A 55942-nucleotide genomic window follows, 5' to 3' on the forward strand; every position below is an offset into this window, starting at 1 on the left:
TTCTTGTGGCGACATCTGCTTGACAGAGGAAATGTTAACCATTGCCAAGACCTCCAACTCTTGCTTTCAGTCGAAGATGGTTGGTGGCAACCCTTATCGACGCATTTGCCCTCGTAATCTCCAGCTCAACCTTTTCCCGAACAGCGTTAAGCACTTCCAGCCAAGACTTTTCACCGACAAGAAATTGCCTTCTGTAAGACTCCAGCACCTGCGAGGTTGAAACGATTCCGATATCCGCGTTTTCCAGGAAATCACGTAACGCTCGATAGGAGTGCAGCTCTGAAAGAACCTGCGCCCGCAGATCTCGCTCTGCAGATGCGACATCGAATGTTGCGGATTCCGCTCGCGCTTGAGCAGCGATCACACCTTCAAGTTCGCCAACGCCACCACTTAGCGGATAATCAAGACCAACAAAAAATTCAGCGTCCCCATTTCCCTTAAGATCAGTTACAGAGTACTGAGCTTGGGCATAAATTGTCGGGTACAGACTGGTTTTCGAAATATCGGCTTGCAACAGGGCAACGCGATACGCGGAATTGCTGGATTTAATGTCGGGACTAAAGCTCAACGCTGCCGAGACGGTTTCTGCATCCAGATCTACGACCCGTGGTGGCAGGTCCTTCTTTGTGGGTAGAACAATATAACCTGCCTCAACGGGCAGGCCCGTGATCAAAGTAAGTCGATCCAATGCAGACTCTTCCGTCGCGGTAAGAGTAGCCACATTGGTTTTCATTGAGCTGAGACGGGTTTTCACAACCTCGATCTCAATCTCGGACGACAAACCCGTTCCGACGCGACGCTCCATCATGCTTAGCAACACGCCAAGCTGGGCGATGCCATCACGATAAATATTGATGCTTTTGTCAGCTATCAACGCAGTCTCTACATCATTAATCACCTGAAGAGACAGCTGCAATTGAATGGATTTTTCTTTCAGGGTCGTTACGTATGACTGCTCTTTTGCCAGCTCGAATTGATTAGAAATACGACCGGCCGACCATATTGGCTGACGGATGTAAAATGTTGCATAGCTGTCATCCCCACCACCTTCTGCCTCTACACCGGGTGCAGGAAAGAACCCTTTAAACTTGCCCCATACATCGGCCTCTGCTGCTTCTTTCAGCATAAGGCTACTGCGAATCTCCGGGCTAACACGCAATGCCTCGGCGATCAGCTTTTCAACTGTAAAACTATGAACTTGCTGAGCTTTGGCGCTCACTTCCTGCGCCATCAGAAACACGCAGGCAAGAACCGAAGCCCACATGCACCGCCTCGTAAACCGAGACGCTTTAAAAAAAATCATTACCCCCTCCAAAGGTCAGGCGATAAATAAAACGCCAACCATTTGGAGAAATAAAATCACTTCATCAAGCAAATGTCATTGTCACAATAGTAAAATAAAAGAAATAATATGAAACAATAAGAAAAGAATGCAAACAACATGAAATAAAAATTCACAATTAGAAACAATAATAAATACTCAACTATAAGTAGCAAATAAAAATACAAAAAAATACTTACACCATGCGGATAACAGAATTTTTATGTTCCCTTTTAGACATTAATTGATAAATTTCGAAATGTTCCACACCCAACAGACCCAAAAAACAAAAATAATGAAGCTTGGAGACAAGATAATGGTCTTAAAAGAAAATATAATACTGATATCTTTATTCATATTTCACTCATATGTAACAATAACGCTATATGCTAATAAAAACGGGATATTAGACATATGGAGCAATCACTACAATAGAACTCAGATAAAATACGTCGTATATTCTTCGTTTATTTTGACTGCAATGACAGGCACAGCAAACAATGAATTATACAAGATTTATGCAATTATAATAACAATATCCATTTCAATTAACTCATGCATATTCATTTACCATCAAGTGATATGCGCAGGACTAATAATTACAAACTCAGCTCTATCTGGACTACTATACATATCCACAATCCGCTATCATGACCCAACTTATTACACTGGTCATATTGCGCTTATTATTTGCTCTATAATTTGTCTTTACCGCATTCTTGGACCTGATGAGCGATTTGAGAGGTCCGACCTTCCTGCCCGACTGTTTATTGGCAGCCCTTGCATCGCAATATTAATCCTAAGCACAGATAGCATGCTGAACAGCGCGGCTCTGCAAGATGAATTCTGGCGACGGCTCAACACAATCGGCACGCCCGCCGCCCCCTATCCATCACTAATCATCAACGAATTAATACCAATCGCCGCCTTTTCGATCCTGGCGTCAATCCCCCTGATCACCGCTTTCTATATTCATAAGGTGATAAAATTGCGTCTCCATGAACTAAGTGAGACCCGGGAAAAGCTCGAGAAGGCCCTAATCGAACAACAAAATACGACTGCGATGCTATCCCATGAATTCTGCGGCCCATTGGCATCAATCAGCGCCGCGTGCCAGCTTATCGAGTATAGCGGCAAGCACTACGATGAAGAGCTATACACTGAAATAAACAGAATCAAACGAACGACGAACCGCCTCGCTCAGCTTTCAGAAAGCTGGTTAACTGATGGGTTTGCAAGACTTTCAAGCTCAAGCAACACCACAGAGACATTCTCGCTACGCGACCTGCTTGGTGAGCTGGCAACAGAATACAGATGTGAATTAAGCCCCCCTCCGATGAGCGCTCGGTTTTCTGGCGATAGGAACACACTTCTCATTGCCCTCTCAAGCGTAATAGAGAACGCAAGAAAATATTCTGGCCCACAAGGTAAAGTAGAAATCAGATGTGAAACTCAATCAAATGTCGAACATAGAATGAAATCAAAAAGGAAGGCAGAGATATACATCACTGACGACGGACCAGGAATAGAACCCGGACATGAAGAAAAAATATTTGAGAAATACTACAGATCAAAATCCACAAAACATAAAAAAGGAAATGGAATTGGACTTCACATAGCAAAATCATGCGTATGGTCCATTGGAGGAACAATAATTGCATACAACAATAAAAAAACAGATGGATGCACTTTCAAGTTTACCATACCTCTATCATAGTAACCTTACTTTCCTTAGGAGATTAAAGAACAAATGTCTAAAATTACATCAATAATTGTTGATGATGATGACGATTTCCGGTACCCAGTGAAACTATATCTTGAGAGGAATGGATTTACAGTTCGGGAAGCATCGACAATTCAGGAACTTCGTACCATTAGGCAAAATTTTGCAGCTGACGTTATCGTACTTGATATCAATCTACCGGGCGAAAGCGGCCTCTCTGCCTTGCGTGAATTATGCGAAAACCCTGACTTGGGGGTCATTCTCGTTTCTGCACGGAAGGGCCCAGCTGACCGCGTGCTGGGGCTCTCTCTTGGGGCTGACTATTATTTGGAAAAACCCATCGACTTCAAGGAACTTGAAGTCATAGCCCGAAAACTAAGCGAAAGAGTGAGAAGTCACCCCCTTGAGACAGAAAACTCCTGGATATTTGATGCTGACGAATGGACACTCACCTCACCGGAAAACGAGAAGGTAAATCTTTCCGCGGCAGAATATACGATTGTTGCAGAATTAAGCTCCAAAGCGGGTGAACCGTTGTCGAGAGACTACCTGTTAAATTGCATGAACAACTACAAGAACGTTGGAAATGATAGGACCTTGGATGTTCTGATTTCTAGATTGCGCAAGAAATTCTACAAAACCAAAGCACCTTTACCTCTGCGATCAGCACGCGGGCTCGGATATATTTTTCCAGATGTCAAGGTTCATGGACGCATCAGAAAACTTAGTGCCTAACATTACTACTGAAAGCTCCTAGGTGCGTGCAGCCGCGTACCATGAGCCAGCAAATGGCAACGGCGCCAAATATCAGAACGGCATAGATCAGATCGAACATGGGATCCTGTAGTGTTCGCATTAACCGCTACAGGCCAGGGCTCAGCCCCCCCCCCCCCCCCTAGAGCAGAGTGGTCGGACAGCCCCCTTCTTCCACCAAGGCCAAACGCACTCGCGGGTACGGCAGCAACCTCTTGCTTTAATGGCTACGTTGTCAATTACAATGTGCTTTCCGGGATAACCAGCAAAGCTAAAGTAAATGACCTCGCATGTAACAATATTGACCGCCATTTTTCGCAATCATTACGGCGTCCGTCACACACAAATTAGGAGATAGACCTCCCCCCAAAAAAACAATTGAACCCGAGCAGAATCTCGACACGACTGCTACTGGAAGGCTGAAGGAGTATAGGAAAGTGGTAGGCCCGGAGGGAATGGCAGAACTCCGATTTTGCGAAACAAATCAACAATCATCTGCCCCACGGCAAGACCAAACAAACCTGAATTATATCAATATGTTAGTCATATGATGCCCCACGATAACAAGGGGGTTAATCGGCTTTTGAACGGAAAACAGCCATTGTTTTCTTAATTGCATCGATTAGACCAAGAGCAAAGCCTTGATGATAGTTAAGCGCACCTTTTTCGTGGAAGTATCTAAACTCAACAAAACCGTCATTGATCAGCTTTAACTGGTTACGATAATCCGTCCAGTTAGCACCGTACTGACCCTGCATATGCGTAGTAAAAACTTGATCTCGAACTTCCCAAGGCAGCTTATCGAATAGCTTTTCAATCTCGTGACCACCGACCGTCTGGCCAAAAACTTCATGCAACGCCTTTAAATACAGCTCGACCGAAAACGCCAGACAAACGAAATCAACCACACCTGTCGGCATCTCATTCGCTCCGGATATCTGTGATAATGGAGGCAAATGAGGATTTTCCTTATTCCAGGAAACGGCGCGATTTTGTCTCTTACGAAGCTGTTCCTTCTCATGCTTTTTAATCACATGATATGCGTTGAGGAAGGCCTCCGCTTGTAACTCAATCAACATCATCACACTCCGCTGTTTAACTTTGACGGAACAGCGACAGTACAAGTCTTTCGCTTGTTATGGTCTGTCAAAATCTGAGGCCATCGGAAAAAGGTAACAAGAGTAACAACTATATAAGTTATCTATCTAACTATCTATAAAGTATAAGAAAATCAGCACACAAGAAAAGGTTGCAATAGAGTTGCAAAAGGTAACGATGTTACCTTTCCATAGAGTTGCAAAATGAATAAAGAAAACCGTTTTATATCAATAATGTAACCTTTTTCCACTTGGATTGTTACCACGTGTTACTTTTCAGGGTAACGCCATTTCACACATAAAATCAGATACTTAAGTCATGATCTTATAGGCTGTAACGCCTGTTACCTTTTTCCGACGCGAAAACCAGAAATGGACCTGAGCAGTGCAACACACCAGATCCCCCTGTCAGACAGTTGATGCAAAACTGTGCCGAGAAATGCAGAACTTTTTCTGTTTTAAAATCCCTGCAAACTCCTGTCCGCCATTGGCTTCAACGCACATTCTGCATTGCAGAATTTTCGACACATAAAGAGCGAAGGCGTGGCGGGGGGAGACTGCGATTTTTTGGCTGTTTTACCCCCTGCCCCCCCCATTCTGATCAGGCGGGAAGTTGGATAGCATGACCTGCAACCAACACTACCTTAAATAGTATATGCCTCATGTGTAACTTGAACTGGCCGGGTTATCCCGGCCTTTTCTTTTTCGCATGAGGTTATCCGTATGACTGCCCGATCCGATTTGATTGCATCCCCGCGTCCCGTCCAACCCATCGCCCCGGTTGCCCCGTATGTCGGCGGCAAACGCCTTCTGGCCAAAACAGTGATCGAACGCATCGAAGCCACCCCGCATAAAATCTATGCCGAACCGTTCGTTGGCATGGGCGGAATATTCCTGCGCCGCAGATCCGCTCCACGCCATGAAGTGATCAACGATATATCGCGGGATGTGTATGGCCTGTTTCGAGTGCTTCAGGAGCATTACAGCTATTTCGTGGATTACCTGAAATTCCAGCTGGCAAGCCGTGCTGAGTTTGAGCGCCTTCAGGAAGTCGCCCCCGACACCCTGACCGACATTCAACGCGCCGCCCGGTTTCTTTATTTGCAACGCACCGCCTTTGGCGGGAAAGTCCGGGGCCGCAGTTTTGGTGTGAATACAGACAAACCATCGCGGTTTGATCTGACACGGCTGGTACCGATGCTTGATGATCTTCATGAGCGGTTGGCCGGGGTGGTGATTGAATGCCTGCCCTATGCCGATTTCATCGCCCGCTATGACAAGCCCGATACCCTGTTTTACCTTGATCCGCCCTATTGGGGATCGGAAGACTATTATGGCAAGGAAGTCTTCACGCGGGCGGATTTCGAAAGGCTGGCCGGGATCCTGTCAACCATCAAGGGCCGCTTTATCCTGTCATTGAATGACACAGCCGGAGTCCGGGAAACCTTTGGCGCGTTCTCGATCGAGGCGGTGAAAACCCGATACAGCCTGAACGGATCAAAGCCGAAGGAGACTGGCGAAGTCATCATCACCAATGGCTATCCAACCACAACCTGATTGACCAATTTCATGCCAGGCGCAAAGCTGGGGGCCTTCGACTGGAATGCCTCCCTGATGCACCGAGAAGGCCCGCGTTTTCCATCAAACGCGGGCCTTTTTCTTTAGATTTTGTCTATCAAAGCAATCAGGGTCTCTAAAAGCCCCGTCAGTGCCACGACAAGATCAGTTAAATGCTTGAACATTATAACTTCTCCTTACCGCAGACAGACTTTTTCCTACGACTGAAGGAGGGGCTGAATGTTGACAAGCAACGTTCAAAGGGCGATAGTCACTTTGCAAAGAGGACTATCCAACCTTGACCCCGGTCTGAGGTTTCGCAAGGCACCCCACATGGGGTGCCTTCGTCGTTTATGACTGGAACCCTCGCCCGATCCCTGAAATCTGTCAAGCGCTTTCATACGCCGAAATCCACAATATATTGTGGATATACAACGACTTAATGCAAAAAAATTTATTGAATGGGCGGTACTGAATTGAAAGAACTCACTTTTCAAAATTAATTTTTTATAGGCTTGACGTTCTCTTTACGTTCTCAGATTTCTATGATCGGGACAGGGCCAAAGGTTGGCCCAATGGAAAATCAGCTTTTCGACTTACCCATCTTCAGGATCTGGTCACAGAAGGAGTATGCGGCACTTGGATGCCGCTGCGCTTGCGGACGGCGAAATGCCGTCATGCTTTGGCAGGATATCTGCAAGCGGCATCTGGGCCAGAATTCCCCCCGCGAGATACGAAAAAGGCTGCGCTGCAGCAAATGCGGCGCCCCCCCTGTTGATGTCGTTCTAGTTACTTATGATCAAGTTTCGGAGTGGCTGAAACGAAATACAAAACCCAATATGTCCCCGTAAAAGTTGTGTTACTCTTACCGGTAGAAGATCGCGGATCAATTTTGGGGAGGCAAAGCAGATGCGATTTCGGAAATCATTCAAGATAGCTCCGGGCATTAGAGTAAATGTTGGAAGTAAACAATCATCCCTCAGCATTGGCGGAAAAGGTTTCACAACCAACTTCAGTAAAAGAGGTACTCGAACAACGGTCGGGATTCCCGGATCCGGTTTAAGCCATACATTTTCACACTCAAATTCACCAAAAGGAAAACCACGAACGCCTAAACCGATGGGTATTTTACCTCCGAAAAAACGGTGGGAAATGTGGAGGATGATCGGATACTTCTTTTTGATCATATTTTTGGTCGGTTTTGCCAGTTCGCTATTTGGAAACTAAGCCTCTTTGATCTTCCCCATATAGTCCTTAAACGAAATCACCTTTTCACCAACCATGTCATTCAGTCCCTCAAGGGCTGCCATGATTGGCCGGATTTCGTTGTTGTGGAAGACTTCGGCGGCGTCCTGAATGCTACCGAAGCCACCGGCATTGACCGGCACGATGCCAAGCAATTGCGGCGGGACGCGGTGCGCGGCAAGGATATCGTCGCGGGTGACATTTTTCATGGATGAAAATTCGTCCTTGGCGGCGACTTCGGACAGCGGGATGACCTGAATGCCTTCCTTTTTGCCGTTCGGCGCGTAATAGAACAGGTTGCGGAAATTGCCCGGTCCCTTGGCGTTTTTAAGTGCCTCGCGCATGGCATCGACGTCTTCGGAGTTGGCGGCGGCATCATTCACATACAGGATGAACCCGGCATGACTGCCGTTCTGATAATACTTGCGGCGAAACAGGGTCGCGGCCTCGTTCAGCCAAGCCGATTGCAAAGCCGCCGTATAGGTAGGCAAACCATAGATTTCCTGATTGATGTCCGGTTCCTGAAGATGGGCTATCGCGCCTTCTTCAAATTCATGTTCCCTGCCATCAATCAGCATGCTGAACCGGTTATCCTTTTTCACCCGCGTCCAGCGGGCAAGCGCGGTTGTCAACCCGATCAAATTGCCCAGACGCGACCGGCGCTGCTCGGCAAACAGATTGCCAAAAACAAGAAAATCGGTCGTAAGGCGGGTGAATTCCTGCCGGGTTAAAAACCGGGACGGGATATAGTGCGTTGCCAGCTGATTGACCTTGAAGCGGATCGCGCTTTCATGGTGCGGATTGGACGGCAGAGACTTGGCCAGCCCGTCAAAGCTGATCGGTGGTTCATAGAAGGATCCGTTATAGGCGGAATGGAAGTAGCTGGCGACATTGCGCTTATCAAGCACCGGCTCCGGGTCGCCAAACGTGAATGCCTCTGCCTTGGGTGCCGGTTTCGTGGTGCGCTTTTTTGACTGCGCCATATCAGAAAATCTCCAGAATGGATTTGCGCTGGCTGTCTGCGCCAACGGCAACGCCTGTTTCGTTAAAATCAAGGAAGTCGATGCGATCAATCGCATGCATGATCGACCAGGCCACATCGGCATGGCCGGTTTCTTTGGATCGCGATGCGGCAAAGGTCATCTGGCCGCCCGATGCGGTGCTGGTTTTACGGATCGACATGAAGGCCATGCAGACATCGATCCAGCCATAGTCGAATTGCAGCATGCCCTTGCTGATCAGGTGCTTTGCCTTCAGGACAAGGCGGGTTTTCACTTCTGCCGAATATTTTATGGCAACCGCAGCCGGGAAGAACGCCTGGACAAGCTGGAACACACCGCTGCCGATCTGGGTCGCATCGATGCCGATATGCTGAACATTGTAGCGCAATGTCAGTCGCCGAATGACTTCGGCCTGTGCCGCCCAATCCGATCCGGTGGCATTGATCTTTTCGACAACGCGGTATTTGCCGTTGCTGGTCTGGGGCGGGGCGATGACGGTGATGGATGCGTGATCGCCGGTTTCGGACGGATCATAACCGATCCAGACCGGCAGGCTGCCAAGCGGTCGGTCGGCAAAGGGCGCAAAGTCGCCTTCCCATTCTTCCCATGCATCGCACATGCATTTGCGCAATTCATCGAACAGGAAGTAACTGGCGGTGTCATCGACCCAGCCGCACATGAACAGGTTCGTAAAGTCCTGATCGTTGTATTCGCGTTTCAACTGTTCGATATCAAACAGGTCGCAACCGGATTCCTCAGCATCGATGATCGTGACAATCTGACGCCACTGCCCGTCCGGCCCGACAGACCCGTTTTTCAAGGCATCATGCGAAACATCGAAGTCGGCGCGGTCGGCTTTGGCCCTGCCCTTGTTGTAGGATTCCCCAGACCAGAAGGCGTGCGCATCGTGATTGATGGTCGACGGGGTCGAGAAATATGTTTTGCGCCATTTCTTGTGCGTGGCCATGGCCGACGCGACCTTGCGGAATTCAAGGAATTTGCTGATCCACGCGTATTCATCAAGGTACACATGCCCATGATAGGACTGGGCTGTTTTGCTGTTGGTGCCTAGGAAGTAAAGCGTTGCCCCGTTCCATAGCGTGATCGGATCGCCCTTGAGTTCAACGCCCGTGATCTCGCGGACGAATTCAAGAATATACAGCTTGAAAACGTGCGCCTGCGCCTTTGAGGCAGAAAGGAAAATCTGATTATCACCGGTGGTGATCGCATCAATCAGGGCCTCGCGGGCGAAATACCACGTCGCGCCGATCTGACGGGATTTCAGGATATTGCGTTCGCGGTATTTTTTGGCTGCGCCCCAATTGATCTGATATCCGTAAAGCCCCTGTTCAAAGGCATCGACCAGCATCTGCACCTGATCTTCTGTCAGGTAATTCTTTTGCTTGCCCTTGGCCTTTTGCTTTTTGGCCTCGTTACGGTTTTCAATCTTGGGGTTAAGGTCGGCTTCCTTGCCGGTTTTGTCGTATTTCTGGATCCGCGCAGCGCGTTCCAGAAGGATACCGAGCTGATCCATTTCCCGCAGGTCGGTTTCGGATTTGTCTTCCTTGGCGATCAGACGCAAAAGCCGCACATCAATCGAGCTTTCCATCTTCACGACAAGCGGGGTGTCATCCCATTTGTCGCGCCGCTTCCATGCGTCGACCGTGCCATAGGGCACGTCAAGCCGCTTGGAGATATCGGCAACGGTGTAGGCCTGATGATAGAGGTTTCGCGCCTCAAGGCGCTTGCTTGCGTCGGTGTCTGTCATGCCTGCAGGTTACAGACGCCTTGCATAACAGCATTTGCGGGATGGTTGTTTGATGCCCGAACAACCACCGGGCATTTGATGTTTTCACCCGCTTGTCAGCAGCATTGGCGGAAATAGCGCCGATCCCCTGACCCAACAGAAGCTGAAGCGATGAAAACCAAATTCTTCCGCGTAGCGACTTCCGGCAAAACCATTGATGGCCGTGAAATCACCCCCGAACAAATCAACCAGATGGCCGCCAATTATGACCCGGCCATATACGGTGCCCGGATCAACTGCGAACACCTTATGAGCCTGCGCCCGCAGGGTGAGTTCCCGGCATATGGGGATGTTCTGGCGCTTAAGGCTGAAGACGACGGCAACGGCAACCGTGTACTGCTTGCCCAGATTGACCCGACTGATGATCTGATCAAACTAAACAAAGCCCGCCAGAAAGTTTACTGGTCAATCGAGTTGAACCCGAACTTTGCCGGAACGGGTGAGGCCTATTGCCAAGGCCTTGCGATCACCGACAACCCGGCATCACTTGGCACCGAAATCATCAAGTTCGCCACCCAGAACAAAGGTGCCCTGCCCGACAACCTGAAGTCGGAATGCGTTGAAGCGGATGTTTTCGAAGCCGAAGACGAACCGAAGCCAAAGGGCTCTGACCTGTTCGCCAAAGTCAAACAGATCCTGTCTGGCAAGGAAAAGTCCGACGACGCCAAATTCAGCCAGGTTGAACAGTCAACCCTCGCCATTGCCGAACAGGTCACCACGCTGTCCCGTGATCTTGAAGGCAAAGCCGGTACCAATACGGTCACCGAGCTTCAGGCGGAAATGACCAAGCTTACCCAAACCGTTGCCGATCTGACGGCAAAGCTGTCGAAAGAACCCGCCAACCCGGCCCGCCAGAAAAGCACCGGATCCGCGTCCGAAAACATGACCGACTGCTGATCTGCAGTCGGCCTCTTTCTTCTGCCAATAGATCGGAAATCTGATGAAAAACACCACCCGTACCCAGTTTAATGCCTATGCCGCGCATATCGCGCAGCTGAACGGCATTGATGATGCCACCGTCAAGTTCAATGTTGATCCGACCATTGAACAGACAATGGAAGAACGCATTCAGGAGAGTGCGGATTTCCTTGGTGACATCAACATCCTTCCTGTTGAGGAATTGAGTGCTGAGAAAGTCGGTCTCGGCATCGACAATCCGATTGCCAGCCGTACCGACACCACAACCAAAGACCGTGCGCCGCGTCCTGTCGGTGACATGACCGGCCAGACCTACACGGCCAAAAAGACCGATTTCGACACCTACATCACCTACCGGCAGCTTGATATCTGGGCCAAGTTCAAGGACTTCCAGACCCGCCTTCGCAACAAGGTGATCCAGCAAATTGCCCGTGACCGTCTGATGATCGGTTTCAACGGTACTTCAGCTGCAACTGAAACCGATATCGAAAACAATCCGCTTCTGCAGGACGTGAACATCGGATGGCTGCAACATATTCGCAACGATGCGTCAGAACGCGTTCTGAGCGGGATCAAGGTTGGCGCAGGTGGCGATTACAAAAACATGGATGCCGCTGTGTTTGACGCGGTCAATGAGCTGATTGATCCGTGGCATCGCGATGACAGCGCTTTGGTCGCAATCACTGGTCGCACACTTCTGTCGGACAAGTATCTTGGCCTGATCAATGACAATGACGCTCCGACCGAAAAGAATGCATTGCGCACCCTGATGGCCAACAGGACGCTTGGCAATCTTCCGGGGCTTGGCGTTCCGTTCTTCCCGACCCGTGGCGTTCTTATTACGAAACGGTCGAACCTGTCGATTTACTGGCAGGAAGGAAGCCGACGCCGCCAAATCATGGACAACCCGAAGCGTGACCGCATCGAAGACTTCAACTCGGTCAACGAGGCCTATGTTGTCGAAGATTTCGGCGCTTGCGCGTTCCTTGACGGCATCCTTCTGCCGGATGGTGAAGGGGGCTGGGCATAATGAAATCCCCTGCACGTACGCATTTTGAAAAGACCCTTGCGACCAAGCAGGCAGCCGCATCAAAAGATGCGGCTGCCATTCCCGCAGATGTTGGCATTGCTGCGAAAATGAAAGCCATGATGGCCGGTCACAAGACCATCCTGAAGGCGATCAAAAGCAAACTTGAAAAAGCCAGCGTCAAGGCCACGCTGCTGCCGGAATATGCCGCCTATGTCGAAGGCGTCATGGCATCCGGTTCCAATGCCCAGGATGATATTCTGGTCACTGTGATGTTGTGGCGTCTGGATGCCGGTGATTATGTCGGTGCGCTGGAAGTCGCGGCCTATGCGCTCGATCATGGTATGTCCATGCCGGAAAACTTCAAAAGCGACATTCCAACAACGATCCTTGATGTGATTGCGGACAACGATCCGTCTGTGGATCAGCTGCCCTTTGTTCTGGAAGCGATCGAGTTGACCAAAGATCACGACATGCCCGATGAGGTCCGCGCAAAGGCCCATAAGGCAGCGGGCAAGCTGCTTGCCGATACCGACCCGGCTGCCGCACTTTCGCACCTGAAGATCGCACAGGAGTTCAACCCCAATTCCGGGGTCAAGACCCAGATCGGTAAACTTGAAAAACAGATTGCGGATGCCGGTAACGCACCGGCTGCCGACTAACCTGGTCCCCCCGGCGCGGCGGCGGCGCGGAGAACGGATCTAGGATTTATCCGATGGTCCCGACTTTCGCCGTCGCCCGCCTCCTTTCTTTTTGGGGCAAGACGACATGAGCAGCTTTATCCCGTCAAACAACCCGGATGCGCAAAGTGCCCTGATCAACAATGACGGGTTCTATCCTGACATTGAACTTGATGAAGTTCGCGACCGCACCGGCCTTAGTGATGTTTTCTCAAATGCCCGCGTTGTCGCGGCCACACGGGACGCGATGATTGAGATCAATAGATCCCTTGGCGCGTGGCGGGCGACACAGACGGTTGAGGATCTGGCATCGGTGCCAGCGGCTTCTTACGGCGAAACAAGCGAAAAGACCCACCTGTATCTGACCGCCGTGTGTGCCCGCGTTCGGTCTGTGCTGGTCGATACCACACGGGATTACGACAGCAGCAAGTCGGGGCATGATCGCGCAGATGCGCTTGAACAAACCGCCGACCGCTGGCTGCAGATTTCCAATGAAGCTTTATCGCGCCTGATGGATCGCCCACGCACCAATGTGGAACTGATCTGATGGAAGTTGTCCGCGCCCAGCAAAAAGACACAGTCGATCTGCTGGCATACCGGCATTACGGGGACACAGACATGGTCGAGGCCATCTTGGAAGCCAATCCCGGCTTGGCCAAATACGGAACGCATCTGCCGCACGGTCTGCAGGTGAAATTGCCAGAACGTAAAGTCACCCCGTCGCGGGGCGTAAACCTGTGGGACTGAAGATGGATAGAACAACGCTGACCAACTATGCCGCCACCGGGGCCGGGTTTCTGGCAGGACTTACCGCAAACGAGCTGGTTGCGATTTTCTCGATCGTTATCGCGCTTGGGACGTTTTTCCTGAACTGGATTTACAAACACAAGCATTATCGGCTGGCCCAGAAGGCGGCGAACCTCAATCCACAAGGGAAAATCTGATGGAAAATGTCATCGTCGCATCATTTGGAATGAAGCTGTTTCTGGCGGTTATCGCATTCCTGTGCATGCGCGTTTCGCTTTGGATGGTTAACCGGGCGCTTGGTTTCGACCTTGGCCAATGGCTGGAGAAAGCAAATGATCAGGCTATTTCTGATTTTCATGGCCGGGTGTATCTGGGTGTCTGCATCATGTTTGGCCTCATCCTTTCCTGATCAGTACGACCGCGATTTTCGTAGTGCGTCCGGGCGATACATGCCCGGTCTTGATTGGCGTCTGTTGAAGGCACAATGCTGGCAGGAATCCCGGTTTAACGACAGGGCTGTCTCGCCAGTTGGTGCGATGGGGCTTTGCCAGTTTATGCCGGGAACATGGATGCAGATTTCCGGGCAACTGAATATGCCCGCAAACGCATCGGCATTTGCCCCTGAATTGTCGATCGAGGCCGCGGCTTACTACATGGCAAAGCTTCGGTCGCAATGGTCTGCACCCCGCCCGGAATACGACCGGCATAGCCTTGCCCTTGCCAGCTATAATGCTGGTCTAGGCAACCTGCTGACCGCGCAAACGCTGTGTGGAGGTGCCAATCTGTATCCCCGCATTGTCACCTGCCTGCCCGATGTAACGGGTCGCCATAGTCGCGAAACAATCAGCTATGTCGACCATATCTGGCGGTTCTGGAAACTGATGTTGTTGGGGGATTGATCATGCCGGGTCTTGGTACTCTGAAAGTCGTCGGTGCCTTGGTTGGTATCGCCCTGATTGCTGCCCTTGGCTTTACAGCGATGCGCCTGCAAACCGTTAATGCACGACTTGAAACCGCGCAGTCCAAGGTTGCAAACCTTCAGAAGACCAACGCGGAAAATGCCCTTGAAATTGCTGAATTCAAACGCATTCAGAAAAACACAGAAGCGACAATTCGGGCCGAGCAGGATCGTCGCAAAGATATTCAAAACCAGTTAGCCAACCTTCGATCGAGGATTGACGATGCACCGCATGATGGTTGTGTCGGCCCTGCTGTACATGCCGTTATTGACGGCCTGCGCGTCCAGTCAGCCGATCACAAAGATTGAAACAGTCAGGACAGTCGTGCCCGCCGCTTTGACCCGTTGCAAAGAGCGGCCACCGATGCCCGAACCGCCCGTAACCGATCAGAAGGTTGGCCGCCTGATTGTCGATCTGATCGATGCGCATGATGACTGTTATGGCAAGAACCAGCGCATCCGCGAATTGCAGGATATCGACCATGAAAAAGCTGACTGATGCCCGCAAATTCATACTGGCTTCGGGACTTGGTGTTAAAGCCAAGGATCTGCTGACATTTGCGGAAAAAGGCACGGTCGTCTCCTATCCCGGCGATGATCATCATAATCAGAATTTCCAGATCAACTATGTCGCGCATCTGATCCTGACGGATTTTGCCGGTGAGCCGCAGGACCTGTTGTTCATCATGACGCGATGGGTCACCGAAAATTGCCCGGATCACACCAGCGAACCCCTGCAATTCCATGTTGATATCATCAGCACCAAGGCTGCAGACGTGTCGATCAAGATCGAATTGCGGGAAACCGTTGCCGTCGAACCAGTGGACGGGGGCACGAACCTTGCACATCAGCCGGACGCGGACATGCGTGATATCGACATGAGCACGATTTTCCCCGGGTTGTCATAATGGCCCGAACAGAGATCAAAGGGTTCGCGGAATTCGACGCATGGATCGATCACGCCATCCGGGCATTGTCTCCTGCCGGCCGCAAAAAATTATTGCGAGATGTGGCGCGGGAAGTGCGCCGACGCAATCAGCAGCGCATCACCCGGCAAACGGATCCCGATGGCAATAAATGGCAACCGCGAAAACCTGACCGGGAAGGTAACATTCGCGGCGCAAAAAAAATGATGCTGGGATTCCGCAAGGCACGCAGGATGTTGATCAATGTCACCCCGTCTTCAGCGTCGGTTGGCTTCCGGGGAAAGACGGCCTCGATCGCATCGGTGCATCATTACGGCGCGTCTGACTATGTTGAAAAGGGCGGTCCACGGATCAAATATCCCGAACGTCCATTACTTGGCGTTTCGTCGGAGGATCTTCGGATGATCCGGCGCAAGCTGATCGACGCCATTGCCAACGGCAACTAGACAAATGTGGTTGTTTGCCTTTCATGCAACCAGCAGCCCCATGACCACATAAACCACGTGTGATCATCATCGGCGCATGTCAGAACACATCGCCGAAATCCTTCGCATGATCCAGAACATGATTGCCATCGGCACAATTGTTGCCGTCGATCATGCCAATGCACGTGTCAAGGTATCCATCAACAACCGACCACCCAGCCGGTGGCTTCCGGTGCCAGGCATGGTTGCGCAAAACTTTCGCGGAACCAATCATCTGCGCATTGGCACTCAGGTCATGGTGGGATCACCCTCCGGTGATCCGGCCAATGGTGTGATCCTTCAGGTTTTCTATTCTGACAGCCTGCCCACCGTATCAACCGACGGCGCGGTTGATACGGTGCAATGGAACGATGGCACCACCGTCACCTACAACACCGGCAGCAAACGACTGAAACTTCACAGTAGCGGTGATTTGGTAGTGTCGGCGGCTGGTGCCATCGGCATCCAGTGTGATGGTGATTTGTGGCTTAACGCCAATCACATCCACGCGCAGGAAGGGGGACTTTGATGCCAGCTGTCACCCTTAAAGGACATTCATGCACCGGTCACGGGTGCTGGCCGCCCCGTCCATCGAGTGAAGGTGAACCAAAATTCACTGTTGGCGGCATTCCGGTTCATTGTGAAGGTCATGCATGGGCGGCCCATACCTGCCCGGCCATTCCCGAAACGCATTCATCCGTTCTGTCATCCGGCGCACCGCGCTTTACGGTCGGGGGCAAGCAGCTTGGCCGGGTTGGCGATCCTGTCGCTTGTGGATCATCCGTGGCACAGGGCGATGACAGTTTCACGGTGGGGGATTGATCCATGAACCACGGCATGTCCCGCAGGAATGGCGCAAAACTGACCAAGCGCGAACATATCGGCCAATCGGTCGAAGACATCCTGAATACTCCGGTCGGCACGCGCATCAAGCGCCGCCAATACGGTTCACATGTCTTCGATCTGGTTGACAGTCCAGGCAACGCGACCGGTGCGCTTCAGATGATTGCGGCGACTGCTGATGCGATCGAGCGATGGGAACCGCGACTGAGCCTAAAAAACGCATCGGTTTCTGTATCCGCGAACGGACAGGCACAGGTTTCGATTTCCGGGCACATCAAGGATGACGGCGAAGCTGTGGCTTATGCCGTTAAGGTCGGGGGTAAATCATGACCAGCCGCTTTGACGCCATTGATCTTGGTGCGGTTCCTGTACCCGACATCATTGAAACACTGGATTTCGAGACGATCCTTGCCGAACGAAAGGCAGAGGCTCAAGCCGCATTTGAGGCAGCCGGAATCCTGCCCGATTGGAACCCCGATCTGGAATCCGATCCTATCGTCAAGTTGCTAGAGCAATCCGCCTATCGCGAGGTGGTTCTGCGCCAGCGCGTTAATGATGCCGCGCGCGCAGTTATGCTTGCCCACGCAAAGGGCAAGGATCTGGAAAATATCGGGGCTCGTTATCATGTTGTCCGCCAGACCATCGAACCGGGCGACGCAACCGCCGTGCCCCCGGTCGAACCGGTCATGGAAAGCGACCCTGCGTTTCTCACTCGCATCTTACTGGCATTCGAGGCCCTGAGCGTTGCCGGGCCGATTGGCGCTTACAAATTCCATGCCCGTTCCGCGCACCCACTGGTGCTTGACGTTGACGTGGTAAGCCCAGAACCCGGCCATGTGGTTGTTACGGTTATGGCCGCCACCGAAAGTGGCATCCCGTCCGAAGAGGTGCTTGATGCCGTCCGCAATGCCTTATCGCATGACGATGTATGTCCTTTGACGGATATGATCACGGTACAGGCTGCGTCGGCTATCAATTATGATCTTAAAGTCGTTCTGGAAGTCTATGGCGGCCCTGACAAGGATGTAATCCGCACGGCATCGGAAACCGGTTTGAATGCCTTCCTCGCACAGCAGCGGCGTCTGGGCGAGCCAGTGACGATTGATGGTGTTCACAAGGCTGCGCGTGTTGACGGTGTGCGCAAAGCCACTGCCTATCGGTCGGATGGCGAAACAGTGTTCTCCGATATCGTGCCAACCAATAGCCAGTTTCCCAACAGTACCGGTATTTCAGTCGAGGTGGCGGAATGACATCCATTTTGCCCCCGAACGCGACACCAATCGAACGTGCGATCGAGAAAACCGAGGAACACATCGACAGCCTTGATGTCCAGATCGACACTCTTTGGGATCCGTGGCGGTGTCCGGTCAAGTTTCTGCCATGGCTGGCTTGGGCTTATTCTGTCGATACATGGGATCCGGATTGGGCCGAGGATATCAAGCGGCGCGTTATTGACCAGAGCTTTGCCGTTCACCAGCGCAAAGGCACACGCGGTGCCATTCGTCGCGCCCTGGAGGCAATGGATCTTGATCTGATCAGGATCGTGCAATGGCACGAAGAAAACCCCCGACAGACCCCTTATACATTCCGGGTCGAAGTCGGCACGATTTCACGCGGATTGTCTGAAAAAGAACGCAGCCAGATCCTGTCCACGATTGAAGCCACGAAAAACGTTCGAAGTCACATGAACGATCTGCGCATTTACCTGCAGCAGATATCAAGGACACCCGTTCTCGCCGCTGCGCTGACCACGGGCGAGATCACCACGATTTACCCCTATGCGATCACTGACCGCGCCGTGCAGACCGCCAGACCGTTTCTGGCGGCCGGCATCTATGGTGCCGAGATCGCAACGGTTTATCCCCAAGGAAACCCGGCATGAGCGATTATTATACGATCTTCACCAAAATCGGCGTCGCCAAGATGACCAACGCGCTGGCGCTTGGACAGTCCGTTATTCTGACCCATTTTGCCGTGGGCGATGGCGGCGAGGAAGGCGACTATAACCCGATTGATACCCAAACTTCATTGCGGGGGGAGACTTACCGGGCACAGCTCAATGCCATCAATATTGATCCTGAAAACCCGTCATGGCTGGTGACCGAAGCCGTCATCCCCGCCAATCAGGGCGGATGGTATGTGCGCGAGGCCGGATTGTTTGACCAAGACGGCGACATGATTGCGGTTGCCCGATATCCCGAAACCTTCAAGCCCGTTCTGGAATCCGGCGTTGGCAAGGATCTGTATCTGCGGATGATCCTTGAACACAGCAATACCGAACTGGTGACACTTAAGATCGACCCGGCCATTGTTCTTTCTACCCGCCAGTATGTGGACAACAGCATCGCAGATCATGATGCAGATCCGAATGCACATGGCGACATGCTGGAAGTACACAACGGCGATAGCCAAGCCCACCCGGACTTCCTGCGCCGCAACCGGACCGACACCCTAACGGTAGGCTTCTGGACCACGCCCGTCCCTGCGACATTCGAAGCTGGCAACCTTGTCCTTGATGCAGACGCCGGAAACCGCTGGGCAGCAACCGTGACCGGGCCGGTAACAATCACCCCGCCGACCATGACCAACCCCGCCGACCCCCAAGGCCCGCGCATGAAGCCTGCCGGTGGATCGGCGCGGCTGGAACTGACGATGGATGTTGTTGGTAATCATGGCATCGCATGGGGGTCGGAATTCCGCGTCAATCACGGCCAGATCGATACCGATCCCGAAACCGTCAACCTGATCCATATGGAATTTTCCGGTGCGGTGATCGACGTGCATATCACCCAGCGCGCGGGGGTCTGATCCATGTCCATTCTCTTTGACAATCCGCCTCCGGCCATAGGCTGCGGTGATCCCGGCGATCCGATTGATTTCGCGTGTCTTTATGCAGGTGCACAATATTTCCATCGCACGCCTACTGTGACCGGCAATCGGCGTCTGGTCTGTTTCTCTGAGTGGGTAAAGAAAACCGATATTGGCCAAGGCGGGATGATTTTTGGCTATACCAGCGCCGCCAGTCAGAATTCCAACTTCCTGAACGCCGTAAGTCTTTCTACAGGTGAATTGCAGGTGTCTCTTGGCACCGGGTTGACAGTGCAGGGAACGGTTAAAACAAAGTCAAAATATCGGGATGTCGCCAGTCATTCCCACCGGCATATCGTATTGGACTTGGACAACCCGATTGCATCGGAACGAATTCAGATCACAATTGATGGTATTCGTCAGCCTGTCGATATTCTGACTGCTGTTGCTTCAGTCGATCTTTGGGCCAACGTCGCCGGAATTCCATTCTTTGTCGGCGTGAACAGTGGCTTCGGTTCCGCAAACCTGTACCGCAATGAGATCGCCTCCGAAACCGCTTGGTTTGACGGTTTTGCACCGGCTGCAACCGAGTTTGGTTATTTCAATGCTTATGGCGACTGGATGCATAAAGCGTTCAGTGGCAAGGGTGAAGGCGCTGCTGTTTACGGTGTGAACGGCTTCCATCTTGATTACGCAGACCTGCTGGACATTGGAAAAGACGTGTCGGGGAATGGTAATCATTTGTCCGCTTTTGGTCTGACGGCCGATAATCAGGTTACAGACACACCGACCAATAATTTCGCGACCCTCAACCCGCTTTCCAAAACGACTTACGCAGGCTTGACTGATGGCAATCTTACGCTCACGCCGACGGCAGTCGCACAAGATGCGATTGTCGGCGTCACGCAGTTGCCACGACATGACATCTATTTTGAATGCGAAGTCAGCCAACTGGTTGCAACCAGCTACGGTATTCTGGTGGCCTTGGACAATAGTGACGGCCCTGTCTATGGTTATCGTGGTCTTTATGGGAACATAGACGGCTGGGCGAAGCAGATTGACGGTTCGGCGACCTTGCTTTCGGGCGTTCCGGCGGCTTGCGATGTTATTCGGATAGCCTACAAATACTCTACCGGCGAAGTTTGGTTTGGTGTGAATGGTGGTTGGTTTGAAGGTGACCCGGAGGCCGGAACCGGCGCCAGTGCCACCGGCATTCCCTCAGACGTCATTTTGAAGCTTTATACCTACACCAACGGTGGCGCTGTTCAGCTACGGTTGAATTTTGGACAAAGGGCGTTCGATGCACCAATTCCAAAAGGCTTTGGTACTCATTCAGCCGCCGCGATGTCTTGCCCGGAAATCCTGAACCCGGATGACTACGTTACAGCACGCATTCGCACCGCTGGCGACGGCGTGAATGACTTGCCGTTTAACCCAATCACGAATGGCGCTGTTGTTATCTCTCATCGGCTGGACATCGCAACTGGGTGGCGGGTCAATGACAGTGTTACCGGCACAGTGTGGGAGACGAATACGGCCAATGCGGAGCTGGTCGAACCTGATGGCCTCACCTTCACCGACGACGGCTATGATATCGGTGCAAATGCCGCATATCAGGGCACGCGGATTGATTACATCTTTCGCCGCAGCCCAAAGGCCGGTTTCGATATCGTGCCAATCAGTCATGTCAATGGCACACCGACCACCGTTCCGCACAAGGCTGGTGGGATCATTGACTTTGCCCTTTACTTCCCATGTGCCGGTGGCAATCGCCGCCTTTTCCACAAGGCTCTAGGCAGCAATGCCTATATCCGGCTGAACAATAACGCGGGGTCTGATCCCGCCGCGATCAGCGAAACCGGTTGTTTCCAGTCAACCGCCAACACTTTGACGCTGGGTTCAAACACACCCACCGGCGATGGCGTATTGTTGGTCTGGCGTTCTGTTCCGGGCCTTTCGGCCTTTGAAAAATACGTTGGGAAAAACTCCGTTGACGGCGCTTTTGTGCCCTTTGATTTCAGCCCGCGACTTTGCATGTTCCGTCTGATGGGGGCGGCGGAAAAGGGATTGCTTGTGATCGACGCTGACCGCGACGAAGGAAATCCGGTTCGCGCCGCCCACGTTATGTCTACTTCGGAAGCCGAAACAGTGACTGCGGGTGACGGTTTCGACATGAACAGCAACGGCCTGAAGTTCCGCGCAATCGGTAGCGATTACAGCGGCCTTGGAAACGATCACATCATCTGTGCGTGGGCGCAAACCCCCGGCAAATTCGCGCGTGCGCGATAAAAAGGAGACAGACCATGACAGCGCTTTTTGCGATTTGTGACCAGAATTGGAACCTGACCGAAGCGGTCAAAAGCCCCAAAGGGATAAAGGCGGTAACCGGCAAGCAGTTCGGCGACGCCACGCAATGGACGGTCGAGGAATTGCGGGCGAACTTCGTGCTGGTGATCGATCAGGGCGTCATCCCAGATCGGGAATGGCAGACGGTGATCGGCAATCCGACCGTCGTGATTGATGGTGATCCAGAAGCCCCGGAAACGATGACCGCCACACTGCAATATTCGACCCAGCCGATCAGCCTGAATGCCGCCAAGGCCAAGCTGGAAAGCAAGGTCAAGGATTACAAATTCCGGCGAATGTCTGGCGGTATCACGTTTGACGTTGGTGGCACGGCCTATGTCGTGCAGACCGACGAAAGAAGCCTTGCGCTTCTGGATCGCATCACGGAACGGGCCAAGGCGAACCAGCTTGAAAACGGCCAGATCGTGCGCATGGCGGATAATTCAAGCCCGCTTTTGACGCAACAGCAGATCATTGATCTGGACCTTGCTGTTAGCGCGATGCTGTGTGACTGCACAGACGCGCAGACCGAACGTGAATACGCGATTGATGCACTGCCTGATGATCTTCAGGCGCATATCGATTTTGACTGCACTGCCGGTTTCCCGGCGTTTCCTGAAGCCACAACGGAGTAACCTGAATGGCAACCGATTATCATCATGGTGTGCGTGTCATCGAGGTGTCGGAAGGCACCCGCCCGATCCGCACGATCGAGACTGCCGTTATCGGTCTGGTCTGTACCGGGGAAACGGCGGATGCCGAATTCTTCCCGGCAAACCGGCCTGTACTGGTAACCGATATCAATGACGGGATCAGCGCGGCTGGTACGGATGGGACCCTGCCCTATGCGCTTGATGCCATCAAGGATCATGGGAATCCCCTGACCGTTATTGTCCGTGTGCCTGAAGGCGCGGACGAGGCGGAAACAACGACCAACCTGATCGGTGGTGTCGTAAACGGCAAGAAAACCGGCATGCAGGCCCTGACAGCGGCAAAGCCGTTGCTTGGTGTCCAGCCGCGCATTCTGGGTGTGCCGGGACTTGATAATGCGAACGTGACGGCAGAACTGGTTTCGATCGCGCAGCTAACACGGTCGTTTGCATATGCGTCCTGTTGGGATTGCGAGGATATCACCGACGCCACGGCATACCGTGACGGATTTGGTGCGCGTGAATTGATGCTGCTCTATCCCGACTTCGTCAATTGGGACACCGTCAACAGCACGGAACGAACCGCTTCTGCTGTTGCCCGCGCCCTTGGTCTGCGTGCCCAGATTGACGAGGATATCGGTTGGCACAAGACGCTTTCCAACGTGCCCGTCAATGGCGTGTCGGGCATTAGCAAGGACGTGTATTGGGATCTGCAGAACCCGGCGACCGATGCCGGTGTTTTGAACGCTGCCGATGTCACCACGCTGATCAACAACAAGGGTTATCGTTTCTGGGGGTCGCGGACGTGTAGCGCGGATCCGCTGTTTGCTTTCGAGAACTATACCCGCACAGCACAGGTTCTGGCCGATACGATGGCCGAAGCCCATTTCTGGGCGATTGACAAACCGATGCATCCGACCCTGGCACGCGACATCATTGATGGGGTGAATGCCAAGATGCGCGATCTGGTGGCCAATGGCTATCTGATCGGCGGTGAGGCATGGTTCGACGCGGCCAAGAACAGTAAGGAAAACCTGAAATCCGGCAAGCTGATGATCAGCTATGACTACACACCGGTGCCGCCGCTGGAAAACCTGATGTTCGAACAGAAAATCACCGACGACTATCTGGTCGATTTTGCGGCAATGGTTGCCGCAGCCTGATCGAACCATAACCGCAGCAACAATTAAGGAGCTGGCATAATGCTGCCCATGATTATCAAGAACTGGAATGCCTTCATTGATGGTGTCGGCTATGTCGGCATTGCCGAGGAAGTCGTAACCCCGGTGCTGGAACGCGTGACGGAATCCTATCGTGCGGCTGGTATGCTGGGCGAGATCGAACTCGACCTTGGTGTCGAGGCCATGAAGCTTGAAATGACGTTGGCCCAATTTGACAAAAACGTCCTTCAGCAGTTTGGCATTCGTGATGCGTCCGGTGTCGGTGTCCGTCTGATGGCGGCGGGAAAAGCCGACAGTGCGGACAGCAACGTCGATGCGATCGAGATTTCCGTACGCGGTCGCTGGAAAAAGATCGACCCCGGCACATTGAAGGCGGGCGACCTTGCCAAAATGAAGGTCGAAATGCCGCTGACCTACTTCAAATACACGCTGAACGGAAACGTCCTGGTCGAGATCGACATGATCACCGGACTTGAAAAGGTCAATGGCGTGGATCTGTCTGCTGCCCTGCGCCAAGCGTTGGGAATGGCAACCTGATCTGACAACCCGATCAAGAGGCAGCGCCGGGGGGCACAAACTGCTTTATCTTGAAAGGGACCACCATGACCAAGAAAACCAATGACGTTGCCGCCGTAACCGAAGCCAGCAAAAAAGACAGCTTTGATCGCGTTCTGGCCAAGCCGCTGCCATATGGTTCGGACAACACACTGGATAAACTTAATATCCGCCGCCCGATGAGCGGTGAACTGCGCGGTGTCAAACTGATCCAGCTTTCTGAGATGGACACCAATGTCCTGTTCACCCTGCTGCCCCGTATCACCAGCCCGGCGATTACAGAAGCCCATGTTCAGCAGCTTGATCCAATCGATGCCGTGATGATCATGCAGGATATCAGCATAAATTTTTTCTCGACGTAACCATCCCCGACGATCTGATGATGGCGTGGGGCATCATCATGAAGGCCTTTCCGGGATCCTTTCCGCCGAAGGTCTTCAACGCCATGTCGCTGGAAGAACTGACCGAAACCTATGAATTGGCGGTCCAATTCCTTCAGATCGAGGCCGATGCCCAACGTGCTGCCACGAAATCCTGATACCTGACAGGACTCCCATGACCGATCTGAAGCTTAATATTCTCATGCAGGCCGCCGACAAGGTCAGTGCGCCTTTTCGACGGATGATGCAGTCAAGCGGCCAGCTTAAAGGCCAGCTTGGCGAGACAGCAGGAAAGGTCCGGGATCTTGAACGGGTATCAGGAAACATTCAGTCGTTTCGTGACCTGAAGGTTGCCGCACGTCAGAATTCAACGGCCCTTGCGGCAGCACAGGAAAAGGCACAGCAGCTTGGCCAGCAAATGTCTTCAACAGACAAGGTCACGCGCAAGCTGCGATCCGAATTCAATGCTGCCCGCAAGGAAGTTGACCGGCTGAAGAATGCCGAACAGCAGATTGCCCAAAGCACAACCGGCCTGCGTAACAAGCTGTCAGCCGCGGGCATTGACACCCGCAGGCTTGGCGATGCGCAACGCAAACTGAAATCCGATCTCGATTCCGCACGCATGGCCGCCGACAAGCAGGCAAAGGCCCTTGATCGTGCCCGCCAGAAAACCAACGCGCTGGCCAATGCGCGTTCCAAAATGCAAAACACCATGCAGCTGCAGGCCAATATGGCACTTGGTGGTGCGGCGGGTATGGCGGCGGGTGGCGGTGCCTTGATGCTTGGCGGACGCATGGCGTCAGCCGGGATCAGCTTCGACGAACAAATGTCCGCCGTAGGTGCGATTTCCCGCATCGACAAGGCATCCGAGGCTTTTGCCACACTCCGTCAACAGGCGCAGGATCTGGGGGCAAGTACCAGTTTCTCGGCATCTGAAGCCGCTGGTGGCATGCAATTCCTTGCAATGGCAGGGTTTGAGGCATCCGAGATCTTGCAAACCATGCCTGGCATGTTGGATCTGGCAAAGGCAGGCGCCACCGATCTGGCGACAACAGCGGACATTGCATCCAATGTCCTGTCCGGTTTCGGAATGCAGGCCGGTGACATGAACCGGCTGGGCGATATCCTGACTGCCACCTTCACCCGGTCGAATGTCAATCTGTCGATGCTGGGCGAAACGATGAAATACACCGCACCGATTGCCAAGGAATTCGGGGCATCGGTTGAGGATGTGGCCGCCATGTCCGGTTTGCTTGGGAATGTCGGCATTCAGGGCAGTCAGGCGGGTACGGCGATGCGGGCGCTATTTTCACGCCTTGCAAGCCCACCTAAAGAGGCAAAGGACGCCTTGGCCGAACTTGGCGTTGCAACAATGGACGCCAGTGGCAATGCCCGGAACATGGTGGATATTCTGGGCGATCTTGCCAAATCAACCGAGGGACTTGGATCCGCGCAGCGACTGGCGCACCTGACGGCGATTGCCGGACAGGAAGCCGGGGCGGCCTTTGCCACCCTGATTGATCAGGGCGGATCTGGCGAGATTACAAAGTTCATCGATGTTCTGAACAATTCCATGGGTGAAACCACCCGTGTCGCCCGCCAGATGGGAGATAACGCAGCCGGGGATATCAAAGGGTTCTGGTCTGCGGTCGAGGGCATGAATATTTCCCTGACCCAGACCAATGATGCCCCGCTGCGCAGCCTGATCCAATCGGCGACCGAAGTTGTCCGATCTGTTACGGGCTGGATCCGCGAAAACCCCAAACTTGCCGGTGGGTTGGTCAAGGTTGCTGCGGTAACGGCTGGTCTGGTCTTTACAGGTGGATTGCTGGCCACCACGGTTGCCGGATTGCTTGGCCCGTTTGCCATGGCGAAATTCGCCTTTACCGCCTTGGGGATCAAGGCAGGCATACTTGGCAGTGGCATGGGACTGGTCGGCAAGGGGATCGGGCTGGTCGGAACGGTTGGGAAAATCGCGTTCCCGATTGTCTCTGGCGGCATTCGGGCCATTGGCATGGCACTGGCGGCCAACCCGATTGGCGCTATCATCATGGCCATCGCGGCAGCTGCCTATCTGCTTTATCAATACTGGGATCCGATCAAGGCGTTCTTTGTTGATCTCTGGGACGGGATTGTCAGCGCGTTCAGTGTTGCGTGGGACTGGATCACCAGCAAGCTGCAGGCATTGGCGTCGCCCGTCAAATGGCTGTCGGATGCCATAGGCGGCCTGTTTGGCGATGGCAAAAAATCGGAACTGGTGGTCAAGAATGATGGACCGTCTGCCGGTGATACCGGTGCCGCCATCCGTAATGCCGCATCAAGACCCGTGCGCATGGCTGCCGTAGCCCCCATTGCAGCCGCCGTTGCAGCAGGCCCTGCGATGGCCGCGCAACCGAATAGCGCCCCTGTCGTGGCGTCGCAGGATACCTATCAGATCATCATCAAAGCCGAAGCCGGGGCGGATCCGCAGGCCGTCGCAAAAGAGGTTGCTTGCCAGATTGAAGAAATCGAACGGCGCAAAAAGTCCCGCGCCCGTTCCGCCCTTGCAGACAGGACGAATTAACATGCTGCTATCCCTTGGACTGTTTGTCTTTCAGCTGCGCACGATGCCCTATGAGGAACTTAAACGTTCGACCGAATACCGCTGGGCATCGAACAACCGTTTCGGCAAGGCACCCGCCCATCAGTTTCTTGGTGAAGGCGAAGACGATCTGACCATCAATGGCAAGCTGATGCCGGAACTAACGGGCGGCCCGGTGCATCTGGACAAGCTGCGTGAAATGGCGGCATCGGGCAAGGCGTGGATCCTGACGGCCGGCAATGGTGATGTGCTTGGGAAATGGTTCATCCAACGGATCGAAGACAACCGGTCACACTTCATTTCCAATGGGGATGCGCGAAAGATTGAATTCACCATTTCGCTAAAGCGTTACGGAAATGATGACAACGGCCAGCTTGGCAACCTTATGGATAGCAAGTCATGATCCCGGCCTATCAGATCCTTGCCGATGATACGGATGTCACGGTCAGCATGGCGCGATATCTGACCATGCTGCGCATTGTCGATAAACGCGGTGTTGAGGCCGATGAATGCGAGATCGAACTCGTGGACCCGGATGGTACCCTAAACCTGCCAAGGCGGGGGGTACGCCTGCAGATCATGATGGGTTGGGAAAACAGCCTTCAGGACAAAGGTTCGTTCATCGTGGACCAAGTATCGGAATCCGGTCCGCCTGATCGCATTACCATTACCGGCTGCAGCGCCGATTTTCAGGGGGCCTTCAAGGTCCAGCGCGAGGAATCCTATTCCGGCAAAACCATTGGACAGATCCTGACCACGATTGCCAAGCGCCACAACCTGATCCCTGCGATCGAGGAACAGCTTGCCGGGATCCTGATCGATCATATCGACCAGACCAACGAAAGCGACCCGAACTTTCTAACCCGTCTGGGCACTGACTATGACGCCATTGCCACGGTCAAGGCAGGGCGATTGCTGTTCATGCCGGTCGGCCATACCAAAACGGTCAGTGGCCTTTCGATGCCATCTGTCACCATCAACCGCGACGACACCGTCAGCCATCGTTTTCAGATCGCAGATCGGGAAGGCAGTTATACCGGAGTGCGGGCGAAATGGCGCGACCACAAAGCCAACACGACCAAGTTTTCCATGGCAGGAACCGGGGAACAATGGAAGACCCTGAAACGCGACTATCCAACGGCGGTCGCGGCTTTTCACGCGGCAAGGGCTGAATGGGCGCGGATGCAACGCGGTCAGAAAACCATCAGCCTTGATCTGGCGGTTGGTAATCCCTCCATCCACGCAGGCCAGCCATTGCGGCTTGCAGGATGGCGGGATGAAATCAGCGGCACGTCATGGGTTACCGGCGAGGTAACGCACGCATTGACCGAAAGTGGGATTACCGCCTCGTTTGATGCTGAAGAACAGATTTAGTTGGCAGCAGACGTCTTCCATCCCATGGCCAATGCACAAATTGCAGCAAACCCGCTAACCGTTTGAGATTGCAAGGCCTCATTGTCCGCAGTGCTTTCGTTTATACAAACAACCATGTCTGCAGCTTTAACCTTGATACCATCCAGTCCGAGTTGATGCGCCTGATTGTCACCCAGCAAGGCCGTTGTCCAATCGGCGGCAGTCGCCAGACGGTTCGCATCGTCCGATGCCTGCCAAACTGATACGGTGGATTTATGAAGCGTTCCGCCCTGATACCATTCCTTGGAAGGTCGCTCTGTTTCGCCGGTGCTGGCATCGTCGTTATCGGATGATGCAGAAATTCCGATGCCAACGAATAGCAACAATGTCACCGGCACCAGAATGACAGCAACTCGTTTGCGTGAATTGGCCCATGCTAGCTTCGGCTTAATCAAGCCCAATACCAGAAAAGTGATCGATGTTAGGAATAGGACGAAAATTAAAACAGTCACCTGACGCTCCATTATTCATTTTGAATAATCTTCTATTTGCCGATCAATCAATAGACCCCCAAAAACACAATAAGGATCACCACCCACAACAATGCCGTATGGGCGCGATAACTTTTCTTGACGGGCCGGGACTGACTGATAAGACACATTGCGCGGTCCCAAGACTTTTGACCACGCGGTGTTTCGAAAACTCTCGCACGACGCATTTTACTACCATATCTAAGGGCACCGGTCTCCGGCTGGAGCGGGGCTAGACGGCTACGGGAAAAGCCATATGTCTGGTAGTGCAACGTCCCTTGCACGAAGTCGGTGGGTTGTCCCGCCCACCGGCTGCCCGTTTAATTAAAAAACTGAAATTCTTTTGAAGCGTCAAGCTGTAAATCGTTTATTTACAACACCCTATACGTAAACAGGGCACCCCTACTCAAAGGGCTAGGCGCATTAACCCCATCAATTCAGACAGGTTCAATTTGCCATTGTCGTCCCTGAGTTTGTCGGGCTCGGCCTCAAGGGCATCATAGACCGCAAAGCACAGCTGCGCCTTGACAGCGGGATCGACCTTGCGCTTGTGAATTTCCATGAATTCATCAACCGCAACCATGACATCGCCCATCAGATCGCGCTTGAAATCGTCAAAACCAAACAAACTGTTGGGTGTTTCCTGAAGCGTGTTGCATAGCCGCACCAGCGCATGGAAGTCCGGTTCACGGCGATCCTTTTCATAACCGTACAGGGTTTGTGCGCTGGACAAGCCAGATGCTTTGGCTACTGCATCAGCCGACAAACCAAGGCGTTCTCTTGCCTCGCGCAATTTTTTGCCTATTTGGGGATCGCCCTGCAAATCGCACACTTCCTTTGTTTTTTCTCTCATAACCTTACCTTGCCTCCATCACCTACCAACAAAACGCACTTGCCTTTGTTATTCGTTTTGAATAATTGTGGAAACTCATTGCTACACTATTAGGGGGTGAAATGCTGTGGCCATCAACATGGATATCGGACAGGAAAATTTCGCGGAGACGCATTCTGCCATCCTGCGCAGATACGTCGGCGATGCCCGGCGTCAGGACAACAGCCGCAAAATTCTGCTGCAGGATCTGGCACCGGCAATCAACAAACATCCCCGCACCGTCAAATCCTGGAAGAACGGCGTAACCTGCCCGACAATTTCCGACTGGCGGTTTCTGGCCCGCGTTCTTGGCCCGCATTACGTGAATGATTTTCTGCGCCATGCGGGTTTTGGCAATGCCACCCCGCTGGAATTTTCCGCTTCCACTCAGGTTTCGGGCAATCACGCGCAATATGAACTGGCCCTGCGTATGGCATCGCTGTCCGAAGCGATGCTTGACGGTCACATCGACCGGATAGAGCGCAGCCATCTTATCCCGCAATTCGAACATCTGGTTTCGATGCTGAACCTGTTTGTCTGGGGTCTCAAACAATCGGGTTCATCTGCGCCGGGGGGCGCACCGGCAACAATCAGAAAGGATTGACCCATGTCTGCCTCCGGACACAACGCAATGAAATGCCCGCACTGCGGGTCGCGATGCCACACCACGAAAACCCGTCAGGTCACCGAACTCTATCGGGAGGTAACACTGGCCTGCAAAAACCCCAACTGCCTGCATGTTTTCGTCGCTGAAATGACAGCCATCAAAACACTGCGGCAAAGCCTGATCCCCAAGCCGGAAATCAAACTGGCCTGCTCAACCATGCTTTCAAGCGCCAGCCCGGCCTAATCACACAACATCGGGGGACACGATGCATTCCAGTTTCCACCACGAAAAAGCCCGTGCCTTGTCGGGCACGGGCCTCTCCTTGCAAAAGCAGCCGGGATCAAATTGCGCACATAATATCGCCCGCTCCCCCGTTACAGGCAGAATTTCGCCCGTTAGAAGGGGTAGATCACTCGATTTTTCTGCAACGATGTCCCCATCACCCCGATGGAAAGAAACCACAATGCAGAAAACTTCAACTTCGATCACCACATTATCATGCGGACGTTGTGCGCCTCATGATCTCGCGTTCGGCCAGTTCGGCAAAAAACGCGGATCGATTGGTCGTGATCCGGTCGATGGTTTCAAGAAGATGGGAATCCAGCGTGATATTGGTGCGCACCATCACGCCCGGCATCTTTGCCGGAACCAGAATTTTACCAACGATCAGATCGGCATCGTCGGCATCCGGTTCAATCGTTTCGAACGGTGTCGGCAACGGAATTTCCATCGCGTTGTCCCGCATGGTTTCCAAATAGACAGGCAGAAGATCACGCGCATTGGCATATGCGCCATCCACCGTGTCAGCGAATGTGATACATCCCGGCAAATCCGGGAACATAACGGTATAGCTGTCATCATCCTTGATGACAAAAGCAGTGTAATTGCGATCCATTTCCCTATTTCCCTCCGCTGGGGAAGCTGCTTAACGCAGCTTCACACCAGAAATCTTTTCGAGCGCCCGGACATAACCCGGTGGGTTGTCCTTGCGCGGATGAACAATTGTCAGAAGTGCCGGGTGATCGGGATGTTTGTAAATCCAGTGATCGCCCTTTGTCCTGTCATGAACCCATCCGACGGCCTCTACCTTCTTGATAATCTCTCGACTGCTTGGCACTGCGCCCCCTCTTGCCTCTCGTTGATGTGTGTAATCTACACACTCACGTGCGGCGCGTCAAGCGGAAATGTGCATAACGCACACTCTTTATACTTGACGACATTTCGCAACAGGCGTATGGTCCAACATATCGGCGGGATAAATCTGCCGAGGGAGCGTAGAAACTCCTTGTCACGACGGTTAGCCGTCACGTTAGTTGCGGCTATTTTTGTGTCCGGTTTCCGGGCACAGCATCTCGCTTATGGCGGGAAGGCGTGTTTTCCAGTGCAAGCTGGGGAATATGGGTCCGTGCAAACGGTCTCAGGCGATACAACACCCTTCGGGGGAAAGCCGCGCGCCTGCCTCGTGACAGGTTTCTACCTTCCCGCCGCCAGCGTGGTCGTGGAAAGCCTCTCTGGTGGTGTTTTGAAACGCTATCACGAGGGCTTCAACATGACCGACAAACTCATTTCCTTTGATCAGCTTGAAACAGTTGAACAGGCAGCGATGCTGCTTAATCAGCTTTACGACGGCCTTGAAGGCATCGCGCTTCTGATCGAGGGCGGGCACAAGGAACAGGCCGCCTCGATCGCCCGCATGGCCACCACGGCATGCCTTATGGTCACTCCCCCGCTTGAAAACACCATTGCCGATCTGGATGACCAGATCGACACCACCCCGCGCCAGCCTTTGGCATGGCCGATGGACGGGGGTGCCCAATGACGCCCGATCCTAAAATCACATCCGACGCGGCCTTTACATGGGCGGCATTCGGTGCAGCGGAATCCTTCCTGCATGCGCTGTCACGCAACAGCAAGGGCGCAACATCCTGCGCCGGATACATCCTTGATTTTATCGCGGTTGGCAGGCTTGACCTGCCGCCGCACCACTTCATCGACAAGACAACCGCGCTTTATCCGTGGCTGGAACCTTATCGGCACAAAGCCAACCGAATGATTGAACACCTACAGGCGGAACGGGGCCAGACATGCGCGAAATGACGGATGATGTCAGGCTCGAAGTCGTTTCACGCCTGACGGCGGACTATGGATTTAAACCGGTCAAGGATTGGCTGCGGCAGGGCCGTTGCCCTTCCTGCAACCAGCGGGAACTTTTTGTAAAGGCAACCAGCCCATGGGTGATCAAATGTGGCCGCGAAAACCGGTGCGGCCACACCGCCAACGTCAAAGACCTTTATCCCGATGCGTTCGGCAAGTTCAACGAACGATATCCGGCCACGACCGAGGATCCGAACCGAACAGCGGATCGCTATATGGACTTCGTGCGCGGGCTTGATCCGAAAAAAACAAAGGGTTGGTACCGGCAGGGCAAGTTCAGCCACAGATGGGGTGATCGTGACACCGCGACGGTGGTATTCGACATTAGCCGCGGCGAAGGCATATTCATGGAACGGTTGATTGAAACCGTTCGCATCACGGACCCCAACACGAAAAAGGTTGATGACCGTCGCGCCAATTTCGGCACCGTTCCCTATAAGGGCCGCTGGTGGACACCGCCCGGTCAGAAGCTGAAGGACGGGGACGAACTCTGGATTGTCGAGGGTTGCATTGATGCCGCCACCTTGGCGGTCCATGGCCATAAGGCTGCGGCAATCCTATCGGCCTACAATCTGCCGGATATCGAACTCGACAAGCTGAAGAACAAAAACATCACCCTGATATGGGCGATGGATAACGACCCGGCAGGCAGACGCCACATCAACAAATGCGTCCGCCATGTCGAAAAGAACAGCACCAGCCTGATCAACAAGGCTGCATTGATCCCCCAGACCGACCGCAAAAAAACGGACTGGAACGATGCGCACCTTGCGAATGCCCTGAATGACAAGGACATCGCCCGGTACCGGTTCCATGGTGATTTGCTTCTGGCGAAATCGCCAATGGATAAGGCGCTTCTGGTCTGGGAGCGGTACAAAAGCCGTAATTTTGCGGTTGAGTTTGAAACCCGGACCTACTGGTTCACGGTCGTTGCCGAAATCTACAACGCGATGATGACGCAACAGGCGGATAACGGTGTCACCGGGGTCGACGCCGAACGCAAGGCCGTTTACAAAGCCGCCCGCCTTGAGGAAATCGCCAACTGCAATTTCAAGTTCCTGTATTTCCAGCAGGACAAACAGACCGACGAAAGCTGGTACTACACGCGCATTGAATTCCCGCACGGCCGGCATACGATCAAGAACACCTTTTCCGGTGGTCAGGTCGCCACGGCCAGCGAATTCAAAAAGCGCCTGCTGTCGATAGCGCCTGGCGCACTTTATACCGGCAATTCGGTGCAGCTTAACTGGTTGGTCAAGCACTATCTCGACAACATCAAGATTGTCGAAACGACCGATTTCATCGGCTATTCCAAGGAACACGGCGTCTATGTTTTCAACGACCGCGCCGTTTATTCCGGCAAGGTTGTCGAGATCAATGACGAAGACTTTTTTGAAGTCGGCAAGACCTCTATCAAATCACTGAACCAGTCCCTGCACCTGCATATCGGGGAAGCCACGGACTATAACGATAAATGGCCAGAGCTGGTTTATTCGGCCTATGGGGCCAAGGGACTGATTGCCACGGCATTCTTCCTTGGCAGCCTGTTTGCCGAACAGATCCGCGCAAAACAGAAATCCTACCCATTCCTTGAAATCGTTGGTGAAGCCGGGGCCGGTAAATCCACCCTGATTGAATTCCTGTGGAAGCTGGTCGGGCGATCCGATTACGAGGGCTTTGATCCGAACAAATCGACCCTTGCCGCCCGCGCCCGCATTTTCTCTCAGGTATCGAACCTTCCGATCTGCCTGATCGAAAGTGACCGCGAAGATAGCGCCAAGGCCCGCCAGTTTGATTGGGATGAACTCAAGACCGCCTACAACGGACGCGCCAGCCGTGCGCGTGGCCTGAAGAACGGCGGCAACGAAACCAGCGAACCGCCTTTCAGGGGATCGGTCGTGATCAGCCAGAACGCAGCTGTGAATGCATCCGAAGCAATCATGCAGCGCATTATCCACACCACCTTTGACACCAGCGGCCACACACCCGCTTCAAAGGGGGCTGCAGACGCGCTGGCGTCCATGCCGGTGGAACACGTCAGTTTCTTCCTGATCAAAGCTGTGACCCGTGAAAATCAGGTTTTGGAACATGTGTTTAAGCGCACATCCCATTGGGAAGCGGAATTGATGAAATTCCCGGACCTGCGGTCAAACCGAATTGCCAAGAACCATGCGCAGCTGATGGCGCTGGTAGAAGCCTTGGCAGAATTGACCAACATGCAAAAGGACCGGCTGGAAGAAACGCTTGATGCCCTGAAGATGGCAGCGGTCATGCGCCAGAAGGCAATCTCTGCCGATCACCCGATGATCGAGGAATTCTGGGAAGCCTATGACTACCTTGGTGATGAAAAACTAAATCATTCGATGGCGCTCGAAAACACGATTGCGGTGAACCTCAACCACATGCAGTCGGTCGCACATCATCACAACCAGCAACTGCCACCCCTTCAGGATCTCAAAAAGATGCTGAAGCAATCGCGTACCCGCCGCTTCCGCGAGATCAAGGCCGTTCGCAGCCACAACAAGGCCTTCCCGAAAAACACGGTCAAATGCTGGATCTTCAGCAGGGAGGGGAAGTGATGACCGCCTATTACAACGAGATTGATCCCTATGCGGCCCAATGGCTTCGCAACCTCATTGATTTGGATCTCATAGCACCCGGAGACGTGGATGAACGTTCAATTGTCGATGTTCGACCAGCTGACCTCAGAGGATACACCCAATGTCATTTCTTCGCCGGGATCGGAGTTTGGTCATACGCCTTGCGACGGGCAGGATGGCCCGACGATAGACCTGTCTGGACCGGATCCTGCCCTTGCGGACCTTTCAGCCAAGCAGGCCAAAGAAAGGGGTTTGATGACGAGCGGCACCTTTGGTCTTACTGGCACTTCCACATTGCACAGTGCCGCCCTGACACGGTCTTTGGTGAACAGGTTAGCAGCACCGATGGCCTCGCTTGGCTCGACCTTGTTCAAGCTGACATGGAAGGAACGAACTACGCCTTTGCAGCGCCCGATATCTGCTCTGCGGGCGTCGGTGCGCCGAACATCCGGCAACGCTCATACTTCGTGGCCTACAGTATCGGCAACAGACTTCAAGGGCGGATACACGGGAGGCCGGATCCGAAACGGCAAATTCTCGACCGACCAACTGGATGTCACGGCGCAGCTTGCAAGCTGGATAACTCCGAGTGCCACGGACTGCCGACGAGCGGGACAGAAGACGGCCAACATGAGCGGCGCTTCACTTGTGCAACAGACACGGTTGACTTCATGGCCAACGCCGAAGGCGTCTCTTGGCGGAACGGACTTTGCCATTGCCAAGCGCATGAAATCGGGCGGCCTCAGTCTTCAAACTGCATCGCAGTTGGCAGGGTGGCCGACGCCCACGACGACCGATGCCAATCGGAAACCGTCCCTGATGGCAACACCTCAAAATTTGACACTCAATCATGCAGCGGCACTTGCCAATTGGTCGACGGAAAACGGCCCGGCCCGACTAACGGCTTCTGGCGAGATGCTGACTGGCTGTTCTGCAGGGATGAACGTTGGCGGCCAGTTGAACCCGGAACATTCCCGCTGGCTTCAGGGATTACCCAAGGCTTGGAGCGAGGCCGCCCCGAACAGGAAAGACTGGCAATTCGTGCAGCAAGAACTTATCGGCGCGGCACTCTGAAAGGATACGGAAACGCACTGAATGCCGAGTTGGCAACAACCTTCATCACTGAGGCGATGAACTGCATTAACGACCTATCAGGCGAGGCACAATCATGAACATCAACGCTGAAAAACTCGAAGCCGTAGTCAATACCACAATCCGCAATATCCATAACCATGGCGCGATAGAAGGCCGCGCCTTGCTTGGCCTGATCGGCGACCTTCAGGTGCAGCTTGTTGTCACATGGGACGATGAAAACCTTATGGACGACACCGATCCCGTGACCGCTCAAAACATCTGCATCACGTCGATTGAAGGAGGAAACGGCTATGCCGATTAGTCCTGAAAATCGTGCGCGGTACCCTGATAACTGGAACGAGATCAGAAAAACGATCCTCGATCGTGCCGGCAATCGCTGTGAATGGTGTGGGGTGCGGAATCACGCTTGGGGAATACGCACCTCAAAGGGCGAATTTGTTGCCCTTGGAAAGCACCCGTTGCAAAAGGCCGGATACCACAAAACCCCTTTTAATCTGCAACATCGCGGATCGGCACACCGGGTGGTGATGATCGTGCTGACAATCGCGCACATTGACAATCCGGATCCCGCTGACTGTCGACCGGAGAACCTCGCAGCCCTTTGCCAGCGATGCCACAACATCCACGACGCACCAATGCGCAGGGCAAATGCGGCCATTACCCGTCGTTCCAAGATGGCGGTTGGTGACCTGTTCTCGACCGAGGGAGGATTTGATGCCTGATCCCGTCCGCCCTCTCGACGATCACTATCGGTCGACACCTTGCACGTTTCGCGCCCTCGCGTCGGTTGAAAGTTTCCCCGGTGGCCTGCATGAATTCTGCGCTGGTGATGGCATCCTTGCCGCGACTGCAGCGGACATCGTTGGACCTGAAAACGTGGTGGCCACAACAATTGGCGATGTGTCCGGTCAGAAAACCTATTTTCCCGTAACTGGAAACCGGGACTTTCTGAAACAACGGGAGCTGATCAGGCCCAACCTGTTCAGCAACCCGCCTTATGGCCGCCTCTATGGCCAGCGGATCGGAAAAGCGCGTGCTGCGACGGCGATCATACGCCATGGCATCGAATTGCTTACAGAAGCAGGGCCGCGAGGTGGGAAACTGTGCTGCCTTCTAGATCTTCGATACCTGCTGTCCGAAGACAGAAATCTGGACGACGGGCTTTTCATCAACTATCCGCCCGCCCGCGTTCACGCTTTCATCGACCGGATCACGATGTATCCCGCTGCATTCGAAGGCACGACCACACGGGGCAAGCAATCCTTTGCTTGGTTCGTCTGGGAATGGCCATTCCTGCGCCCAGGGCACGTTCCACCAATCACCTCGCGCCTGCATGGCAAAGCGTTCATCCATCCGACCGACAAGGAACGGTTTGATTTGAGCGATATCGTATCAGGCAAACAGGAAATTGCGGAGGCTGCGGAATGATTGATTGCCCTATTTCCGAACCATGTCCGCTAACGACAGATCCTTTTGCATTGGAAGTCGATATGGGCGTCTGCCCGTTGTGCCGGAAAACATTTCAAGCTGCCGGCCGTCATTCCGAGTTACCGCCAACCCTTCTGGAATTGGCAATCATGGATGCCAAAAACAGGGAGAATATCTGACATGGCCGATAACGTCGTTTTTGAGAAAGAGATCATTAATCCGTTGGTCGACATCACCTCGTGGGATGATCACCAGTCAATTGTCGTCGGAGTTCATCGGAAATTCACGTTCAACAGCACCGCCGTTCAATGCCTGATCGAAATCCAGCAGCCAGACCCTGATTGCCTTGATGATTTCCGGGTTGAAGGTGATTTCACTGAAATCTGTGCAGAAGAAACAATTCATACAACCGCATCAGGCGCACGTCTTCTAGCGCAGGCACTTTTGGAGGCAGCGGATGTTGCTGAAAAGGCCATGGCGGGAGAAACAAGCCATGAATGAACTGATCCAAGATGCACAGCATGCAATCGCGACCCTGACACTCGAAACAAAAACCTTGCATCATGAGATATTCGAACTTCGCCGCGCACTGAAGTCGACCACGCAAAGCAGCATTCCAACATCAAATGAAATGGCGCTTCTTTCCCGGTCACAGCAAATCGGCATCATGGAAAGCCGCGCAAGGTGGGAAGAAATGCGCCATCAGCTACAGGTGATGACCAACCGTCTCGAATTTGCAAATAGTGAAATCGGACATTGGAATAACCGGATATTCTGGGAAGGGCAACCGCTGCCTGAAGAGCTTCCCGAACTGGCCTTGAGCGTTCGCCAACCTTGGGGCCACCGGATCCTGTTCGAAGGCAAAGACATCGAAAACCGGGACCGTCGCACCAAGGTGCGCGGCACGATCTTTGTTCATTCCGCTTTGACGATCGAGGAAGAAGGTCAGGAACTTGCCGAACGTTTGCGCTTGCCGGTCGGCGGACTGATCGGGACGATCGATATTGTTGATTGCGTATCGGAATCCGATAGCAAATGGTTCTTTGGCTCATATGGATATGTGCTGGCCAACCCGCGACCGATACCGTTCGTTCCCTGCCGTGGGATGCCCGGATTTTTCCGACCGGACGTGGATTGGGATTCCGTGAGGGCCACAGCATGACACGCCGCGCAACAGTGACAGAGACCGAATTAAAACGTGCACTTAAGGTCGCAACTTCGTGTGGCCTGATTATTTCTGAACTGGAAATGACGACCGACAAGGTCCGTATCAAATTCGGACCAATTGACGAACCGGAACTTCAAGCAGAAACTACCGGACCTTTAGCTTGGCCGGAGCTGGACGATTGAAGATCAAATTAGCGGGACTTTGGGCAGAGAAATTGCCTTCGGGGCAGGTGCGTTATCGCGTGCGCGTCGAAGGCAACCCGTCCAGAAAGATCCGCTTGCACGTCGCTCCGGACCATCCGGCTTTCATGGAACACTACCACGCGGCGCGGGCGGGGATCGAATTGCCACCCGAACCGGATCTGGTTGATCGCACTGTCCGTCATTCACTGGCATGGCTGGTAAATGGCTACCTCGCACATTTATCCGACATGGTAAAAACAGACCAGGCATCGCCTCTGACCCTAAATCAGCGCGAAAGCCTTTTGCGCGAAATGCTGTCAATGAAGACAGACAAAGGCGAGAGTTATGGCGATTTTTCCATGCGAATGCCGTCCAGCCGCATGCTATCAATCCGAAATGGACTGATGAAAACGCCCGGAAAGTCGGCCAACATGGTCAAGGCCATTCGGGGCCTATATAAATGGGCCTTTGAAGCTGGCCACCTTGAAACCAACATTGCGCGAGATATCTCCAAACCCCGGATGACCAGCAAAGGTGCCATTGCGTGGACCGTTGATGATTTGCGCAAGTACCGCACCACCCACGTCCCCGGTACCGCAGCCCATCTATGCCTGACACTATTCATGTTCACGGCCTGCCGGATCAGTGATGCATACCGCCTTGGTCGCGGCAATGAAGTTCTGATCGATGGTGAACCTTGGCTTGCCTGGCATCCCAAGAAAAAGGGTTCTGCGTTTGTCGAGATTCCAATGCTTCCGCCTTTGTTGAAGGCAACCAGAAGAATGACGGTCATCGGGGAGAGCTACCTTATGACCGAATACGGTCGCCCCTATCAGTCTGCAGAAGGTCTGCGCAACCGCTTTAAAAAATGGTGTGTTGATGCCGGTTTGGGACATCTGTCAAGCCACGGGATCAGGAAGGCCGCAGGCACATTGCTTGCCGAAGAAGGATGCACGACATACGAGATCATGAGCATCCATGGCCATAGCGAAGCAAAAACATCCGAAATATACACAAAAGCCGCCAGCCGAAAGAAGCTGGCTCAAACCGCCATGCGCAAATTGGAAGGCATGGAATGGTAAAAGTGCCCCACGACGATTGTTTTCGTGGGGCACTTTCCGCTTAAATCATTGAATATCAACGATTATTTTTAGGGATGGTAGGCCCGGAGGGACTTGAACCCCCAACCAGACCGTTATGAGCGGTCGGCTCTAACCAATTGAGCTACGGGCCCCCAAGGGGAATGGAAAAGACCGCGCCAATCGTTTGGCGCGGTCCCGAAAACTAGCGATTTTCGGGCCAAGGTCAAGCCAGAACCTCGCAAGATTTTTTAATAATCGAGGAATGAACGCAATTTGCGCGAGCGCGACGGATGCTTGAGCTTGCGCAGCGCCTTTGCCTCGATCTGACGGATACGTTCGCGGGTCACGGAGAACTGCTGCCCAACCTCTTCGAGGGTATGGTCGGTGTTCATGCCGATCCCGAAACGCATACGCAGAACACGTTCTTCACGCGGTGTAAGCGATGCCAGAACGCGCGTGGTGGTTTCACGCAGGTTGGCCTGGATCGCAGCATCAAGCGGCTGAACGGCGTTCTTGTCCTCGATGAAATCGCCAAGATGGCTGTCTTCCTCGTCCCCGATCGGGGTTTCGAGCGAGATTGGCTCCTTGGCAATTTTCAGAACCTTGCGAACCTTTTCAAGCGGCATCTGCAGTTTTTCTGCCAGCTCTTCCGGGGTCGGCTCGCGACCGATTTCATGCAACATCTGGCGCGAGGTACGGACCAGCTTGTTGATGGTTTCGATCATGTGAACCGGAATACGGATCGTACGGGCCTGATCGGCGATGGAACGCGTGATCGCCTGACGGATCCACCAGGTCGCATAGGTCGAGAATTTGTAACCACGGCGGTATTCAAACTTGTCCACCGCCTTCATCAGGCCAATATTGCCTTCCTGAATAAGGTCGAGGAACTGAAGACCGCGGTTGGTATATTTTTTGGCAATGGAAATCACGAGACGCAGGTTGGCCTCGATCATTTCCTTTTTCGCACGTGCCGCTTCGCGTTCGCCCTTGTTGACGACACCGTAAACACGGCGGAATTCACCAATCGGCAAACCGACTTCGGCCGAAACACCGCCAACCTGTTCACGCAGCTGCGCGATTTCATCCGGGTAGCGTTCGATAAAGGCTTTCCAGCCCTTGCCCGGCAATTCGCTGACGCGTTCCATCCAGTTCGGGTCGAGTTCATGCCCCTGATACTGTTTGACGAAATCGGGACGCTTGATCTTGCAACGGTCGGCAAAACGCAGAAGCTTGCCTTCAAGGCCGAGCAAACGGTTGTTCAGGCCGGTCAGGTGATCAAGCAGCTCCTCGATCCGGAAGTTGTTCAGATGAACATCTTCCATCAGGTCGACCATCTCGCCCTTCAGCTTGGCATAACGTTTTTCGGTCGCCGCCGGAACGCTTTCGCCCTTGTTCATCGCGACAAGGCGCTGTTCCTGTGCCTTGTGCAATTTCTCATAGGTTTTGGCGATCAGTTCGAACTTCTCAAGAACCTGCTCGGTCAGTTCCTCTTCCATTTTGGAAAGCGAAACGTTGACCTGTTCGTTCTCGTCATCGTCCTCATCGTCGCCATCACCTTCGCCTTCAGAACCCTCGGAATCTTCGTCCGACTCTTCTTCGTCGTCGTCCTGTTCTTCCTCGTCGCTGGCTGGCGCACCGGTCGGTTCTGGCGTTTCGGTTTCCGCTTCTTCGTCTTCGTCGGCATCGGTTTCGACGGCGGCTGCCTCGAAATCATCGCCTTCGGTTTCTTCGGCTTCGTCACCTTCTGCGGCTGCGATCTCCGCATCCGGACCACCACCATAAGTGGTTTCCAGATCGATCACATCGCGAAGCAGAAGATTGCCAGCCTGAAGCTGGTCATGCCAGTTGACGATCGCGCGAATGGTCAGCGGGGATTCACAAATCCCGCCAATCATCATGTCACGGCCAGCCTCGATACGTTTGGCAATGGCAATTTCGCCCTCGCGCGACAGCAGCTCGACGCTGCCCATTTCACGCAGATACATACGGACCGGATCATCGGTACGGCCAACATCATCTTCAGAGATATTGCCGCTCGGATCCGAGTCTTTCTCGTCATCGTCGTCCGAGTCGTCCCCATCTTCACCATCGATAACATTGATGCCCATCTCGTTGAGATTGCTCATCACGTCTTCGATCTGCTCGGAGGAAAAATGCTCCGACGGCAAGGCAGCGTTCAATTCATCGACCGAGATGTGGCCTTTCTCTTTGCCCTTGGCAATGAGCTTCTTGATGGCCGCTTTATATGTATCGAGAAGAGGTCCGTCTGCGGTTTCAGAAGAGTTCTTTTTCTCTTCAGCGTTCGAAGTCTTAGACGACATCTATTCCCCGTTTCCCGCTGGGTACAGTTCGTACCGTTGTTATCCCAAGCACTGTTTTGCTCAGCGCAAATCACAAATAGCCCGAACGCCGATCCCGCACACAAACGCATGCATCGATCAGTCGTCGAGCTTAAACACTTTTTCCCGGCGCCGGGCCAGATCGTCGCGTCTATGCGAAAATCTTTCCCATTCTTCCTCGCTGATATCTGCTGCCAACTGTCGGACGGCGTATTTTGCCTCTTCGTCCTCCAGGGAGCTTACAGCCATAGAAAAAACCTGTTCCCAACCCGCGCGAGCCCGTTCGAGCGGCGTTTCGGGCCTAGCGAAAGCGGCGTGCGCCAAAATATCCGCACCTACCACCCGCAAAACTGTCTCTGACAGCCCGTCGCGCTCCAAATGGGCCTTGATTGCATCGGAATCAAGTCCGGGATCACCGTCAAGGAGCTTTAAGACGGCACGACGAAGATTGTCAAGTTCGGAGTCAGCACAAGAGTAGATTCCGAGCCGTTCGCCAACATCATCATGCAAATGCGGATGATTGATCAGCGTCACCAGCAAAATGCAATCCTGTAGGCTCCGTCGCTTATGCATGGGCGGACGCAACATCCCCGGAACAGCTTTGCCCGCTGGTTCCCAGAAATAGTCTTTTTTTCCGCCCTTGCCACCCCTGGCAAATTTTTTGTTCTGGTATGTCCCACTACTGCGCGCGGTGCGCCCTGCTCCGCCTGTGGTACGATCCCCCTTGAACAACTGCCAGATACGATCACGAAACATCGACTGGTATTGCGATCTGACGGCATCATCACCGATTGCCGAAATGCGTTTCTGAATATCGGCCTCAAGGGCGGCACGGCGTTCCGGTGTATCGGTTGCCCGCCCGGCAACCTCCATACGCCAGACCAGTTCGGCCAGCGGCACCGCCATATCGAGGATCTTGCGGAAATTGGCAAAACCGTTTGCCCCGGCCATCAGACTATCGGGGTCTTCGCCCTCTGGCAGGATGGAAAACAGCAATGATTTCCCTGGACGCAGAATCGGAAGCGCACGTTCCGCGGCACGCACCGCAGCGCGCTTACCCGCGGCATCACCATCAAGGCACAGGATCGGCTCGTTGGTCATTTTCCAAAGCTCGCCGATCTGCTCCTCTGTGACCGCAGTTCCAAGAGGCGCCACTGCCCCGCGGAAACCGGCCCGATGAAGGGCTATCACATCCATGTAACCCTCGGTCACGATGATCGGCGCATCCTGCTGGCTGGCTTCACGCGCCTGAGGCAGGCCATAAAGGAGCTGGCCTTTGTGAAACAAGGGTGTATCAGGGCTATTCAAATATTTCGGCTTGGTGTCACCCATGACACGCCCGCCAAAAGCGACGACCCTGCCACGCCGATCAAGGATCGGAAACATCACACGCCCACGGAATCGGTCATAGGTCTGGCGTCCCTGATCTTCGGGCTCGATCAGAAGACCCGCCTCGATCATCAGGGACTCGTCAAAGTCCTCGCGCTTGAGGGCAGCCTTGAGCGCCCCGCGGTTATCGGGCGCAAAGCCCAGTCGAAAATCGGCAATCGTTTTGTCATCAAGCCCGCGACGACGAAAATATTCAAGCCCTTCGCGGCCTTCGGGCATATGAAGCACGCGTTCGTAAAATACACAGGCTGCTTCCATCACTTCGTAAAGTGTCTTCGCCTTTTTTTCACGTTCCTGGGCTTCACGGGATGGTTTGGGAACATCCATGCCGACCTGATTGGCCAGCACTTCGACTGCCTCGACAAAGGTCAGGCCACGCGTATTCATCACGAAACTGATCACGTCGCCATGCGCGCCACAGCCAAAGCAGTGATAAAAACCCTTTTGTTCGTTGACCGTGAAAGACGGGGATTTTTCGGAATGGAACGGACACAGACCAGAATATTCCCGACCGCGTTTGATCAGCTTCACCGACGTACCGACAATATCCGCCAGTCCGACGCGTGCCCGCAGATCGTCAAGAAACGACTGGGGAAAGCTCATGATTGTCCCGATCCCGTGATCATGTTGATACCAAATCCCATCCTACCCTTTTATTGTTCCACTGTCTGGAATCCGGGCTTAGGGACGACGAAAGCCGGACGATTTTACACGCCCGGCTTCCATTAAAAATAGCTATTCTCGAAATCAGCCGAGAAGTTTTTTCGCAACACCGCCGGCTTTGCCGAAATCCATGCAGCTGGCGTATTTTTCGCGAAGTGCTGCCATCGTCCGGCCCATATCCTTCAGGCAGGTCGCGCCAAGGTCGGTAACCACACCTTTGACAGCCGCCTCGATTTCATCATCAGACATCTGTTTGGGCAGGAACCGCTCAATCACACCGATCTCTGCGGCTTCCTGTGCCGCCAGTTCGGGGCGATTGCCCTTGGTGTACATTTCGATGCTTTCGCGACGCTGTTTGACCATCGCCTGCAGCAGGGTCAGGATTTCCTCGTCGGAAATGCCATCGGTGTTCCCCTCGCCGCGTGCCGCAATATCGCGTTCCTTGAGTGCTGCCAGGATCAGGCGCACGGTGGTCACGGATACGGCATCCTTCGCAAGGACGGCCTTTTTCAAAGCGTCTGTAAGCTGCGATCGCAGCATGGCTTATCTCTGATTCTGTGGAAGAAAGGAGCGAACATACCCCAAAAGCGCCATCTAGGCAAAGAAAACCTTTCCATTTAACTTATTGATTTAAAAGGAAAAATAAAAGTTTGGATGCATCCTTGACAGGGCAGCACGACTCCCGTAGACATCCGCCAATTTGCCTGCCGGGATGAGGTTTTTACCCGCTTTCAGCATATTGTACCGACGTCTTTTGGCGTTCCGGTAGATGCGACTGGGGATACCTTGCCATGTCCGCATGCCCGATATGCAGGGGAATTGGGCCGTTTTTCTCGGCCTGCTCGTAATTATTATATATAAAGACTCCGTGTCTCACCGTGGAAAGATCGAAAGGACATTCGCCAATGTCAGCGCCCACGCACACCCCGCCTCCTGGTGCTTCTGCCGTTCTGGTACTTGCCGATGGTTCTGTTTTCTGGGGACGAGGCGCCGGTGCCCGAGGAGAGGTTGTTGGTGAAGTCTGCTTCAACACCTCAATCACGGGCTACCAGGAAATCATGACCGACCCGTCCTATGCCGGGCAGATGATCACTTTTACTTTCCCCCATATCGGCAATGTCGGCACCAATGACGAGGATATCGAAAACACCACCCCCGTCGCCCTTGGCTGCATCCTGCGCCAGGACATTACCGAGCCGTCCAACTACCGTTCACAAGGTCATTTCAATGACTGGCTGGCAAAACATGGCCGGATCGGCATTGCCGGTATAGACACCCGCCGCCTGACCAAACGCATTCGTAACGAAGGCGCACCGAACGGTGTGATCTGCCACAACCCGGATGGCAAGTTCGACATCGATGCCCTGATCGCCAAGGCCAATGAATGGCCGGGCCTTGAAGGCATGGACCTTGCCAAGGACAATAGCTGCACCGAAGGCTATGACTGGGATCAGACGCTTTGGACCCGCGAAGGCGGTTACGGCGAACTGGGCAATGCCAAACACCATGTCGTTGCCATCGATTACGGTGTGAAACGCAACATCCTGCGCAATCTTGCCGCCCTTGAATGCAAGGTATCGGTTGTTCCGGCAACGACGTCCGCCGAAGAAATCCTTGCGATGAACCCTGATGGGATTTTCCTGTCGAACGGCCCCGGCGATCCGGCGGCAACCGGCGAATATGCGGTTCGGACCATTAAAAAACTGATCGACAGCGGCAAACCGGTTTTCGGCATCTGCCTTGGTCATCAGATGATGGCACTCGCCCTTGGTGCGAAAACCAAAAAGATGGATGTCGGCCATCGCGGTGCGAACCATCCGGTGAAGGACACCACAACCGGTGTCGTCGAAATCACCAGCCAGAACCACGGCTTTGTCGTCGACAAGGACAGCCTGCCCGACAATGTTGAAGCAACGCACTTCTCCCTGTTTGACGGATCCCTTGCCGGGCTTCGCCTGAAAGACAAGCCGGTCTTTGCGGTTCAGTACCATCCCGAAGCATCCCCGGGACCGCACGATAGCCATTACCTGTTCAAACGTTTCGTTGGCCTGATCGAAGACGCGAAAGCCTGATAGCGCGACGACATCAGCGACAAGCGATTTACGGACTTAATTTCGGGCGGTGCAGCAATCGCGCCCGCCACGCCAAAAGCGGAAAAAGACATGCCGAAACGTACAGATATCAAATCCATCCTTATCATCGGTGCCGGCCCGATTGTCATTGGTCAGGCCTGCGAATTTGACTATTCCGGTGCACAGGCCTGCAAGGCCCTGAAGGAAGAAGGCTATCGCGTCATTCTGGTCAACTCGAACCCGGCGACGATCATGACCGATCCGAATCTGGCCGATGCGACCTATATCGAACCGATCACGCCTGAAATGGTTGCCAAGATCATCGAAAAGGAACGCCCGGATGCCCTGCTGCCGACCATGGGTGGTCAGACAGCACTGAATACCGCGCTGGCACTTTATGACGATGGCACGCTTGATAAATATGGCGTCGAGATGATCGGTGCGAAAAAGCACGTGATCGAAAAAGCCGAAGACCGTCAGCTTTTCCGCGAAGCCATGGACAAGATCGGCCTTGAAAGCGCGCGTTCCGCAATGGTCCGTACCTTTGAAGAAGCCGTTGTCGCCCTTGAAACCACCGGACTTCCGGCCATTATCCGGCCAAGCTTCACCCTTGGTGGTGAAGGCGGCGGCATTGCCTATAACCGCGAAGAATTCGAACAGATCGTTCGTAATGGTCTGGCGATTTCGCCGACCCATACGGTTCTGGTCGAAGAATCCATTCTTGGCTGGAAAGAATATGAGATGGAAGTCGTCCGTGATCACGCGGATAACTGCATCATTATCTGTTCAATCGAAAACGTCGACCCGATGGGCATTCATACCGGGGATTCGATCACCGTTGCCCCGGCCCTGACCCTGACGGACAAGGAATACCAGATCATGCGCGACGCCTCGCTGGCGGTCCTGCGCGAGATCGGTGTGGATACTGGCGGTTCGAACGTTCAGTTCGCGGTCAACCCCGATGATGGCCGCCTGATCGTCATTGAAATGAACCCGCGCGTGTCGCGTTCGTCTGCACTGGCGTCCAAGGCGACCGGCTTCCCGATTGCCAAAATCGCGGCCAAACTGGCTGTTGGTTACACGCTTGACGAACTTGATAACGATATTACCGGCGTGACCCCGGCCTCGTTCGAGCCGACCATCGATTATGTCGTCACCAAAATTCCGCGCTTCACCTTCGAAAAATTCCCGGGTGCCCAAGCGCTTCTGGGGACTGCGATGAAGTCGGTTGGCGAAGCCATGTCGATTGGCGGCTCGTTTGCCGAAAGCCTTCAGAAAGGCCTGCGGTCGATGGAAACCGGCCTGACCGGTCTGAACGAAGTGAAAATCGAAGGTGCGCCGGACAAGGCCGCGATCCGCGCAAAACTGACGCAACCGATGCCGTTCCGCATTCTTTATGCGGCACAGGCATTCCGTCACGGTCTGACTCTTTCGGAAATCCAGTCGGCGACCAAGTTTGACCCATGGTATCTGCGCCAGGTCGAAATGCTGGTTGCCGAAGAAGAACAGGTTCGTGCCAAAGGCCTGCCTAAGGACAAGCAGGAAATGCTGCGTCTCAAGAAACTCGGTTTCTCGGACGCGCGTCTCGCGGAACTGGTGGGCATGGAAGAAGACGACGTTCGCGCGATCCGTCACGCGATGGAACTTCGCCCGGTTTATAAACGCATCGATACCTGTGCCGCCGAATTCCCGTCACGCACGTCTTATATGTATTCGATTTACGAAGGCGACGGTTTCTTTGAACCGGAAAACGAAGCCGAAGTCACCGATCGCAGGAAAGTCATCATTCTTGGCGGTGGTCCGAACCGTATCGGTCAGGGCATCGAGTTCGATTATTGCTGTGTGCATGCGGCCTATGCGCTTCGTGAAGTCGGTATCGAGGCCATCATGGTCAACTGCAACCCGGAAACGGTTTCCACCGACTATGACACTTCGGACCGCCTGTATTTCGAACCACTGACGGCCGAAGACGTGATCGAACTTTGCCAGCTTGAGCAAAGCAAAGGCGAACTTCTGGGTGTGATCGTTCAGTATGGCGGCCAGACCCCGCTTAAACTGTCAGCCGCCCTTGAAAAGGCCGGCATTCCGATCCTCGGCACCAGCCCCGACAGCATCGACCTTGCCGAAGACCGCGACCGGTTCCAGGAACTGATCCACAAGCTGGGCCTGAAACAGCCGGCCAACGGCATTGCCCGTTCGGTCGACGAAGCCGTCAAGATCGCCGAAGGCATCGGTTACCCCATCGTTATCCGCCCAAGCTACGTACTGGGCGGCCGTGCGATGGAAATCGTTCACACCACCGAAGACCTGCTGCGCTACATGACCGAAGCCGTTCAGGTTTCGGGCAAAAGCCCGGTTCTGATCGACAGCTTCCTTCAGGATGCGATTGAAATTGATGCCGACGCGGTTTCGGACGGCGAAAATGTCTTTGTCGCGGGCATCATGCAGCATATTGAGGAAGCCGGTATCCATTCCGGTGACAGTGCCTGCTCGCTACCGCCCTATTCGCTCGGTCAGGACATGATTGATCGCCTGAAAGAACAGACCGTGCAACTGGCCAAGGCGCTTGATGTTGTTGGTCTGATGAACGTGCAGTTCGCGATCAAGGGTGATGTGATCTATCTGATCGAAGTCAACCCGCGTGCCTCGCGTACTGTTCCGTTTGTTGCCAAGGCCACCGGCAACCCGATTGCAAAAATCGGCGCGCGCATCATGGCAGGCGAAAAGCTTTCGGACTTCAAGATCAACGAAGGTCCGTTCAAGCATATTGCGGTCAAGGAAGCGGTGCTTCCGTTCAACCGCTTCCCGGGTGTCGATACCCTGCTTGGCCCGGAAATGCGCTCAACCGGCGAAGTCATGGGCCTTGATACCGATTTCGGTCGCGCCTTTGCCAAGGCCCAGATGGCGGCGGGTCACGATTTGCCGCAATCTGGCAAGATCTTCATGTCAGTCAAAAACTATGACAAACCGGCCGCTGTTCAACTCGCACGCGACGCGATCGAGCTTGGCTTTGTGATTGTTGCGACGCATGGCACTGCCGAAGCTCTTGAAAAAGAAGGGCTGGACGTCACCCCGGTCAATAAGGTACAGGAAGGACGTCCCCATATCGTGGACATGATGAAGAACGGCGATATCAACCTGGTATTCAATACCACCGAGAGCAAACAGGCTGTGGTCGACAGTTTCTCGATCCGGCGGACGGCACTCAGCAACGATATTCCGTACTACACCACGATTGCCGGTGCCCGCGCCACCCTGCGTGCCATCGACAACCTGAAACGCGGAGCACTTGCAGTGCGACCCGTTCAGGAATATCTTGGGGACGAGTACTGAGGTTCCTTTTCGAACCCGTTCAACGAGTTTAGACCGCCCGGCGGTATCTGCCGGGCGGTCGATTTTGTAGTATCGATCGCTAATAAGAATAGGCTGTGAGCGCGATGGAAAAAGTACCTATGACCCCGCAAGGGCATCAGCGCCTCGAAGAAGAGCTGAAGCACCGCAAATCCGTCGAACGCCTTGAAATCATCAAGGCGATCTCGGAAGCGCGCGAGCATGGCGATCTCTCGGAAAACGCCGAATACCATGCCGCGCGTGAACGACAGAGCTTCTGCGAAGGTCGAATTGCCGAACTGGAAGATGTTCTTAGCCGCTCCGAAGTCATCGATATCAAGTCGCTGGCTGGATCGGTCGTCAAATTTGGCGCGACCGTGCATCTTGTCGACGAGGACACCGACGAGGAAACCACCTATCAGGTCGTCGGCCCGATCGAGGCAGATATCAATTCCGGTCGCATTTCGACAACATCCCCAATTGGCCGTGCGCTGATTGGCAAGGCTGTTGGTGAATCCGTAGAAGTTACCGTGCCTGGGGGCACGAAGAGCTACGAGATCCTGAAGGTCGAATTCGCCTGATCCGGTTATGATATCTTGCGAAAGTACGGCCCGATGTTTATCGGGCCGTTTTTTTTGATCCAAATACCCTGCACAAGCATTTGCCATGACACCTGACATCATCATTTCCCACGCCCGCCCGGAAGACAGCGTCCATGTCGCCGACATGTCCAATGCCCTGCATGTCGAACTTGATTACGACAATCCGCCCCATACGACCGAAAGCATCCATGAAATGATGTTCGGGCCCAAGGCACTGATCAAAAGCCTGATCGCATGGGATAGGCGTAGCGCTGTCGGACAGGCGATCGTTCAGCCGTTCTATAACCCGGATTATTCAAAAATCGGGTTATGGATGACCGAACTTTATGTTGTGCCAGACATGCGTTCGGAAAAAGTTGGCAACAAACTGATGAAGGCTCTTGGCAAATACGCCTTGGATCACGGCTATATTTCAATGTGGTGGTCCGTCCTGCATCGCAACCAGGCCGCCTGCCGGTTTTACGAACGGCTAGGCGCGCGTAACTCCGGCGCCCTGCAGTATGAAATTGATGGGGATGAGTTAAAGAACCTTGGCCAATAAAACCACTGATCATCAAGCACGTGACAAAGAATTGAATTCATAATATTTTTCGGCATTATTCTGAAATGATCGTTCTGGAAAGATCGAGAACACCAACAGCGTGCGACGCCCGGCCGGGGGGATAACGGGCGTCTCAAAGCGGAGCCAGTCACATGATTGGCTCCGCTTTGATTAACGACAAACCTGTTTCTGGCACGCAGACAAAACAAAACCGGCAACCTCGAAGGTGCCGGTTTTTATCTATCGGACTGATGCAATTCAGCTCAGTCCTCGGCCTCGATATCAATCGGAACGCCGGGCTGGCTTTTGGCGGTACGAATCGAAAGTGCCGATTTCACGTGATTGACGTTTTCCGCAACCGTCAGTTCGGTTGTCAGAAACTTCTGATATTCGTCCCAGCTGTGTGAAACGATTTTCAAAAGGAAATCCATTTCACCGGCAACCATATGACATTCGCGCACTTCCGGCCATGCCGCAGCACGGCCTTCAAAGGCGCGCAGATCATGTTCAGCCTGACTCGCAAGACCGACCAGCGCAAACACGGTTACATTATATCCAAGCGCCTGCGCATCAACATCGGCATGATAGCCCTGAATGAAACCGGCTTCCTCAAGCGCACGGACACGACGCAGACAGGGTGGCGCAGAAATACCTGCACGGCGTGCAAGTTCCACATTGGTCATGCGGCCATCTTCCTGGAGATCGCGCAGAATTCTGCGGTCGATCTTGTCGAGTTTGACCCGTTGCATTTATCCCTCGATTCTGTGCGCTGAACTTACCCCGGACGAAACAATATTACAGGGGGCCAGTACGCTGGCAATAATATATTCGGCAGCAGAATGCAATCTGCCCTTTTGTAACGCGTACAAATGCACTGCACAATTTTGTATCAAAACGTTGCAAACCGCTATTTTCCGCCAATCGGAATGTCAGGCTGAAAAGCATCATCGGACACCGTTCCAAAAACCTTGCAAAACATCGTGCGAGGCGGTTGCGCAATGCCATATCACCCCATATGTTCGAAACCTGTTTTTCACCGACCACAATATGCAAAGCACATGGCCCAGGAACATAACACCAAAGTCCTCATCATCGGATCCGGCCCGGCCGGTTACACAGCAGCGATTTATGCTGCACGCGCCAATCTGGAACCCATGATGGTTATGGGCCTGCAACCAGGTGGTCAGTTGACGATCACGACGGATGTTGAAAACTATCCCGGCTTTGCCGATGTCATCCAGGGCCCGTGGCTGATGGATCAGATGAAGGCGCAGGCCGAGCATGTCGGAACCAAAATGGTTCACGACCTGATCACCGAAGTCGACTTTTCGAAACGCCCCTTCGTCTGCAAAGGCGATTCGGGTGATGTCTATGTTGCCCAAAGCGTGATCATTTCAACCGGTGCACAGGCCCGCTGGCTTGGCCTTCCGGGCGAAGAAAAATTCAACGGTCGCGGTGTTTCCGCATGTGCCACCTGTGACGGATTCTTCTATCGCAACAAACCGGTTGTGGTGGTTGGCGGCGGCAATACCGCGGTTGAAGAAGCTCTTTATCTTGCCGGGATCTGCTCGAAGGTGACGCTCGTGCATCGTCGCGACGAATTGCGCGCGGAAAAAATGCTGCAGGATCGCCTGCTGAAACATGAAAAAATCGACGTGGTCTGGGACAGTGTCATCGACGATATCCTTGGCGGAGACGGCCCGATGGATGGTGTTGAAGCTGTTCGCGTGTGCAATGTCAAAACCGGCGATCTGACAGACATCACCGCTGACGGGTTCTTTGTTGCGATCGGTCATGATCCGGCGACTGCCGTGTTCAAAGGACAGATCGACATGGATGACGAAAATTACATCCTCGTTAAACCGGGCAGCACCACAACCAATGTTCAGGGTGTCTTTGCCGCAGGCGACGTTACCGACAAGATTTACCGTCAGGCGGTTACCGCAGCAGGCATGGGGTGCATGGCAGCTCTCGAAGCCGAAAAGTTCATTGCCGAGCACACCGAATAAACACGGCAACACGAGAACCAGATATGATAAAGGGGTGCTCATGGTGCCCCTTTTTTCTGTGCGTTACCCGGAAATACAACCTTGCTCGCAATGCACGAATACGCTGTTTCCGGGCAATCCCCTGAGTTCATTTACGAATTCGGCGTGAACGAAATCACCACTTTCGCAATTGGTTGCTTGCAGATCGCGTCAAAGGCCTCATATTGATCTAATGATATCAGTTTGGAAGCAATTCCGCATGCGGCTTAACAGTGTGGAAACCAAATGCTTCTAAGAAGAAGATAAAGAAGTATCAGGGGACTGTTGCGGCAATAGCGCGACAGTGACATTAGGAGCAGGTCTATGGACTGGGACAAGCTGCGTGTTTTTCACGCTGTTGCGGAAGCGGGAAGCTTCACACACGCGGGGGAAAATCTCAATCTGAGCCAGTCGGCTGTCAGCCGGCAGATCAGCGCACTTGAAGAAAGCGTCAAGGTGCCGCTATTCCACCGTCACGCCCGCGGCCTTATCCTGACCGAGCAGGGTGAACTTCTGTATCGCACGGCCCATGATGTGTTTGCCAAGCTTTCCATGGCCGAAGCCCGAATTCGCGAATCCAAGGAACGCCCCAGCGGTCCGCTGAAGGTCACCACCACGGTCGCCTTTGGCTCAACTTGGCTGACACCGCGGATCAACGAATTCCTAGAACGCTATCCGGAAATCGAATTGTCGCTGGTACTCAACGACGAAGAACTCGATCTTGCCATGCGCGAGGCCGATGTTGCGATCCGCATGCAGCCCCCACGTCAGGCTGATCTGGTGCAGCGTCAACTGATGACGCTGCGTTATCATGTCTTCGCATCCCCCGAATATATCAAGCAGTTCGGCATTCCCAAAAAGCCCGAAGACCTGAAAGATCATCGCCTGATCATTTATGGTGCGGATGCGCGCCCGCCGGTTTCCAACGTCAACTGGATGATGGCCGTCGCCCAGCAGTTCAAACCGGACATGCGGCCGATCCTGAAGCTGAACAATATCTATGGTATCTTCCGTGCGACCGAGTCCGGGCTTGGTATTTCAGCCCTGCCCGATTACCTGCTACCCGCCGACAGCAATCTGGTCCGCATTCTGCCGGAACTCGAAGGGCCAAGTTTCGATGCCTATTTCGTTTATCCCGAAGAACTGCGCCATTCCAAACGCATTGCGGTGTTCCGTGATTTCCTGATCGAGGAAATCAACAAGGTCAAAGCAAAAGTGAATGCCGCCGCCGCGGCTGACTAACGCAAACGGCACCAAGAGAATCCAAAGCCCCGCACCAAATCTGGTTGCGGGGCTTTTTTCTTGCGTCTCAACGAAACAATACAACCTTTGATTTACAGCACCCCACACGATGACATACCGACGACGGCCAAACCTGAGCGCGCATTAGCAAATCACTGACATGATGCGCAGGTTTATCAGGATGCAAAATCGGGCCTTTCAAGAAAACGCAGTCATAATAGCTTCAATTTACTGACATTTTTTCGCCATGCACTGAGCGCATGGTTGGATTGTCGTTATTCTATTTTTAAGCGTAAGATCATATGCGTATATTCACATCAGAAGTTGTTAGCGACCGCAAACGCGAAGAGCGCTTTCATCTTTTCCTGATCTCCGCATGATCCGTCCGCCGAAACGTTATTCGGCTTGGAATCTTCCTTGGATTCCTCGTCTCCCAGACGTTAAAGCCTCCCTGTTGATCTTGCCGGTAGCTTCCCCTAGCTACCGGCTTTTTTTTCGCATTCGCACAATTAAGCGGCAGTAAACTGATCAAAAGATTGGGAACAAGCGCATTAGAATCCATAAATATTTTATATATTTCAGTTACTTATAGGAAAAATTTTCGCAGCCCAAGATTTATGCAATTTACGCATGGCTGAATGAGCAATTTGACAGTGGTGTTTCCCGTCAAAAACGCTATCTTCCTCTTCGAACCGCAGCGGTGAACAACCGCATCGCGGTACAGAGTTTTCTCCCTGACCGAATTTCGGTCTTTGCCGGGCGCCCTGCCCGGCATACCCAGGGCCCTGAGAAGGGTCCTACGTCTCCCAGACGTGAAGCCTCCCTGATAAACTTGCCGGGCATTCATTTGCCCGGCTTTTTTTTGCCCTGACGATATCTTCACCATCAACACGCGCAACTGTGACCCGTTGCAACCGTCTTCACCTTGGCAGTCACACTGAAACCACGCAGTATGAAGCTTGCGCGGATATGCGCCTGGTAATCGGGGATAAAAATCATGCAGAAAAATATCGGTCAGTTCCTGTTTGGCAAACCGGCACAGGATCAACTGCCAGACCGTGTGCGTGATGCAATCGCCCATCAGCAGCAAGGCAGC

Annotated in this window: 64 protein-coding genes and 1 tRNA gene (2 of these 65 only partly in view); 51 read left to right on the top strand and 14 right to left on the bottom strand. The window is 53.4% G+C overall.

What is annotated here, in order from left to right; translation table 11 throughout:
- Together ABIE64_RS10705 and ABIE64_RS10710 are read right to left on the bottom strand one after the other, a co-directional pair.
- Positions 1-42 carry the beginning of an ATP-binding cassette domain-containing protein gene (locus tag ABIE64_RS10705; RefSeq protein WP_354377415.1) on the bottom strand. It extends 2172 nt beyond the left edge of the window, so 42 of the gene's 2214 nt are visible here — the first part of the coding sequence; its start codon is at positions 40-42; its stop codon lies beyond the left edge, outside the window.
- Positions 35-1264 carry a TolC family protein gene (locus ABIE64_RS10710; protein WP_354377416.1) on the bottom strand — a complete coding sequence of 410 codons (1230 nt, stop codon included), beginning with the start codon at positions 1262-1264 and terminating at the stop codon, positions 35-37. Before ABIE64_RS10710 ends, ABIE64_RS10705 begins: the two co-directional genes overlap by 8 nt.
- A gap of 316 nt (positions 1265-1580) precedes the next feature.
- On the opposite strand from ABIE64_RS10710, the gene ABIE64_RS10715 reads away from it, so the two are divergent.
- Together ABIE64_RS10715 and ABIE64_RS10720 are read left to right on the top strand one after the other, a co-directional pair.
- Positions 1581-3038 carry a sensor histidine kinase gene (locus ABIE64_RS10715; protein WP_354377417.1) on the top strand — a complete coding sequence of 486 codons (1458 nt, stop codon included), beginning with the start codon at positions 1581-1583 and terminating at the stop codon, positions 3036-3038.
- Positions 3039-3071: 33 nt separating this feature from the next.
- A complete protein-coding gene (locus ABIE64_RS10720) occupies positions 3072-3779 on the top strand; it encodes a response regulator transcription factor (protein WP_354377418.1) in 708 nt (235 codons plus the stop codon).
- 590 nt (positions 3780-4369) lie between these two features.
- Here the strand turns inward: ABIE64_RS10720 and ABIE64_RS10725 are convergent.
- Positions 4370-4879, bottom strand: coding sequence for a HEPN domain-containing protein (locus ABIE64_RS10725; protein WP_354377419.1), 510 nt, complete (start codon positions 4877-4879; stop codon positions 4370-4372).
- Between the two features lie 738 nt (positions 4880-5617).
- Between ABIE64_RS10725 and ABIE64_RS10730 the strand changes: the two genes are divergently transcribed.
- Together ABIE64_RS10730 and ABIE64_RS10735 are read left to right on the top strand one after the other, a co-directional pair.
- A complete protein-coding gene (locus ABIE64_RS10730; protein WP_354377420.1) occupies positions 5618-6451 on the top strand; it encodes a DNA adenine methylase in 834 nt (277 codons plus the stop codon).
- Between the two features lie 909 nt (positions 6452-7360).
- Positions 7361-7678: a DUF4236 domain-containing protein gene (locus tag ABIE64_RS10735; RefSeq protein WP_354377421.1), complete on the top strand. Its 318-nt coding sequence runs from the start codon at positions 7361-7363 to the stop codon at positions 7676-7678.
- Here the strand turns inward: ABIE64_RS10735 and ABIE64_RS10740 are convergent.
- Both ABIE64_RS10740 and ABIE64_RS10745 read right to left on the bottom strand, forming a co-directional pair.
- Entirely contained in the window at positions 7675-8679 is a 1005-nt protein-coding gene (locus tag ABIE64_RS10740; protein WP_354377422.1) for a phage portal protein, read from the bottom strand. The genes ABIE64_RS10735 and ABIE64_RS10740 overlap by 4 nt on opposite strands.
- 1 nt (position 8680) lies before the next feature.
- Positions 8681-10465 (bottom strand): terminase large subunit domain-containing protein, encoded by a 1785-nt coding sequence (locus tag ABIE64_RS10745; protein ID WP_354377423.1) that lies wholly within the window; start codon positions 10463-10465, stop codon positions 8681-8683.
- 150 nt (positions 10466-10615) lie between these two features.
- Here ABIE64_RS10745 and ABIE64_RS10750 point away from each other — a divergent pair, with 150 nt between their 5' ends.
- The 27 genes from ABIE64_RS10750 (at position 10616) to ABIE64_RS10880 (ending at position 28942) form a co-directional block, all read left to right on the top strand.
- Positions 10616-11401, top strand: a complete 786-nt coding sequence (locus ABIE64_RS10750) for a GPO family capsid scaffolding protein (RefSeq protein WP_354377424.1) — start codon at positions 10616-10618, stop codon at positions 11399-11401.
- Positions 11402-11444: 43 nt separating this feature from the next.
- Positions 11445-12452, top strand: coding sequence for a phage major capsid protein, P2 family (locus ABIE64_RS10755; RefSeq protein ID WP_354377425.1), 1008 nt, complete (start codon positions 11445-11447; stop codon positions 12450-12452).
- Complete coding sequence (gene gpM / locus ABIE64_RS10760) at positions 12452-13111, top strand: phage terminase small subunit (RefSeq protein ID WP_354377426.1); 660 nt, start codon at positions 12452-12454, stop codon at positions 13109-13111. The genes ABIE64_RS10755 and gpM overlap by 1 nt, the downstream gene beginning before the upstream one ends.
- Positions 13112-13217: 106 nt before the next feature.
- Positions 13218-13676, top strand: coding sequence for a head completion/stabilization protein (locus ABIE64_RS10765; RefSeq protein ID WP_354377427.1), 459 nt, complete (start codon positions 13218-13220; stop codon positions 13674-13676).
- Complete coding sequence (locus tag ABIE64_RS10770; RefSeq protein WP_114109722.1) at positions 13676-13876, top strand: tail protein X; 201 nt, start codon at positions 13676-13678, stop codon at positions 13874-13876. Before ABIE64_RS10765 ends, ABIE64_RS10770 begins: the two co-directional genes overlap by 1 nt.
- Before the next feature lie 2 nt (positions 13877-13878).
- Entirely contained in the window at positions 13879-14073 is a 195-nt protein-coding gene (locus ABIE64_RS10775) for an HP1 family phage holin (RefSeq protein ID WP_114109721.1), read from the top strand.
- On the top strand, positions 14073-14285 hold the full coding sequence (locus ABIE64_RS10780) for a hypothetical protein (protein ID WP_114109720.1): 213 nt from the start codon (positions 14073-14075) through the stop codon (positions 14283-14285). Before ABIE64_RS10775 ends, ABIE64_RS10780 begins: the two co-directional genes overlap by 1 nt.
- Positions 14286-14325: 40 nt before the next feature.
- Complete coding sequence (locus tag ABIE64_RS10785) at positions 14326-14775, top strand: transglycosylase SLT domain-containing protein (RefSeq protein WP_354377428.1); 450 nt, start codon at positions 14326-14328, stop codon at positions 14773-14775.
- A 2-nt stretch (positions 14776-14777) separates the two neighbouring features.
- Positions 14778-15143, top strand: coding sequence for a PilN family protein (locus tag ABIE64_RS10790; protein WP_354377429.1), 366 nt, complete (start codon positions 14778-14780; stop codon positions 15141-15143).
- Positions 15094-15333, top strand: coding sequence for an Rz1-like lysis system protein LysC (gene lysC, locus ABIE64_RS22660; protein ID WP_503012849.1), 240 nt, complete (start codon positions 15094-15096; stop codon positions 15331-15333). Before ABIE64_RS10790 ends, lysC begins: the two co-directional genes overlap by 50 nt.
- The gene (locus tag ABIE64_RS10800; RefSeq protein ID WP_354377431.1) at positions 15317-15742 is read left to right on the top strand and encodes a phage tail protein; all 426 of its coding nucleotides are present in this window, start codon (positions 15317-15319) and stop codon (positions 15740-15742) included. Before lysC ends, ABIE64_RS10800 begins: the two co-directional genes overlap by 17 nt.
- The gene (locus ABIE64_RS10805; protein ID WP_354377432.1) at positions 15742-16206 is read left to right on the top strand and encodes a phage virion morphogenesis protein; all 465 of its coding nucleotides are present in this window, start codon (positions 15742-15744) and stop codon (positions 16204-16206) included. The genes ABIE64_RS10800 and ABIE64_RS10805 overlap by 1 nt, the downstream gene beginning before the upstream one ends.
- A gap of 76 nt (positions 16207-16282) precedes the next feature.
- A complete protein-coding gene (locus ABIE64_RS10810) occupies positions 16283-16753 on the top strand; it encodes a phage baseplate assembly protein V (protein ID WP_354377433.1) in 471 nt (156 codons plus the stop codon).
- Positions 16753-17046, top strand: coding sequence for a PAAR domain-containing protein (locus ABIE64_RS10815; RefSeq protein WP_354377434.1), 294 nt, complete (start codon positions 16753-16755; stop codon positions 17044-17046). The genes ABIE64_RS10810 and ABIE64_RS10815 overlap by 1 nt, the downstream gene beginning before the upstream one ends.
- 3 nt (positions 17047-17049) lie before the next feature.
- Positions 17050-17397 (top strand): GPW/gp25 family protein, encoded by a 348-nt coding sequence (locus tag ABIE64_RS10820; protein WP_354377435.1) that lies wholly within the window; start codon positions 17050-17052, stop codon positions 17395-17397.
- Complete coding sequence (locus ABIE64_RS10825) at positions 17394-18317, top strand: baseplate assembly protein (RefSeq protein ID WP_354377436.1); 924 nt, start codon at positions 17394-17396, stop codon at positions 18315-18317. The genes ABIE64_RS10820 and ABIE64_RS10825 overlap by 4 nt, the downstream gene beginning before the upstream one ends.
- On the top strand, positions 18314-18949 hold the full coding sequence (locus ABIE64_RS10830) for a phage tail protein I (RefSeq protein ID WP_354377437.1): 636 nt from the start codon (positions 18314-18316) through the stop codon (positions 18947-18949). Before ABIE64_RS10825 ends, ABIE64_RS10830 begins: the two co-directional genes overlap by 4 nt.
- Positions 18946-19875 (top strand): phage tail protein, encoded by a 930-nt coding sequence (locus ABIE64_RS10835; RefSeq protein WP_354377438.1) that lies wholly within the window; start codon positions 18946-18948, stop codon positions 19873-19875. Before ABIE64_RS10830 ends, ABIE64_RS10835 begins: the two co-directional genes overlap by 4 nt.
- A 3-nt stretch (positions 19876-19878) precedes the next feature.
- Positions 19879-22164: a DUF7483 domain-containing protein gene (locus ABIE64_RS10840; protein ID WP_354377439.1), complete on the top strand. Its 2286-nt coding sequence runs from the start codon at positions 19879-19881 to the stop codon at positions 22162-22164.
- 14 nt (positions 22165-22178) lie between these two features.
- Entirely contained in the window at positions 22179-22856 is a 678-nt protein-coding gene (locus ABIE64_RS10845; protein WP_354377440.1) for a DUF4376 domain-containing protein, read from the top strand.
- Between the two features lie 5 nt (positions 22857-22861).
- Entirely contained in the window at positions 22862-24034 is a 1173-nt protein-coding gene (locus ABIE64_RS10850; protein ID WP_354377441.1) for a phage tail sheath protein, read from the top strand.
- 39 nt (positions 24035-24073) lie between these two features.
- Positions 24074-24589 (top strand): phage major tail tube protein, encoded by a 516-nt coding sequence (locus ABIE64_RS10855; RefSeq protein WP_354377442.1) that lies wholly within the window; start codon positions 24074-24076, stop codon positions 24587-24589.
- Between the two features lie 65 nt (positions 24590-24654).
- The gene (locus tag ABIE64_RS10860; protein WP_354377443.1) at positions 24655-24969 is read left to right on the top strand and encodes a phage tail assembly protein; all 315 of its coding nucleotides are present in this window, start codon (positions 24655-24657) and stop codon (positions 24967-24969) included.
- Positions 24970-25007: 38 nt separating this feature from the next.
- The gene (locus tag ABIE64_RS10865) at positions 25008-25145 is read left to right on the top strand and encodes a hypothetical protein (protein WP_354377444.1); all 138 of its coding nucleotides are present in this window, start codon (positions 25008-25010) and stop codon (positions 25143-25145) included.
- A 17-nt stretch (positions 25146-25162) separates the two neighbouring features.
- Positions 25163-27550 carry a phage tail tape measure protein gene (locus ABIE64_RS10870; RefSeq protein WP_354377445.1) on the top strand — a complete coding sequence of 796 codons (2388 nt, stop codon included), beginning with the start codon at positions 25163-25165 and terminating at the stop codon, positions 27548-27550.
- A gap of 1 nt (position 27551) precedes the next feature.
- On the top strand, positions 27552-27971 hold the full coding sequence (locus tag ABIE64_RS10875) for a phage tail protein (RefSeq protein WP_297208404.1): 420 nt from the start codon (positions 27552-27554) through the stop codon (positions 27969-27971).
- Positions 27968-28942 (top strand): contractile injection system protein, VgrG/Pvc8 family, encoded by a 975-nt coding sequence (locus tag ABIE64_RS10880; RefSeq protein WP_354377446.1) that lies wholly within the window; start codon positions 27968-27970, stop codon positions 28940-28942. Before ABIE64_RS10875 ends, ABIE64_RS10880 begins: the two co-directional genes overlap by 4 nt.
- Here ABIE64_RS10880 and ABIE64_RS10885 read toward each other — a convergent pair.
- Positions 28939-29433 (bottom strand): hypothetical protein, encoded by a 495-nt coding sequence (locus ABIE64_RS10885; protein ID WP_354377447.1) that lies wholly within the window; start codon positions 29431-29433, stop codon positions 28939-28941. The genes ABIE64_RS10880 and ABIE64_RS10885 overlap by 4 nt on opposite strands.
- A gap of 424 nt (positions 29434-29857) precedes the next feature.
- Positions 29858-30304: a helix-turn-helix domain-containing protein gene (locus ABIE64_RS10890; RefSeq protein WP_354377448.1), complete on the bottom strand. Its 447-nt coding sequence runs from the start codon at positions 30302-30304 to the stop codon at positions 29858-29860.
- Between the two features lie 106 nt (positions 30305-30410).
- On the opposite strand from ABIE64_RS10890, the gene ABIE64_RS10895 reads away from it, so the two are divergent.
- Positions 30411-30926 (top strand): helix-turn-helix domain-containing protein, encoded by a 516-nt coding sequence (locus ABIE64_RS10895; RefSeq protein ID WP_354377449.1) that lies wholly within the window; start codon positions 30411-30413, stop codon positions 30924-30926.
- Positions 30927-30929: 3 nt separating this feature from the next.
- Complete coding sequence (locus tag ABIE64_RS10900) at positions 30930-31172, top strand: ogr/Delta-like zinc finger family protein (protein WP_114109698.1); 243 nt, start codon at positions 30930-30932, stop codon at positions 31170-31172.
- A gap of 253 nt (positions 31173-31425) precedes the next feature.
- On the opposite strand, the gene ABIE64_RS10905 is transcribed toward ABIE64_RS10900, so the two are convergent.
- A complete protein-coding gene (locus ABIE64_RS10905; RefSeq protein ID WP_354377450.1) occupies positions 31426-31824 on the bottom strand; it encodes a type II toxin-antitoxin system HicB family antitoxin in 399 nt (132 codons plus the stop codon).
- Between the two features lie 30 nt (positions 31825-31854).
- Positions 31855-32046, bottom strand: coding sequence for a type II toxin-antitoxin system HicA family toxin (locus ABIE64_RS10910; protein ID WP_354377451.1), 192 nt, complete (start codon positions 32044-32046; stop codon positions 31855-31857).
- Between the two features lie 288 nt (positions 32047-32334).
- Here ABIE64_RS10910 and ABIE64_RS10915 point away from each other — a divergent pair, with 288 nt between their 5' ends.
- The 11 genes from ABIE64_RS10915 to ABIE64_RS10965 all read left to right on the top strand — a co-directional run bounded on the left by ABIE64_RS10915 (position 32335) and on the right by ABIE64_RS10965 (position 40638).
- Positions 32335-32748 carry a hypothetical protein gene (locus tag ABIE64_RS10915; protein ID WP_354377452.1) on the top strand — a complete coding sequence of 138 codons (414 nt, stop codon included), beginning with the start codon at positions 32335-32337 and terminating at the stop codon, positions 32746-32748.
- Positions 32745-33026, top strand: coding sequence for a hypothetical protein (locus tag ABIE64_RS10920; RefSeq protein WP_354377453.1), 282 nt, complete (start codon positions 32745-32747; stop codon positions 33024-33026). Before ABIE64_RS10915 ends, ABIE64_RS10920 begins: the two co-directional genes overlap by 4 nt.
- Positions 33014-35662 (top strand): toprim domain-containing protein, encoded by a 2649-nt coding sequence (locus ABIE64_RS10925; protein WP_354377454.1) that lies wholly within the window; start codon positions 33014-33016, stop codon positions 35660-35662. The genes ABIE64_RS10920 and ABIE64_RS10925 overlap by 13 nt, the downstream gene beginning before the upstream one ends.
- Entirely contained in the window at positions 35662-36855 is a 1194-nt protein-coding gene (locus ABIE64_RS10930; protein ID WP_354377455.1) for a DNA cytosine methyltransferase, read from the top strand. The genes ABIE64_RS10925 and ABIE64_RS10930 overlap by 1 nt, the downstream gene beginning before the upstream one ends.
- Entirely contained in the window at positions 36852-37079 is a 228-nt protein-coding gene (locus ABIE64_RS10935; protein ID WP_354377456.1) for a hypothetical protein, read from the top strand. The genes ABIE64_RS10930 and ABIE64_RS10935 overlap by 4 nt, the downstream gene beginning before the upstream one ends.
- Positions 37069-37500 (top strand): hypothetical protein, encoded by a 432-nt coding sequence (locus ABIE64_RS10940; protein WP_354377457.1) that lies wholly within the window; start codon positions 37069-37071, stop codon positions 37498-37500. The genes ABIE64_RS10935 and ABIE64_RS10940 overlap by 11 nt, the downstream gene beginning before the upstream one ends.
- A complete protein-coding gene (locus ABIE64_RS10945; protein ID WP_354377458.1) occupies positions 37493-38206 on the top strand; it encodes a hypothetical protein in 714 nt (237 codons plus the stop codon). The genes ABIE64_RS10940 and ABIE64_RS10945 overlap by 8 nt, the downstream gene beginning before the upstream one ends.
- A gap of 180 nt (positions 38207-38386) precedes the next feature.
- Entirely contained in the window at positions 38387-38707 is a 321-nt protein-coding gene (locus ABIE64_RS10950; RefSeq protein WP_354377459.1) for a hypothetical protein, read from the top strand.
- Positions 38700-39368 carry an ASCH domain-containing protein gene (locus tag ABIE64_RS10955; protein WP_354377460.1) on the top strand — a complete coding sequence of 223 codons (669 nt, stop codon included), beginning with the start codon at positions 38700-38702 and terminating at the stop codon, positions 39366-39368. Before ABIE64_RS10950 ends, ABIE64_RS10955 begins: the two co-directional genes overlap by 8 nt.
- Positions 39365-39556, top strand: coding sequence for a hypothetical protein (locus ABIE64_RS10960; protein WP_354377461.1), 192 nt, complete (start codon positions 39365-39367; stop codon positions 39554-39556). Before ABIE64_RS10955 ends, ABIE64_RS10960 begins: the two co-directional genes overlap by 4 nt.
- Complete coding sequence (locus ABIE64_RS10965) at positions 39553-40638, top strand: site-specific integrase (RefSeq protein WP_354377462.1); 1086 nt, start codon at positions 39553-39555, stop codon at positions 40636-40638. Before ABIE64_RS10960 ends, ABIE64_RS10965 begins: the two co-directional genes overlap by 4 nt.
- Positions 40639-40713: 75 nt before the next feature.
- Here the strand turns inward: ABIE64_RS10965 and ABIE64_RS10970 are convergent.
- The 4 genes from ABIE64_RS10970 to ABIE64_RS10985 all read right to left on the bottom strand — a co-directional run bounded on the left by ABIE64_RS10970 (position 40714) and on the right by ABIE64_RS10985 (position 45572).
- A tRNA-Ile gene (locus tag ABIE64_RS10970) sits at positions 40714-40790 on the bottom strand.
- A gap of 96 nt (positions 40791-40886) precedes the next feature.
- Positions 40887-42962 (bottom strand): RNA polymerase sigma factor RpoD, encoded by a 2076-nt coding sequence (rpoD, locus tag ABIE64_RS10975; protein WP_354377463.1) that lies wholly within the window; start codon positions 42960-42962, stop codon positions 40887-40889.
- 117 nt (positions 42963-43079) lie between these two features.
- Positions 43080-44972, bottom strand: coding sequence for a DNA primase (gene dnaG / locus ABIE64_RS10980; protein WP_354377464.1), 1893 nt, complete (start codon positions 44970-44972; stop codon positions 43080-43082).
- 144 nt (positions 44973-45116) lie between these two features.
- Entirely contained in the window at positions 45117-45572 is a 456-nt protein-coding gene (locus tag ABIE64_RS10985) for a GatB/YqeY domain-containing protein (RefSeq protein ID WP_007089847.1), read from the bottom strand.
- Between the two features lie 365 nt (positions 45573-45937).
- On the opposite strand from ABIE64_RS10985, the gene carA reads away from it, so the two are divergent.
- The 4 genes from carA (at position 45938) to ABIE64_RS11005 (ending at position 51577) form a co-directional block, all read left to right on the top strand.
- On the top strand, positions 45938-47104 hold the full coding sequence (gene carA, locus ABIE64_RS10990) for a glutamine-hydrolyzing carbamoyl-phosphate synthase small subunit (protein WP_110252748.1): 1167 nt from the start codon (positions 45938-45940) through the stop codon (positions 47102-47104).
- 90 nt (positions 47105-47194) lie between these two features.
- On the top strand, positions 47195-50437 hold the full coding sequence (gene carB / locus ABIE64_RS10995) for a carbamoyl-phosphate synthase large subunit (protein WP_354377465.1): 3243 nt from the start codon (positions 47195-47197) through the stop codon (positions 50435-50437).
- Between the two features lie 104 nt (positions 50438-50541).
- Positions 50542-51015, top strand: a complete 474-nt coding sequence (greA, locus tag ABIE64_RS11000) for a transcription elongation factor GreA (protein ID WP_007089850.1) — start codon at positions 50542-50544, stop codon at positions 51013-51015.
- An 85-nt stretch (positions 51016-51100) separates the two neighbouring features.
- Positions 51101-51577: a GNAT family N-acetyltransferase gene (locus tag ABIE64_RS11005; protein WP_063093133.1), complete on the top strand. Its 477-nt coding sequence runs from the start codon at positions 51101-51103 to the stop codon at positions 51575-51577.
- Positions 51578-51840: 263 nt separating this feature from the next.
- Here ABIE64_RS11005 and ABIE64_RS11010 read toward each other — a convergent pair whose 3' ends face one another.
- Positions 51841-52326, bottom strand: a complete 486-nt coding sequence (locus tag ABIE64_RS11010; RefSeq protein WP_354377466.1) for an Lrp/AsnC family transcriptional regulator — start codon at positions 52324-52326, stop codon at positions 51841-51843.
- A 309-nt stretch (positions 52327-52635) separates the two neighbouring features.
- On the opposite strand from ABIE64_RS11010, the gene trxB reads away from it, so the two are divergent.
- The 3 genes from trxB to ABIE64_RS11025 form a co-directional block, all read left to right on the top strand.
- The gene (gene trxB / locus ABIE64_RS11015; protein WP_354377467.1) at positions 52636-53586 is read left to right on the top strand and encodes a thioredoxin-disulfide reductase; all 951 of its coding nucleotides are present in this window, start codon (positions 52636-52638) and stop codon (positions 53584-53586) included.
- A 342-nt stretch (positions 53587-53928) separates the two neighbouring features.
- Positions 53929-54846 carry a LysR family transcriptional regulator gene (locus ABIE64_RS11020; RefSeq protein WP_007089855.1) on the top strand — a complete coding sequence of 306 codons (918 nt, stop codon included), beginning with the start codon at positions 53929-53931 and terminating at the stop codon, positions 54844-54846.
- Between the two features lie 997 nt (positions 54847-55843).
- A protein-coding gene (locus ABIE64_RS11025; protein WP_354377468.1) for an adenylate/guanylate cyclase domain-containing protein crosses the window boundary here: on the top strand, positions 55844-55942 show its beginning. 1215 nt of this gene lie beyond the right edge of the window; the window shows 99 of its 1314 coding nt (coding positions 1-99); it begins with the start codon at positions 55844-55846; its stop codon lies off the right edge, out of view.

This window comes from Thalassospira sp. MBR-102 (assembly GCF_040549275.1).
GTDB classification, from domain to species: Bacteria; Pseudomonadota; Alphaproteobacteria; order Rhodospirillales; family Thalassospiraceae; genus Thalassospira; species Thalassospira xiamenensis.

Excerpts from the sequence above, each read along its gene's own strand:
- ABIE64_RS10865 (WP_354377444.1), top strand. The coding sequence starts at position 25,008 with ATGAAGGCCTTTCCGGGATCCTTTCCGCCGAAGGTCTTCAACGCCATG.
- ABIE64_RS10710 (WP_354377416.1), bottom strand. The coding sequence starts at position 1,264 with ATGTGGGCTTCGGTTCTTGCCTGCGTGTTTCTGATGGCGCAGGAAGTG.
- trxB (WP_354377467.1), top strand. The coding sequence starts at position 52,636 with ATGGCCCAGGAACATAACACCAAAGTCCTCATCATCGGATCCGGCCCG.
- ABIE64_RS10720 (WP_354377418.1), top strand. The coding sequence starts at position 3,072 with ATGTCTAAAATTACATCAATAATTGTTGATGATGATGACGATTTCCGG.
- ABIE64_RS10960 (WP_354377461.1), top strand. The coding sequence starts at position 39,365 with ATGACACGCCGCGCAACAGTGACAGAGACCGAATTAAAACGTGCACTT.
- ABIE64_RS10875 (WP_297208404.1), top strand. The coding sequence starts at position 27,552 with ATGCTGCTATCCCTTGGACTGTTTGTCTTTCAGCTGCGCACGATGCCC.
- ABIE64_RS11010 (WP_354377466.1), bottom strand. The coding sequence starts at position 52,326 with ATGCAACGGGTCAAACTCGACAAGATCGACCGCAGAATTCTGCGCGAT.
- carA (WP_110252748.1), top strand. The coding sequence starts at position 45,938 with ATGTCAGCGCCCACGCACACCCCGCCTCCTGGTGCTTCTGCCGTTCTG.
- ABIE64_RS10905 (WP_354377450.1), bottom strand. The coding sequence starts at position 31,824 with ATGGATCGCAATTACACTGCTTTTGTCATCAAGGATGATGACAGCTAT.
- ABIE64_RS10740 (WP_354377422.1), bottom strand. The coding sequence starts at position 8,679 with ATGGCGCAGTCAAAAAAGCGCACCACGAAACCGGCACCCAAGGCAGAG.
- ABIE64_RS10860 (WP_354377443.1), top strand. The coding sequence starts at position 24,655 with ATGACCAAGAAAACCAATGACGTTGCCGCCGTAACCGAAGCCAGCAAA.
- rpoD (WP_354377463.1), bottom strand. The coding sequence starts at position 42,962 with ATGTCGTCTAAGACTTCGAACGCTGAAGAGAAAAAGAACTCTTCTGAA.
- ABIE64_RS10880 (WP_354377446.1), top strand. The coding sequence starts at position 27,968 with ATGATCCCGGCCTATCAGATCCTTGCCGATGATACGGATGTCACGGTC.
- ABIE64_RS10785 (WP_354377428.1), top strand. The coding sequence starts at position 14,326 with ATGCCCGGTCTTGATTGGCGTCTGTTGAAGGCACAATGCTGGCAGGAA.
- ABIE64_RS10855 (WP_354377442.1), top strand. The coding sequence starts at position 24,074 with ATGCTGCCCATGATTATCAAGAACTGGAATGCCTTCATTGATGGTGTC.
- ABIE64_RS10845 (WP_354377440.1), top strand. The coding sequence starts at position 22,179 with ATGACAGCGCTTTTTGCGATTTGTGACCAGAATTGGAACCTGACCGAA.
- ABIE64_RS10890 (WP_354377448.1), bottom strand. The coding sequence starts at position 30,304 with ATGAGAGAAAAAACAAAGGAAGTGTGCGATTTGCAGGGCGATCCCCAA.
- ABIE64_RS10820 (WP_354377435.1), top strand. The coding sequence starts at position 17,050 with ATGAACCACGGCATGTCCCGCAGGAATGGCGCAAAACTGACCAAGCGC.
- ABIE64_RS10985 (WP_007089847.1), bottom strand. The coding sequence starts at position 45,572 with ATGCTGCGATCGCAGCTTACAGACGCTTTGAAAAAGGCCGTCCTTGCG.
- ABIE64_RS10920 (WP_354377453.1), top strand. The coding sequence starts at position 32,745 with ATGACGCCCGATCCTAAAATCACATCCGACGCGGCCTTTACATGGGCG.
- ABIE64_RS10835 (WP_354377438.1), top strand. The coding sequence starts at position 18,946 with ATGAGCGATTATTATACGATCTTCACCAAAATCGGCGTCGCCAAGATG.
- ABIE64_RS10800 (WP_354377431.1), top strand. The coding sequence starts at position 15,317 with ATGAAAAAGCTGACTGATGCCCGCAAATTCATACTGGCTTCGGGACTT.
- ABIE64_RS10805 (WP_354377432.1), top strand. The coding sequence starts at position 15,742 with ATGGCCCGAACAGAGATCAAAGGGTTCGCGGAATTCGACGCATGGATC.
- ABIE64_RS10955 (WP_354377460.1), top strand. The coding sequence starts at position 38,700 with ATGAATGAACTGATCCAAGATGCACAGCATGCAATCGCGACCCTGACA.
- ABIE64_RS10850 (WP_354377441.1), top strand. The coding sequence starts at position 22,862 with ATGGCAACCGATTATCATCATGGTGTGCGTGTCATCGAGGTGTCGGAA.
- ABIE64_RS10925 (WP_354377454.1), top strand. The coding sequence starts at position 33,014 with ATGCGCGAAATGACGGATGATGTCAGGCTCGAAGTCGTTTCACGCCTG.
- ABIE64_RS10815 (WP_354377434.1), top strand. The coding sequence starts at position 16,753 with ATGCCAGCTGTCACCCTTAAAGGACATTCATGCACCGGTCACGGGTGC.
- ABIE64_RS10725 (WP_354377419.1), bottom strand. The coding sequence starts at position 4,879 with ATGATGTTGATTGAGTTACAAGCGGAGGCCTTCCTCAACGCATATCAT.
- ABIE64_RS10790 (WP_354377429.1), top strand. The coding sequence starts at position 14,778 with ATGCCGGGTCTTGGTACTCTGAAAGTCGTCGGTGCCTTGGTTGGTATC.
- ABIE64_RS10810 (WP_354377433.1), top strand. The coding sequence starts at position 16,283 with ATGTCAGAACACATCGCCGAAATCCTTCGCATGATCCAGAACATGATT.
- ABIE64_RS10900 (WP_114109698.1), top strand. The coding sequence starts at position 30,930 with ATGTCTGCCTCCGGACACAACGCAATGAAATGCCCGCACTGCGGGTCG.
- ABIE64_RS10750 (WP_354377424.1), top strand. The coding sequence starts at position 10,616 with ATGAAAACCAAATTCTTCCGCGTAGCGACTTCCGGCAAAACCATTGAT.
- ABIE64_RS10935 (WP_354377456.1), top strand. The coding sequence starts at position 36,852 with ATGAACATCAACGCTGAAAAACTCGAAGCCGTAGTCAATACCACAATC.
- ABIE64_RS10940 (WP_354377457.1), top strand. The coding sequence starts at position 37,069 with ATGCCGATTAGTCCTGAAAATCGTGCGCGGTACCCTGATAACTGGAAC.
- ABIE64_RS11020 (WP_007089855.1), top strand. The coding sequence starts at position 53,929 with ATGGACTGGGACAAGCTGCGTGTTTTTCACGCTGTTGCGGAAGCGGGA.
- carB (WP_354377465.1), top strand. The coding sequence starts at position 47,195 with ATGCCGAAACGTACAGATATCAAATCCATCCTTATCATCGGTGCCGGC.
- gpM (WP_354377426.1), top strand. The coding sequence starts at position 12,452 with ATGAAATCCCCTGCACGTACGCATTTTGAAAAGACCCTTGCGACCAAG.
- ABIE64_RS10780 (WP_114109720.1), top strand. The coding sequence starts at position 14,073 with ATGGAAAATGTCATCGTCGCATCATTTGGAATGAAGCTGTTTCTGGCG.
- ABIE64_RS10755 (WP_354377425.1), top strand. The coding sequence starts at position 11,445 with ATGAAAAACACCACCCGTACCCAGTTTAATGCCTATGCCGCGCATATC.
- lysC (WP_503012849.1), top strand. The coding sequence starts at position 15,094 with ATGCCGTTATTGACGGCCTGCGCGTCCAGTCAGCCGATCACAAAGATT.
- greA (WP_007089850.1), top strand. The coding sequence starts at position 50,542 with ATGGAAAAAGTACCTATGACCCCGCAAGGGCATCAGCGCCTCGAAGAA.
- ABIE64_RS10930 (WP_354377455.1), top strand. The coding sequence starts at position 35,662 with ATGACCGCCTATTACAACGAGATTGATCCCTATGCGGCCCAATGGCTT.
- ABIE64_RS10840 (WP_354377439.1), top strand. The coding sequence starts at position 19,879 with ATGTCCATTCTCTTTGACAATCCGCCTCCGGCCATAGGCTGCGGTGAT.
- ABIE64_RS10730 (WP_354377420.1), top strand. The coding sequence starts at position 5,618 with ATGACTGCCCGATCCGATTTGATTGCATCCCCGCGTCCCGTCCAACCC.
- ABIE64_RS10770 (WP_114109722.1), top strand. The coding sequence starts at position 13,676 with ATGGAAGTTGTCCGCGCCCAGCAAAAAGACACAGTCGATCTGCTGGCA.
- ABIE64_RS10745 (WP_354377423.1), bottom strand. The coding sequence starts at position 10,465 with ATGACAGACACCGACGCAAGCAAGCGCCTTGAGGCGCGAAACCTCTAT.
- ABIE64_RS10765 (WP_354377427.1), top strand. The coding sequence starts at position 13,218 with ATGAGCAGCTTTATCCCGTCAAACAACCCGGATGCGCAAAGTGCCCTG.
- ABIE64_RS10775 (WP_114109721.1), top strand. The coding sequence starts at position 13,879 with ATGGATAGAACAACGCTGACCAACTATGCCGCCACCGGGGCCGGGTTT.
- ABIE64_RS11005 (WP_063093133.1), top strand. The coding sequence starts at position 51,101 with ATGACACCTGACATCATCATTTCCCACGCCCGCCCGGAAGACAGCGTC.
- ABIE64_RS10825 (WP_354377436.1), top strand. The coding sequence starts at position 17,394 with ATGACCAGCCGCTTTGACGCCATTGATCTTGGTGCGGTTCCTGTACCC.
- dnaG (WP_354377464.1), bottom strand. The coding sequence starts at position 44,972 with ATGAGCTTTCCCCAGTCGTTTCTTGACGATCTGCGGGCACGCGTCGGA.
- ABIE64_RS10715 (WP_354377417.1), top strand. The coding sequence starts at position 1,581 with ATGTTCCACACCCAACAGACCCAAAAAACAAAAATAATGAAGCTTGGA.
- ABIE64_RS10945 (WP_354377458.1), top strand. The coding sequence starts at position 37,493 with ATGCCTGATCCCGTCCGCCCTCTCGACGATCACTATCGGTCGACACCT.
- ABIE64_RS10830 (WP_354377437.1), top strand. The coding sequence starts at position 18,314 with ATGACATCCATTTTGCCCCCGAACGCGACACCAATCGAACGTGCGATC.
- ABIE64_RS10870 (WP_354377445.1), top strand. The coding sequence starts at position 25,163 with ATGACCGATCTGAAGCTTAATATTCTCATGCAGGCCGCCGACAAGGTC.
- ABIE64_RS10735 (WP_354377421.1), top strand. The coding sequence starts at position 7,361 with ATGCGATTTCGGAAATCATTCAAGATAGCTCCGGGCATTAGAGTAAAT.
- ABIE64_RS10950 (WP_354377459.1), top strand. The coding sequence starts at position 38,387 with ATGGCCGATAACGTCGTTTTTGAGAAAGAGATCATTAATCCGTTGGTC.